This window comes from Fischerella muscicola PCC 7414 (genome assembly GCF_000317205.1).
Taxonomy (GTDB): domain Bacteria; phylum Cyanobacteriota; class Cyanobacteriia; order Cyanobacteriales; family Nostocaceae; genus Fischerella; species Fischerella muscicola.
The window spans coordinates 1-51,976 of sequence record NZ_AJLK01000177.1 but is presented as its reverse complement, the minus strand read 5'-3'; the positions used below and the strand labels follow the sequence as shown (position 1 = coordinate 51,976).

The following is a 51,976-nucleotide window of genomic DNA, read 5'->3' as shown; positions in this document are numbered from 1 at the left end:
ATATTATATGAAATTTTCTCTCCACAAGAAGCACGTCGAATTATTAAAAAATTAGAATTTCACTATACTCCTAAACACGCTTCTTGGTTGAATCAAGTAGAAATTGAATTATCTGTTTTATCCCGCCAATGTCTAGAACGGCGTATTCCTGATGTCGAGACATTATCTTCTGAAATTGCCGCTTGGGAAGCACAACATAATCAACAAAAATCTAGCGTTTATTGGGGTTTTAAAACCCAGGATGCACGTCAAAAAATGCAGCGTTTATATCCGAGCATTTAACATAGCAAAATTTCCTTGGTAGACTACTAGTACTCTGTCACAAAAACGCCAGCTGGGTAAAACAACTTGCCTCTTTCTTTGCGTTCTTTGTGTCCTTTGCAGTTCGTTTTTACCCCTCATAATTAATGCGATAAACCACCAGATACACCTCGAAGAGCCTTCTTTCCTATTGCTTACCTCAACCTTGTAAATTCATCAATCAAATCGGATTACCATTCTCACAAGCGACAGACTTAGAGAACTTATGAAAGAATTGAGTGTTATTTTGGATAGCCTTGCTAATCGAGCCTCCTGTAGCCATAACACGCATTTCACGATTAACAGGCCATGTGTAGTCTAGTTTGTCGAAAAACTTGCACAGTTCTGAAATGAGACGTTGGTGATACTTCAAATTCAAATGTAAACCTTCGTGTTCGTGGCAGAAGCATTTCTCTATCCAAAAGAGTGCCTCTTGGGTAGACATGGCAAATAGAGGCGAACGTAGTATCTTATAGACTAAGGGTATGACAAAAAGATTATCTGGATAAAAGCTTGCAACTGCACCAGCAGACAGCCCATTCAAAACGGTAAATTGCATCATGTAGATTGACAAATTAGCCATGAATTTTTCGTATTTTGTTGGCTTAGGAAAATCCTTGTACAGGTCTTGAGCAATCAGCTGAGAAGTTGTAGTGTGGAAAGATTCATCCAAGAAATGGTAATAGGAGATAGCAGTAGGAGCCGGGATAAACTCGTTTTTCTTCTCTAACTCCTTGAAATACTGAGAACGGCTGTGTTCTGTTAGCTTGAGAATCATATTGGCGATAAAGCGTAAGGCATAGTACTGTGATGCCAAGAAAGGTGTACTTCCCCAGTTAAAGCTGAATAAATGTCGCACAGGTCCTGGTGATAGACGCCCAATCATACCTCCCTGCATCGCCTTAGATTCATGCCCTGTGAAAGGATTGCCAATTATGGCATCCCCTAGCAGGTCGAGTTCCGTCATGTTAGCAACCGTGCGAAAGGCATGAATGTGGTAGCGTTCTTGAGAAGTTTCAACATCCAGTTCGTGGCAGAGGGTTTCGTAGCCACCTATGCTGTAGAAAACGCTGCCTGTAATCTGATTGTACAGAACTGTATTAGTTTCACTAGCAGCAGTAAGATTGTAACCTCCAACCCAAAAAAGATGATTGAGAGCAATCTTTTGCGAGGGTGAAGCTACTTCGTAGAGTGGGGTTCCATAGAGGATTGAAAGCTCAGGATCACTCCAATAATGATCTTTGTAGCTGCTGTAATCAAAATTTTGCTCCAATTCTTTTATTTTCTCGGTATAGTTGGACTCCTTGTTACGCCGATAGTTGATTTCGGTCACTTTTAAATGCTTCTTGACCTGTATTTCACATGTAATCTGAGGTTGTTGTTGTGTATTTAATTCTTCAGTGTTATCCATCATATGTCTCTGTTTATGAGTTCTGTGAAATCAAAGATTTCATGTACTATGAAGTTCTCAAAAAACATCTAAGCTGGAAGAACATTAACTAGGGTGTCATTCTCACTAACCAGCTTTGGAGTACCACTAAAGTCTTGCAAAGTTCCTGACTCGGAATCGAGCTTAGCGATCCAGCTATCTATAGACCCAGCATTGATGCCCCCAAAAGAACCCTCACTAGTTCCTGTAACGTAGACGTTGCCAAACTGGTCTAATGTAACACTGGTGGCAGCATCAGACTTAGAAGTTCCAAACTGTTGAATCCACAACTGGTTGCCTTCACTATCATACTTGGCAATCCAGGCATCATTAGACCCAGCATTTTTTCCCCCCAAGTTGTTGTTGGTATATCCCACTAGAAAAATATTGCCATTTGAATCGACCTTCATGCCCGAGGATGCATCATCACCGCCAGTACCAAACTGTTTTATCCATAGTCGATTACCATTGCTGTCATACTTGCTAATCCAAACATCATCAGACCCAGCATTTTTTCCCCCCAAGTTACCCAAAGTCCATCCTGTCATGTAGACATTGCCTTGAGTATCTGTATCTATCGCCTTTGGGAATTCATAATCTTTAGTGCCAAATTGTTGAATCCATTCCAACTGACCATTATGATTGTTCTTGGCAAACCAGACATCATATAGCCCAGCATTCTTTCCTCCCAAGTTGCCCATAGTCCAGCCTGTGGAATAAACACTACCGTCATTACTGACGGTAACAGCGTAAGCTTCATCAAAAGCGGAACTCCCAAACTTTTGAAACCACTGCTGATTGCCATTGCTGTCATACTTAGTTACCCAGACATCATCTGCAAAAACATTAGGCTCGAAAAAAAGTCCTTCCTGCTGTTGCTCAATAGTGAATCCTGTAAGATAAACACCGCCATCGTCATCAACTTTCATACCAAAGGAGGCATCAATCAGTTCAGTTCCAAACTGTTGAATCCACTGCTGATTGCCATTGCTATCATACTTGCCCACCCAAACATCATAATTTCCTTGTCCTTGATTGAGTCCTCCCAAATCGCCTTTTGTCATTCCTGCCAGGTAGAAGTTACCTTTGTTGTCGGTGGCAATGCTAGTAGCAAAGTCAGCACTAGAAGTTCCAAACTGTTGAATCCACTGCTGATTACCATTACTGTCATACTTACCCACCCAGGCATCATCAGACCCAGCTTTGGCTCCTCCCAAAGAGTCACTAGTCGCCCCCGCTACGTATAAATTACCAAAGGAATCTGTAGCTGAGCTTGTAGGTAAGTCAATACCGATAGATCCCAATTGCTGAATTTTTCCTTGTACTGGTCCAAGTGGTGGGGTGTAGCCCTCATATTGAAAGTAGTCTCCCTTAAGACTCAAATGATGAATCCCAGGTAAAACGGCAATGAGGTCAGGTACAGTTCCCTGCTTCCAAAATATCGCTGTTCCCATAGGAGATTTGAGCAACTGGTAGTCTTTAGGAGTGCCGTGTAGCTGAATGATATCCTGCCAGGGGTTAAAGTCTAAAATTGTGGAAAATTGCTTTAAACCAAAGTTGTGTCCCTTGTCGTCAACATAATATGGCTGTCTCCAATCACCAAGAACAAATCTGTCGCTCCAGTTAAACTGACTGCCGTTTAGTGGAGCCATGAAATCCGCGTCACCCAGAATAATATCAATTTGCTTTTGATCAAGACCACTACTTGGATTTAAACCAACAAAGGCATCATTTCCAGAGCGGCCCCATATGAATTCACTACCCTCGCTCTTGAAAAGTAAATCACTACCAGGTGTGCCTACATTTAAAACTCTCAAAAAGATGGCGTTGATATCACGTTTTAATGTAGTTGGTATATTGTCCATCAGTTCAAACCTGAGCAGTATTTAAATCTTTCAGTGAGTTATTTGCCACAAACAACGCCATTTTTCAAGCTCATAATAAACATGATAGATAACTTACTAAAATAGCTGTAAGCTTAAATTAAACAGCCGTTAAATGCATATAAGCGTATGAAAATCTAGCACTTTCGGGAACCAAGCAAAATATTTTATCACCTCGTTGAATTTTCCCTGATGATACTAATTCCTCTAACATCACAAAGATAGAAGCAGAGCCTGTATTACCCTTAGAAGTTAAATTAGTAAACCATTTGTCGTAGGTAATATGGACTCCAATTTCAGCCATCTTGTCATGGAGTTGCTGCCTAAAAAACTCTGATGAGTAATGAGGTAAAAACCAAGTAATATCATTTGCCTTCAAGTTGTATTTATCTCGAATCTGAATTAAGCCTTTTTGACCATAGGAAATAATATTTTCTCCAAGAAGTTTAGCATCCTGCTTTAAGGTAAAATAACCTTCTTTTTCTACTTCTTTGGGATTTTCGACATCCCGCCAGCCTTGTAAAGAACCATCTGCTCTTTTGACAGCTCCCATATACATGCAAGCTTCTAGCTGATTAGCAAAGGAAATTAAATCAACCCAGTCTATTCTGAGTGAAATGCTATCTTGATCAGGCGTATCTTTAATCAAAACAGCAGCAGAGGCATCAGAAAGCATCCATCTTAAAAAGTCTTTCTCAAAAGCTATGATTGGTTTAGCTTCCAAATCTTGAATTTTTGCTTCTATTTCTGGTTGAAAATACACCGCAGTTAGGGCATTCGATACTACTTCTGACCCTGTAGTTACAGCATTTTTGGTCAAACCGGAAGACACACTCATAAATCCATACTTGAGTGCTGTTACTCCTGAACAGCAGACACCACTTGTAGCTACCACTTCACAAGGAGGACATCCAAGCTCCCCATGTACCATCAAAGCATGGTTGGGAATCAGCTGATCCGAGCCTGAGGTTCCACAAACTAAACACTCTATTTTATCTAAAGGAAAATTATATTTTCTGCAAAGAGTACGCACTGCCTCAGCAGTTAATTGTGCATTGTTATGAGTTTGCTTACCTGTCTTCGGATCTATTGCATAATATCGAGTTTTGATACCGTTGTTATTGAGAATTCGATTTTTTGAGCGAGAGGGTTTTCCATTGATTAACCCAAGAACATTTTCAATCTCCTCATTATCAATTGGTTCATTAGGTAGAAAAACTCCTAGACCTGTAACATATGCTGAAGCCATAATCTTCTCCGAAGAATTTAGTAAAACGTCAAATTTATAAACGTCTTTTCCTGAAAACAATTAGTTATTGTTGACTTCTAATCCAGACCAGATGGAGATTTTAGAAGCTCAACATAAGACGCTATTTTTTTATGAATCAGTGGAGAAAAGAGAAATTGAACAACAGTGGAAACTATAAGGACAATTGGAATAGCAAATATGAGCTGCACCGCAAAGATACAGATTATTGGTATTCTGCTCCAGCTACCTTGTTTACCAAAAAAACGAACTATCTTAGCCCACGGACGATATACCAAGTGCCCAATAACTTCTGGAATGACATAGCGTTGATTAACTTCAACGGCTCCAAGTCCTTTAAGCATTGGTTGATGCGAAGAATCACTTAATGCTGCAAGATTATTAGCTATCCGCTTCCCAAATCTTGATAACGCATAAATATCCTCATCTCTGACACCAGCAGCAGGTAATACTCCCAAAAATCTGTTTTTTTTCCCAGTCAATAGTAACCGGGGAGTGGTAATAAAAGTAGCCAAAGGTGGCCCTTGGTGAGTCAATACCACATTATCAATATGAATTCCTCCGACTTCTGCAATCATTTTCTTCATCATTTCTGAGGCAGAGTGCCACATATTTCGACAGACTACTAAAGTGATAACTTTCGTATTCTGTAAAACTTTGGCATACTTGGATTTTAAAAAACCCTGAATTGGTAAAGATGGAGCCAAAAACCAAACCTGATAAGCAAGAATAATTAGATCAAATTTGTCATCATTATCAAATTGTGGTGGATAGATTTCCGGCGGCTCCCCATTTACACATTCTGGAAAAACATCAAAAAATTTATATAAGCTCCAAGGAGAAGGATAATTATCTTTTGGTTTAATACACTCCCAGGTAAGCTCAATTTCTGGTTTTTGGAGAAATTTAGTAAAAGATTCAGCGGCACGAGTCACATCTCCCGATTGTGAGTAGTAAACTACCAATACACGTTTCATGACTGTAGGTAGGAAAAGTAGTTAGGAAAGTTGTGAAAATTAGATGCTGATGCTAGGAGAATACTTAATACCAAGTGTGGCTAATTGCTTACGATATTATGCTTCGTTGTTGGGCATCGGGCATGGGAATATCATCAGTATCTTAATTACCCATTACCTATTACCAGCCTACGCGACAGTATAAGTATTCAAGCGAACATGATATAAGTCTTATTGTGGTCGATACTGCATGTAGCTAGCTGGCATTTGCAATCCTTGGATTTTCAAACTTTGGATGCGGAATAAATATGCAGCACCTCTCATAATATGGTTAGCAACATCAACCACTTTCCGATTATTTGGTTGAGCAAGGTAAGAACCCCTTACCCAGTCATTAAAACTACCCATTGCAGGGCCACACCAGATTTGATAATCTGTTTCTCGACCTTTTTCCCCAGAGTTAGACCAGCGAGACGACAAGCCAAGATACCAGCGAAAAATTAGAGCCATCTTCATTTTGGGATTGTTGGCAGCCTTAATTAATTTATCGGGATTTCTTTGGGATAAATAGGCAGTGGTTTCCTTCCAAATTACTTCCAGATTCTTTCTAAAAACCTGTTTTTCTAGTTTCTCTCTTTCTACAGGTGGGATGTCTTCAATTGAGTTATAGTTTTTGTATAAATCAAACAGTTTCTGCGCTCGCAGGGGAAAGAAAGTTCCTCTTTTAAGAACTTGAAGTTTTACTCCCATTTCAAACATGTCTGCTGCTGGGGCCATCATCATGTCAGTCATCTCGGCTTGAGCTAGTAATTGTTTTGTATATTGAGAAGTTCCAGCTTCAACGCAAGACTGGTTGATAGAGCCGGTGACAATATAGGCAGCACCCATCATAAAAGCAGCTAATGCTGATTGCGGAGTCGCTATTCCTCCTGCTACTCCGACTCGCACAGGTTGTTCGTAACAGTATTTTGTTTGAATTTCATCTCTCAATTCCAAAATTGAAGGTAAGAGGCAAACTAGAGGACGATTATCTGTATGACCACCAGAATCTGCTTCTACAGTGATATCATCCGCCATTGGCACTTGTTCGGCTAGTTTTGCTTGTAATTCACTGATGAGGCCTTGTTCAACTAATCGTTTGAGAATGTTTGTAGGGGCAGGCTGAAGAAATTTGTTTGCAACTTCTCTGCGAGAAATTTTAGCAATGACTTTATTTTTGATTTCGATTTCATTGGCTGCACTTAAACCCAGCCCAGCAGCTCGATAGTAGACGATGTTGTCACTCAAATCTAGAAAGGCGGAAGCTTCTATTGTTCTCACCTGATATTTGAGATACAAATCAATAGCACTGCGTTCAATAGCAGGTTCGCTAGGACTGTGGAGCAAATTAAAAACGTAAGGACCCTCTGGCAAGGCTTGTTGAATGCGGTTAATGGCTGCTTCAACACGGGAAGGAGTTAAGCCTCCAGCACCAAATGAACTTAAAATTCTCTCTCTGCCAAGAGCAATTACTAATTCTTCAGAAGCAATACCATGAGCCATCGCCCCAGTGGCGTAGGCATATTTCACTCCATGAAATTCCAAGAAAGTTGGATCGCCTAATTGTTGAGTACTGAGGGGTGGAACAGCTATGAGCGTTTCCACTTTTCCTGTTTGTCCATGATTGGAATTGTATAAGTATCCTTGGTTGGTGACGCCAATTTGACCTTCAACCCTGAGAATGTAACAAGGTTTATCTAAATTCAGCAGTTTAGCTTTTATGCCCTCTTCATCAAAAGATACAGAGTCTAATGAACCTTGCCAAATTTGATTATGATTGGGCAAAAAGTTGGAAAATTTGAGGTTTTGAGAAGTTTTATCTGGTAAAGTGTCTACGCTAGTCACGTTTTTAGCCTTTTAATGTCTAAGGAGTTTGGAGTTAAAGCAATCAGCTAGTTGTTGATTCCAGCTCTTTCAAGGTGACTCGTAACGTAAAATTTCTTTTTTCTCTGGTGTGTTCTCTCTTGCCTCATGCGGTTAAATTAACTATAAACCGCCGAGAACGCAGCGAAAAGTTTGTAGACACGAAGTGGCTTCCCGAAGGGTGCGGAGGTTTCCTCCGTACTCTAACCTTGAAGCCGGCTTCACCTCTACAAAGCAGCGTCCCGGAGGGAACTTCAAAGCTTTTCAAGAGAGAGGACACACAGACAAGAGGTTACAGAGAAGTTGATTGTCGAGAATTTTTATCTAGCTTGAAAGGGCTAAATTATTGCTCTCTGGCTGAATGCTCGTTATCTATGTCATTTTTATCGAAAATATGCTGCAAACAATCTAATTGACGCTGAATTATTAGACTAATTTGCAGTAGTGATTCTTGTCGAGCTTGTAAAAAATTAGCATGAGATTTGGTGAACTGGGATGTGTTTTCACTCAGCTTTTGATATAAATTATTGCGTAAATTTAGCACATGTAATTTAGAAACATAACTATGTTTTTTTAAGGAAGAAGTAGGAGGATAATGGTATTTTTTTTGTTGTTCGCCTGTTGTGGTAAAGTGGGGTTTTGGTGATTCTTCTACAAATTCCAAACTTTTGATATGACCTTGCTGAAAGTAAGGATTTAAGCGTTCAAATTCCCTTAGATCTAGTGGTTTATATTGTTGTTTTTTATTATTCTGAATCAGAGTGTCTGAAGTTGGATTTTGGAAATTTTTCTGGTCTTTCTTGGTTAATGCTGTGAAGTTAAACTCGCTACCGTTCAATGTTATGGTTCTAAGCTTGGGCTGAATTTGTCTGGTATTTTCTTGGACTTGAGAATACAGTGATGATAAGTCCATGTTGACTCTGTGACTGAGGAGTTTGGCTAATGCTTTCACAATACAAGTATGCTCGTCTATTCCTCTCTTATTGAGAGAAACTGTGATGTGTTCTTTTTGCTTGAGGGTTCGACTAATCCATCTGGAACAATTACTTCCAGCGCCTACTTCGATAAATATTCTGCTACCGTCTTCCCAGACGCGCTCAACTAGCCGAGGAAAATCAAGCTGTTGAATAAGTACTTTGGCAATGTTGTTACCAACAGAATGACTATCGAGGGTAATAGGTTTATATTCTGCTGCCGAATAAAAAACGGTGTTTGGTATGTTTTGGATAGGTAAGGTATTTAGTTTAACAAGTGCGTCGTATTCAGAACGTATAGCCTCGCAATGAATTACATGATTGAAAGGGGCACGAAAAGCATCGCAATTTAGGGTTTTAATTACCCTTTGACAGGCTTGTGTATCACCAGCGATCGCTACTTCTTCTGGAGTATTAATTAAAGTTAAATAGACGCGCTTCTCATGTTTGAGAGCCTCCCTGACACGGGAAACGGGACACATGAGTATATATGTACTCCAAAATTCTTTGCCTTCACTATTCTGCTCTTGAGTCAATCCCCAGTATTTACGAACTGCGTTTTTAGGGCCAGACAATTGTGTTTTAAATAGAGCAGATGAGTTCAAATCCTCACTACCTTCGTGAAAGTGAGCCCAGATTCCCTGAGAAAGCATCATACTAGTTTCGCCGAGGCTATAGCCAAAGACAGAATGGGGCTGTAGTTGGAAATAATTCTTGAGAATTGCACTCAAGAGTCCAGCAACGCCAACTTCTGATTCAAGCATTGCGACTGGATCATCGATCAATTGCTGTTCGAGGGCTTCTAATTGCTTTGTGGATAATTTACTCAGGCTTCTAGGATAAAGAAGTTTCTCTATGTTGAGGACACGACTGTAAACGCTTTGAATGACTGGATCTTCGTAAATTTTGGGAAACAAGCGGAAGAGATTTCGAGCAATGCCAACATAAGAACTGTAAGCGCCAGGATAAACGAAAGCAACATTGCCTTTGTTACTTAGTGGTTTGGGCGTAAAATAGCTACCTACGGGGGTTTGCCAGTCTTTGCCTGTATTGAAAGCATCGGCAACACCCTGAAGAGCGCGCTGAATTTCCCGCGTCAATTCCTCTTGATTACGTCCGAGAATTGCCAGTGCGTAAGTGGCATGTTGACGCTGTTGATAAGCTGTAAAGGTAAGGCTTGCAGCAGCAGATAGAGAAGAAGAATTGGCAATTGTTTGTTCTAAGGCACGCAGCTGTTCTAATAAAGTAGGGCAATCATCAGCAGCGATCGCAAACAGATAAAAAGGCATTTGCTCTAAATATCTGCTGCTACGCTGTATCTGAGTTGCTTCCTCCGACAAAATTAAATGTGCATAACTGCCATCTATCTCCATACTGTTAATGGCAGCTATTCTTTTAGTAGCTCCTGTGGCTAAAAACCAAGGTCTTGATTCAGGAGCAACATAAAAGGGGCTACCCTCCCAGGCTTGGGGCATTTTGGGAGTAGACCAATGGGGAACACCAGGAATGTAACGGTGATATAAACAGAGTGCTGTTTTAATGACGCTGACTATTCCTGAGACAGCATAGGTATGTCCGATGTTAGCTTTGACACTACCGATCGCACAATTGAGACCAGGGTCAGAAGTTCGGTAAGCCTGAAGCAAACCTAAAATTTCTGACTCATCTTGCTGGGGAACTCCACTGGCGAAAACTTCTAAATAGCCGATATCTGCGGGTTTGACACTTGCCATATCAAAAGCGAGTTGACATACTTGCGTTACCGCTTTCGAGTCAGGGATAGTTTGAGAAGAAGAATTATCTTTTAAGATATTGAGGGCATCAATCACTGCATAAATGCGATCGCCATCTTGTTGTGCTGTTTCGTGGAGTTTCAAGACTACGGCCGCTGCACCTTCGCCTAGCATCCAACCATTAACGTTCTGGTCATAACTCAAAGTATGAACGCCTGTGTTGACTGTTGCCGTTTGATTTCTCGTTAAAAGACTAGCGCTATTCTCAGCCAGTTCCACAGCACCAACAACAACAGCATCTACTTCTCTGATTGTAAGTAGCTTTTTTGCAACCTCAAAAGCCTTGCACACAGAATGTTGTTCGGCTATGAGTGTGAATAAAGGACCAGGAAAATTCCACAGACTGGAAATACTCCACTGATTGGAAATGGCGTCTTTTGCTTCTTGATTAATTAGACGTAGAGACAGTTCTGTTGCGGCAACAATAACAACTGCTACCCTACTTCTTTGATCTAATTTTGCATCTTGGAGAGCGTTATCAGCAACCTTGAGCATCAACAGTTCTTGAGGTTTTAGTTTTTCTGCTTCCTCAGATGCTAATTGGAAATCTGAAAAATTGATTTCAAAATCTTTGATATATGCTCCTAAAGGTGCAACATCACTTTCCAAGCCATAGTTGTTGAAAAACTGCTCTTGCTTTTTTATTTCTTGCCATCGCTGGGAGGGAAAGGTAATAAAGTGTTGAGTTCCATCATAAATACTACGTTCAAAAGCATCTAATCCGTGACAGCCACCCAAAAAACAATCCATACCAACAATCGCAATTTTGGGATTTTTCATTTGTTCATTTATGCCCATTACTACAATATCCTCGTACCAACGCATATTTTTGGAGAGAAATAGGGGCAGTGCCTTGTGCTTGCTTTAGTGCTTGTTTTCTATCCCCTATTACCTATCACCTATCACCTTTTTATAGGCAAAATAGTTCCCTTGGCTGCAATCATGCGAGTATAAATTTTTCCTTGGCGATCATGTGCGATGACATCAGCAGTTACAGATGAATCTGTCTTTGATTTGATTTCACAAGAAACGTAAAAGGTTTGATCGAATGGGATAGGTGCGAACTGTTCAAAGATTGTTATTTCTGAGGGTAAACAACCTTCTTGATAGAAATATTGTGTCCAAATCCATAATGCATGAATCTGAACATCCGCAATATATGGGTTAAATGTTTGTACAGGAAATTGCCCTTGTTGTCTTGTCTTGAGTTTTGGCAAAGAGCATTCTAGAGTTATCTTTTCAGGACTGACATTTAAGATAGTTTTTACGCCCTGAAAAGAAGGCCCATGAAATAAGCTTGATGCCCCGTTTTGATAAAGCGATGTAGTAGAACCGAGACTTATTTCTTCCTGTTTCAAGTTCAGCGAATCATAACTTGGGGCAGCTGTAATTTCACGTTTCAGTGTAATTTGGCTGCTGAAATGATAACGAATTTTTCCTTGTTGATTCTTACTAGATATCTTAGCATCAAATTGTATTTCTTCAGCATTATTTTTAGAAATCTCTTGCAAATCTAAAGTGTATTCTTTTGCCAGAGTTTCATCAAAAATAATTCCTTTCAAAACCTTGAAATTTGGGCAATTAAATGATTTGTAACCAGGATAGAGTTGTTCACAGGTATTAGCAATCCATGTTAGGGCACAAGTAGCTGGTAGAACTGGACGACCAGCAATGACATGGTCTTGTAAAAATGGGTTTTCTGCTAAAGTTAATCGGCGCTGGATACGATATTTCTTCAACTCAGAATTGAAAGACTGAGGTATATACAATAGGGGGCTACCTATGACTACTTGTGTCGTTTGTTGATTTACTTGTGCCAATTCATCAACCAACATTTGAGTGCCAACTTCTATAGGAATAGTCTCTATACCCCGTTCAGCAAAAGCTTTCTTCAATTCCGGTGTCACCATACCACTATCCCAAGGCCCCCAATTAATAGCAACTGCATGGCAATTGGGATAGTTGCATTTCACAAGATGAGCTGACTTGTTGAGAATTTCATTAGCGATCGCATAATCTGACTGACCAATATTCCCGTAAAAACCCACTACAGAGGAAAACAGAACTAAATAATTAAGTTGACTAGGTGAAACGCAGCGCAGCAAGTTTTCTAAACCAGTGACTTTGGCAGCGAAAACAGTTTCAAAATCCCGTTCTGTTTTATTTTCAATGCGCTTATCTGCCAAATTACCAGCCCCGTGAATAATTCCCGTTACTGCACCCAAACGTTCAACTGCGGCATTCAGTTGTTCTTGGAGTTGTGTTGCATCAGTAACATCCACGCTCAGATATTCTGCCTGTCCACCCGCCTGTTCAATCGCTTGCAGGGTAGTATCAATTTCTCGCCTAGATGCGATCGCCTTATACTTTTTCTGCACCATTGCAGGTGTGGGCTTTTCTCCTTTAGCGATAAAATCATCCATAATCCGTTTTTTCAATTCCCCTTCATTTGAGCAGCCTTCAGCCCACACGGGTTCAGGATCTACAGACGAACGCCCTAGAAGAATAAATTTGCATTGATAATGCTGTGCTAGCTTAATGACGCATTGAGCGGTTATTCCTTTTGCGCCACCACTGACGAGAAAGACTTGGGATTGGGGATTGGGGATTGGGGATTGGTTAAAAGTTCTTCTTTGTCCTCCTGTCCCCTCTTCACGCACCAGCGTTGTTCGTCCATGTGAACTGTATCCAACTTCAACAATTAAGTGATTGGGGTCGTGGAGTTCGGCGAGGATATATTTTACCGATGTGTGAGCATCTAAATCAGGACTTAAGTCAATGGCGCGACAAAATACAGCTTCCCATTCCTGATTCAGGGTTTTGGTTAGTCCGAACAGTCCACTACTGATAGCACCAAAGTTGGTTTTATACCCTAATCCAAACTCGCCATCCAGATGAGCAACAGTGAGGAAGCAACTGCGCCCTTGATTTGCTGCTTGATTCAGTGGTGCTTTGAGATGTTTGGCGATCAGAAAGACGTGACGCAGGAGTGCTTTCTCTGTTTCCAGATAACGGACACAATTACTTGCATTATCATAGTTAGCAGGATTAAGGTGGATGAAGGCGGCGATTTGACCATCCTGAGAAGCGATCGCTTCTAGTTGATTTTGCAAATGCTCTTCGCTCAAATTCGCCAGCACAACCCGATTGATTCCTTCTGGTAAAGGTAATTGTTCGGCAATTAAGGTTTGGGGAAAACTCAAAACAACTACTTTCCAATTGCGCTTCACAAGAGCAAGAGCTAGTTCTGAAGTCGTGGCAGTCCCATCATCAGTAATCAAGGCGATATGCTTCTCAGGTAAGGTAAAATCTAAAACATCTGGTTCAGAAAGAACTTTGAGTTTGACTGGACTACGGTGAATATTGTGATCTAGCTTAGGAGTCTGGCTGTTGGACTCGGCTGGAAATGTTTTTTTTCCAGGGTCTCAGCTTGTTGCTTCATATAGTCAACTATTTGACCAAGAGTACGCAATTCTCCTAGTTCCTCCGGATTTGGCTTGGGCAAATTTGGGTATAACTCTAACAGCGCCCCCAGAATTTCAACTCGTTTGATGGAATCAATCCCCAAGTCCGCCTCCATATCCATCGACAGTTCCAGCATCTCCACTGGATAGCCTGTCTTCTCACTCACAACGTTGAGCAGAATTTGACTCAGGTCAGTGAAATCAAGGGAGGGAAGTGAGGAAGTTGGTTCTTCTGAAACGGTCGTAGAGTATATATCTTTACTCTGTGCATTTTCTATTTTCCGCGTCACCACATCGCTCTGTTCGCTTGTCTTGGCCTCATCCACAGCAACTTCTTGTGCTGTCTGCACTGGTGCAGATTCAACTGGAGAAATTACTGGTACAAGAGTCCGCATGTATTCCACAATTTGGCCAAGAGTGCGTAATTGTCCCAGTTCTTCCGGATTAGGCTTGGGTAAATCTGGATATAATTCCAGCAACCCTCCCAAAATTTCAACTCGTTTGATGGAATCAATTCCTAAATCCGCTTCGATATCCATCGAGAGTTCCAACATCTCCACCGGATAGCCTGTTTTATCGCTGACAACATTGAGTAGAGTGTGGCTGAGGGTGGCATCATCAATGGTTAATGGTACTGATGGTACATCTGCCGATGGAACGGTGGGAGTATCAGTGGTAGTTACGGTAACTGACTTTGTGTCATGATTGCCATTTTTATAAGTACCGTTGCTATAAGTACCATTGCTGACACCATTACCTTTACTATAGTGAACACCATTACTAGTGCCATTGATTAAAACAGGCTCAAAGCTAGTTACAAAATCGTTAGTGGGTACGCCAACTGCTGCGCTAGTTCCACCATTGGTTCGGAATGAAACAGCAGAACTATCCTGATAGTTGACAATGGATGTTGTCTGTGGCAGCGATTCTGTAGGCTCTTTAGTACTTATGCTAGCAAGTAGCTGGTCGTAATGTTGCTGGAGTAATTGGAAAAAGTTTTTGGTTTGTTCTGTTTGATGGTTGAGATATTGCTCATGGACACGCAATGTTTCACCATGATGCTGGTGAAAGCGCATGATGCTGCGCTCAGAGTAGGAGATGACTATTTGTTTCGTTTCTGCATCTTGATGAGAGAACTTACTATTTTCCAGTAAGAAATTCTGTTGCTGCATCAGTTGGAAAAAGGTTTTAGTATATTCCGTCTGATGTTGCAAAGATTTTTCATGAACACGCAAAATATCACGTTGATGACGATTGAATTCGATTAGGGTAAACTCTAAACTATCTAAAACTAGTTGATAGTTTTGAGGAACCTCTAGACTTGTTTGCTGTTCTGCTTGGCTGTGCATATTTGCGGGGTGATTTTCTTTGATCTGTTTATCAGAAAATCCTTTCTTGGCGTAATTCGCGTCTACCGTCCGGGAAGCCGTTTCGCGTCTAATGCGGTTTATTACTTCATCCCCATATTGGACAACACCCGACTGATTACCGTTTGTATCGTCTGGATTTACAGGTAAAGAGTCTGTCTGTTGGACAGGGAGAGTAAGCGGAGTATTTGCCTGTGAGGAATTATCTTTTGTATCTGGCAGACTAACTTGATGCCCATTTTGCAAAGCTTTTGCAAAAGCCTGTTGAGTTTTTTCTGACACGTAGTTACTACCAGTTAGCCGGACAGTCAACAGCTTGTTTTTGGAAACTTCTGGTGTTTTCTGCTCAATTTGGTAGGGGTCAGGGTTTTGTAAAGGTAAACCAGCGACACGTAACAGCGTAACAACTTCTCTCAAGGAGCGATCGCTATCTTTTTGATAGCTGCCATTTAAAGCCACAGCTAAATGAGGTTGATCGCCAAGGATATCTTTGACTAAGCTGGTGAGAATGCCTTTAGGACCAAACTCTATGAAACAATAGCCACCTTGAGCGTAAATGTTTTCAATCTCTTGCTTAAAAAGTACCTGATTAATCAGGTGTTGTTTGAGGATTTTTTGAATGGCTTGTGGTTCATTGGGGTAACGCTCTCCTGTGACATTAGTGTAAACAGGGATTGTTGGCTCTTGGAAACTCACTTTCTCAATTGCTTGAGCAAAAGGTTTTTGAGCATAAGCTACCAGGGGTGTATGAAAAGCTGCGGAAACAGGTAGTAAGACAGTAGAATAAGCTTTCGCTTTTAGTTGTTCCTGCACTTGGGCAATTTCAGCTTTCGCTCCTGCCAACACCACTTGACGAGGGGAATTCAAGTTAGCGATAGTCACTTGGGGGAAATTCTTGATCACTTCTTCCACTTGAGAGATATCGCCTTTGACTGCCAGCATAGCTCCGGCATCAAACTCAGGATTATTTGGTGCAGCCATAGCCTGGCCCCTAACCTTAACTAGGAAAAAGTAATCTTCCTCACTGAGAACACCCGCAGCCCACAGAGCCGTTAATTCTCCAAAGCTGTGTCCCAAGACAAAATCTGGCTTGAATCCTCCCTGTTGTAATATCTTGTAAAGACCAACGCTGAAAGCTCCAATGGCTGGCTGTGCATATTCTGTACGTTGCAATGCTTCAACCTGTGCCTGTCTTTGCGCTGTATCAAAAACTGGGGGAGGAAAAACTATTTCTGAAACAAGCTGCAAGCCATCTTTATAGAAAAGTTTATCTATGTCACCATAGGTCTGTCTCAAGCAAGGAAAGTTGATCACCAGTTCTCGACCCATTTCCAGGTATTGAGAACCTTGTCCAGAAAACAGGGCAACTACCTTGCCTGGTGTTGGCATACTAGCTTTGCGGTAGTAAATTCCTTGGGGATGATCCCACGATTCTGCTTGTGGGTTCTTGGTGAGTAGGTCAATACATATTTGCAATGCTTTATAAGCTTCAGTCAAAGACTCGGCTACAAATCCTACTCTGGCATTTGTAGCAGGAATTTCTAATGATGCACAAGCTGCAATCAGTTCAGCGTAATACCGTTCTCTTTCTGGGGATTGCAACTGATGTAGAACATCTTGACAGCATGATATTAACTGCTCAGGTGTGGATGCAAATAACAGCACTGATTGGGGGGTATGATGTAAACGATAAGGGCGATCATGTTCGCTAGAGTATTCTTCTAAGACAACGTGATAATTCGTACCACCAAAACCAAAAGAACTTACTCCTGCACGTCTTGGTACTTCTGCTTGAGAGCGAATCCAAGGTCTTGTTTCTGTATTCAAATACAAGGGTGAGTTTTCCAGACCTAGTTTAGGGTGTGGCTTAGTAACGTTAATGGTTGCTGGCAATACTTTGTGGTGTAAAGCTAATGCTGTTTTAATCAAACTTGCCGCACCCGCAGCAGCTTTGGCATGTCCAATCTGTGATTTGACACTTCCGAGGGCAATATGTTGTTTTTTGCAATTGTTTTCCCCGAAAACTTCTTTGAGAGCTGTGACTTCGGCTGGATCTCCGACCATAGTACCTGTACCGTGTGCTTCAATCAAACCAACACTGGTAGGTGAAAATCCTGCATCTTCATAAGCACGATGCAAAGCCTTGACTTGACCTTCTGGACGAGGTGCATAGATGCTTTTATAGCGACCATCACTGGAGGTGCCAATACCTTTAATAACTGCATAGATTCTATCGTTATCGCGAATCGCGTCTTCAAGGCGCTTCAACACCAACATCCCTATTCCTTCAGCCAACATCATCCCGTCTGATTGAGCATCAAAAGGTTTGGGATTCTGACCTGGGGAAACAGCTGGTGTTTTGCTGAAACACATATAGGCGACAATCGAGTTGTCAGTGTCAACTCCACCAGTGAGCATCATATCGGCTCGATGCTCAACTAATTCACTAATTGACATGGCAAGTGCCCCTAATGAACTGGCACAGGCAGCATCCACCACACAGTTCATTCCTCCCAAATCTAGGCGGTTGGCAATTCGTCCAGCCACTATGTTTGCTAGCATACCAGGAAAGGCGTTCTCTTCCCATTGCACATATGCACTTTTGATTTTTTCGATAATTTTTTGCGTATCTTCATCAGATAAGCCACTACTTTTTAAGACTTTCTCCCAGACAGGGTACTCCAATCTAGTAGCTAATGGCATTGCTAACTGCCTTGCCAGTGCCACACCCAAAATTACCCCTGTGCGTTCTCGGTTAAACTGGCTTTTTTCACCATAACCAGCATCTTCCATTGCTGCTTTCGCAACAACCAAACCTAGCAACTGCGAAACATCTGTGACTTCCAAAACATTGGGAGGAAGCCCAAACTCCATAGGGTTAAATTCAATTTCTGGGATGAATCCACCGCGTTTGCAATAAGTTTTGTCAGGGGTTTTAGGGTTAGGATCGTAGTATTCGTTAACGTCCCAGCGTGATGGAGGAACATCGGTAATACAATCAACTTTGTGAATAATTTTTTCCCAGTATTCCTGTAAATTTTTAGATTCTGGGAAGATAGAAGCCATCCCGATAATAGCAATAGGAGTCTGGTGTAGTTTTTTATTAATTTTATTGGTTTCAGTTGCATTTGCAGACATCATCTTTTTTACCTTTATAAGTTTGTCCACAGCCTGTTCACAATTACTAACTTCTTTTTGTAACTGTTCAAAGTCAACTTCAATTCTAGAAGGAGCCATGTCTTAATATTCATTATTTACTTGGGAAATGTAGGGAAATAACCAAGATTTATGTACTCTACAAAAAACAAGATTGGAATTAGTAGTTAGGGAAAGAAACATTATATTTACAGAGGAGGTGAAAATTTCTAACTTCAAGCTTGCTACATAAAGTAGCTAAGCAACTTTAGCTTGGATTACCTCATCTAAAGAAATTAATCCTACTCTGTGCATCTGAGTAATAACATACATTACTCTTGCTGCTTATTGTAGACTAGTTGCTTTTTTGTAGCAACTTAAATGCAACAAAACAATTCCTGATGATTTGAAATTGTTAGCAAGTATTTTTTGTAAGTAATTGTAAATTCACGAAAATACATTAGTTTCGTGAATTTACTATTGTTGACTTGATAATTTTAACTAAATTCTATTGTTAATTAGCATTACTACCTTTCTTTCTAGATTCTGTCTGTTCTTCAGCAGCAGATAATAGCCGCCTTTCAAGTTCACTAATACTAATTCCCAGCTCAGAAGCTGTTTTGGTTTTCCATTCTTCCAGTTCAGCATCGTGTTGATTAAGCCATTCATGCACCGCGATACGTGCCATCTCAGCTTTACGAGCCGTCTGGCGGGCTGCATGAAAAATTAGCCGCTGGTGATCAAACCTTGTTAATGAGAGCATGAATCGCTGTAGTTTCATTCTCTTTAGGATGCGAACAACTTTAGCCACATCATCTATTTCAAACTTTTTCTAACACTATCTCATCTACCAAGAGTTTATCTTCTAAAATTGCATATAAATTGTATGCATTCTACGAAAGAGAGCGTGTTGATGCAAATCTAGTCTGAAAATAAGGCAAAAAACAGAAGAAATAAGAAAAATTTTCTTTGATTATGAACTTACCTTATGTTGTCTCTGATGACAAGATAAATCTCTGAGTTTTATGCAAGCTATTAATACTATTTCTGATATTGCAATCTATGCTTATAACTCTCTTTAATGAGGAAAGCAAGGAGGAGCATTGTACACAAGCTAATGTAGAAAGTATGTTAGCATGAGCATCTACCAAAAAGTAGAGATTTAAAATAATATATTGTATTAATCTATAATTTCTAATATTTATATATTGTTATCAATATTACATATAAATGATACAAAATGTTCTACTTAATGATAGATGTTTGGATTATATTATTAATTCAATTTTACGACTCATATTGCCTTCCATGAAGTACTTGTAAACATTAATAGTAATATTTTAGTTTCAATTATTTTTTATCCTTAAAGACGTTGCATATGAGTTGCATTTGAGTATCTTAAAGACTATGGTTGGTGATTAAATTGAGTCAAGACAAAATTCAATACTCTTACAAAGTAGGAGGTAATAACATTGCAAACATCGATTACCTTAATAACTGTATTACATCATCTGCCATTAGATATGATTACGCCTTGTTACATTCAGTTTTTACTTGTTTAGAATTTCACGAAACTAAATGGAGTTGCTGGCATGAGACTATCTGAGCTAGATCCACTCATACCAATATCTGATTTAAGAGAAGAACTCCTCAAGTTGCCAAAAGGCTACTGTTTTTATGAACAAGAACTTATAGAGTTTTTATCGCGACGACGATGGCCTGAAAACAACCGTCGTATTGACAGAACAACTTTTTGGCGGTGGAGAAACGACAATGGAATTGAGCATCAAAAAGTATTTAGTCGATTGGATCTTTTAAAACTCTGTCAAATCTGCGACCACTACCGCATTGATGGAACACGTAGTGAATACTTAGACATTATGAAAAGGAAAAAAGAGGTATGCTAAGCCAGTAAATCAGTACAATTTTGCAGACACACATTCCTGATTGGCTCCCACTGCTACAGAGTGATGGATATTTTTTCTAAAATCCATCCTCTGATAGCAACAATCACATCCGCAACTCTCAGCCTAGCTTATCCAGTTTACTTGCCACTATCTATATAATTGATAATTCCTCAACTGGAAGGGCACTCGATGTGGCGACGCTATTGACACCACCCGTACCTCAGCAATCCAAAATCCAAAATCGAATGACTGTAGAGCAAAAGTATTGCCATTTGTCTGTCTACGAATTTCATACTAGGAAGGCATAGATCATGGTGCAAAAACAAAGGCAGCCAATTACGATACCTACAAATCGTTTGCCTATAATTCTGGTAATTGCTATGACTTTAGGTATCGGTGCAATTTCTCTCTATAGCTTTTCTAGATTTCGATCTAAATCTGTCGACAACACGTCAGTTAATCCAATTAATTCTCCTGCTATTAGTGCTGTTGCTGCTCTTGGACGTTTAGAACCTCAAGGAGAAGTGATTAATTTGTCTGCTCCCAATTCCCAAGGTGGTGTTCAAGTTGCAAAACTCCTAGTAAAGGAAGGAGAGAAGGTGCGGAAAGGACAAGTAATAGCACTTCTTGATAGTTTCTATGTTCGTCTTGCAGCCTTAGAAAACGCTAAAAAACAAGTTCTAGTTGCCCAAGCTAGTCTCAATCAGGTAAAAGTAGGAGCAAAAGCAGGAGATTTAGCTGCCCAAAAAGCGACTATTGCTCGTATAGAAGCTGAGTTACGTGGAGAAGTATCTGCACAACAAGCAACTATAGCTCGCCTAGAGGCAGAATTGCGTAATGCCGAAAGTGAGAATCGCCGATATCAGATGTTATACCAACAGGGAGCCATTTCAGCATCCGATGCAGATGCAAAACGCTTGAGAGTGGATACTGTTCAACAACAACTCAATGAGGCAAAAGCTACCCAAAACCGTACGGTGGACACTCTGCAAAAACAGTTAACAGAAGCTAGAGCTAGGCTAACAAGTATTGCTGAAGTCCGTCCTACCGATATACAAGCAGCGCAAGCTGAGGTTGAAAAGGCAAAAACAGCAGTAGCACAGGCTCAAGCAGATCTGGATTTAAGCATAGTGCGATCGCCTATAGATGGCCAAGTCATAAAAATTTATACTAGACCTGGAGAAATCATCGGCAATCAAGGAATTGCTCAGATAGGTCGCACAGATCAGATGTATGTGGTAGCCGAAGTCTATGAAACTGATATTCAAAAAGTGCGTTTAGGTCAGCCTGCAACTATTACTAGTAATGCTTTTCTGGGAGAAATACAAGGAACAGTAACAAATATAGGTTTACAAGTTACCCAACAAAATATATTTACTAATAATCCGGGAGCAGATACAGATAATAAAGTAGTTGAAGTCAGAATCCGTATCAATAATCCAGCAGATAATCAACGGGTTGCAGCCCTCACTAACTTACAAGTAGAAGTACTAATTAACACTGTGCAATCTCACGAATAAACACTTTTTTGAGCATAGAAAGTATCAAGAAAAACTTTAATAACTTGCTATCAAGAGATTGCGTTTCCAATCTCACTTTTGAGGTTTAAAAGATGAGAAATAAGATACCTGTAGCCTGGCTACAACTAGCTCGACAAAAACTTCGCTTTCTAGTAGCTTTGGCTGGTATTGCATTTGTAGCTGTTTTAATGTTTATGCAAATTGGCTTCCAAGATGCTCTCTATGCCAGTGCTACACAAGTGCAAAAAAACTTAGAAGGAGATTTATTCTTAATCAGTTCCCAATATAAATCCTTAACCTCAAATCAAAGTTTTCCACGCATCCGTTTATATCAAGCGTTAGGATTTGATGATGTAGAATCAGTCAACTCTTTATACGTTCAATTTGCTAAACTCAAAAACCCAATTAATGGTCGGAAATTTCCAATTTATGTACTTGGTTTTGATCCAGCAAAATCAGTTTTTAAATTGCCAGAGGTTAATCAAAACCTAAATCTACTCAAACGTCCTAACGTAGTTTTATTTGACCGTGGTTCGCGTCCAGAATTTGGCCCAATTGCGGAAAAGTTTGTCCAAAACGAACCTGTCAGTATTGAAATATTTGGATATAACTCATTAGTTGGTTATAGAGTGAAAATTGCTGGCTTATTCAAGCTAGGGCCTTCCTTTGGAGTAGATGGCAATTTAATGATTAGTTACTCAACTTTCATCAAGGTATTCCTAGATCGTTCTCCCGAATATATAGATATAGGCTTACTTACTCTCAAACCTGGTGCTGATCCCCAAAAAGTTTTAGCGATGCTGTCAGCCCACTTACCCAAAGATGTGAAAGTTTTGACACGTAAAGGGTTTATTGATTTTGAAAAAAACTATTGGAGTGTCAGAACACCAATTGGATTCATCTTTAATCTGATGGTAATAATGGGCTTTATTGTTGGTGTAGTTGTTGTTTATCAAATACTTTATAGTAATATATCTAGTCACTTAGCTGAATATGCAACCTTAAAAGCAATGGGATTTAAAAATAAATACTTGCTAGGTGTCGTTTTTAAACAAGCTTTCATTTTGGCAATACTAGGTTATATTCCTGGCATATTTATATCTATATTTCTATATGATTTGGCTAAAAATGCTACTAAATTACCAGTTCTTATGAGCTATGACAAGGCATTAATAATCTTATTTGCGACATTATTAATGTGTTTAACTTCTGCATTTTTATCAACAAATAAATTGCGAGTAGTAGATCCAGCCGAAATTTTCTAATTTAATCATCAAATGAACTACAAAATCCATGTTTCAACAAGAAGTTGTGGTTTCCGTTAGAAATCTCAATCACTACTTTGGGCAAAAATCATTACGAAGCCAGATTTTATTTGACATTAATTTGGTGATAAAATCTGGAGAAATTGTGATTTTGTCTGGCCCATCTGGTTCCGGAAAAACAACTTTACTAACTTTAATTGGTGGATTGCGCTCTGTTCAAGAAGGAAGCCTCAAATTTTTAGATTGGGAGTTACATGGGGCAAGTAATGAAACATTAGTGCAAGTACGCCGCAACATTGGCTATATTTTCCAAGCTCACAACTTACTGGATTTCTTAACAGCCCGACAGAATGTACAAATGTCACTTGAACTACACAAAAATATTTCTTACCGACAGGCTCGACTGAAATCAGAAGCGATGCTCCATGCTGTTAAATTAGGACATCGAATTAATTACTATCCTACCGAACTTTCGGGAGGACAAAAGCAACGGGTAGCCATTGCTCGTGCTTTGGTGAGTCAACCCAAATTAGTCTTAGCAGATGAACCTACTGCTGCCTTAGATAGTAAGTCTGGTAGAGAGGTTGTAGAAATAATGCAGCAACTGGCGAAGGAACAGCAATGTGCTATTTTGATGGTGACTCATGACAACCGAGTTTTAGATATAGCCGATAAAATAATTCATATAGAAGATGGTCGGTTAATCAAAGAAGAATTATTTTAACTCCTCTGTAACTTCTACTCTGGTGTGTTCTCTACGTTCTCTATGGTTTATAAATTATTGAATTAACCACAGAGACACAGAAGACGCAGAGAGGAAAAAGAGATTTTAAGATTCACTGTCAAATATTTACTTTTTCACTAAAATATAGGCTGTGGCATATTCGGGTAACTGACTGATGTACCTGCTAAAATCCCTATTAGTCTTAAAAATTCCTGCTAAAAAATCAAGCTGATAAAGATTTGGTAAAAATGCTCCGCCCGTATCGGCGATCGCTCCCATTTTGAGGCGTTTATTTTTACCTTGACCATACTCAATTACAATTACTCGGCCTAAACCAATATTTAATACATCCCCAGCAAAAGTTACTCCTGGCTTAATGGAAATTTTTGCATCAATCTTATATCCATAGCCTTTAATAGCATTTACTTTTCTAAAATACCAATACCGCTTTTGTGCTGTTGGTTTTACTCCTCGAATGTAAGGCATTCCATTATTTCGATCTACATTAAAAAATTCTCGAGTACCATCAGTAAAATTAATCAAAATTGTTCCTTGCATCAAAGCTTCTTCTAAGCCTTGACGAGTCAAATAAGCAAGAGGTTCGACTTTACCGTATTCTCTTCCCCCAGGTTCATAAATACCTGATAAAACATCCTGTTTGGTATATTTAGTATAAAAATTGTCACCACTTAAGCTATCTTTTAAACTGTAAATTGGTATATTGTAATTCGCAGTTTTTTTCCTAGAGCCTGTGTGAGTAAAAACGGCATATTTAGTAATTCTTAACCGTTTCTGTTTAGGATTTTGGGGTTTATAAGCAGACCATTTAATGACTCGAAAATTATTATTGATAAAATTGGGATCTTGTAAACGAGTCGTGCGATTATTTGCAATATCCTCTTTTAAAACAGCAATCATAAAATCTAGGGTTTTCAGTGTATCTTGGACACTAACTCCCGCAGTTCCTAGTAATCCTGTTCGGAGAATATCTGGGTCTTGATTAGCGTAGTCTTGGTAATATTTTCTAGTATTCGCAAGAACAAATAACAAATCTTTTTGATTGAAACTCACCTTATTAGTTGGTAGTTTGGCAGAAGAGAGAGTTTGATTAGGATTAACGCTATATTTATATTTTTTAAATTCATCAATAACTTGATAGGGGGTAGATGCTGATATTAATCCTGAGTTTGATGTAAAATTATTTTGTCTACCTGGATTTTCATCTTGCAAATTTTTGGTAATTATGGAACTCGTTGGAACAGAGGCAAGAGACATTTGCTGTTGAGTGTTCGACTGAATATACAAGTAGCTACTACCTAAACCAACAGATAATATAGCAGCAGAACCAAGGAGAAGGCGGAATTTTGGGTTGAATAGAATACTCATAGCTAGAAGAATTTATTTTTTAATAAACTTTTGTGTTCTCGATTGTAGTTTCTCAGTAACTTAACATTAAAACCTAAAATATAAACAGTTATCTTGCCTCGATTACACATAATTCAGATGAAAGACAAAATTAAGCCAGATTGGGCTGGTGAAGGACTACTCTCTCAATTTGTGAATCTACTTATCCAAACCAGACCAATTTACAACCTGATGAAACATCAGGCAAGGCAAGTAATCATTAAAACTGCTGAAAAAAATGGTGTTCCTTGGCGCAAAAACTACGAAAGTTTGGCAGCATCGGGAGTAAAACAGCAACTAACGGAGATTGTAGACTCTAGTATTGTCTATCCCGATTACTATCAAGTTCCCTTCCATGCCTACTCCGAAGGAAATCTTTGCTGGCAAGCGGCCTTAGAAGCCCCCAGTGCTACTTATTCTATGGCATTGCGGGTATGGCCTAAAGAAAAGCTGACTTGGGAAACTGCCCACGATCGCTTGCGAGACACCTTTCATCAAGTTTTGGCAACCTATGGGCCTCAAGAAGTTAGAGATATTTTAGATATAGGCTGTTCTGTAGGTATTTCTACTTTAGCTTTACACCGCTTTTACCAGAAAAAGCAAAATCATCCTGTTCGCACAATTGGTCTAGATTTGTCGCCTTATATGCTGGCTGTAGCTAAAACTTTAGATGTCAATTGCGAAATATCCCAATGGCTTCATGCTAAGGGGGAAGATACGAAATTGCAAAGTAATTCCTTTGATCTTGTCACTTTGCAATTTGTGACTCATGAATTGCCACACTACGCTAGCAAAGCAATTTTTACTGAGGCGCTGCGACTGCTGCGTCCTGGTGGCTGTATTGCATTGGTAGACAACAATCCTAAATCTCCTGTGATCCAAAATTTGCCACCAGTTTTATTTACTTTAATGAAAAGTACTGAACCTTGGAGTGATGATTATTACTCTTTTGATATAGAGGCAGCATTAGAAGAGGTAGGTTTTAAGAAACCAGTTACAGTTGCCAGTGACCCTCGCCACCGCACTATTATTAGCTGCAAGCCTCAGTAGTATTGGTTGTTGGTTGTTGGTTGTTGATTGTTGGTTGTTGATTGTTGGTTGTTGGTTGTTGGTTGTTGGTTGTTGGTTGTTGATTGTTGGTTGTTGATTGTTGGTTGGAAAGAACACTAAACACTAAATACTAACAAATAAGTAAGTCGGTAGAAATCAACATAATGTTACGAAAAGTAAACATGCCTGTAAGGGCAAAGTATTTGTATCTCTATCTTGACATCAAAACTGAATCTACTAGTACAAATGCTTTGCCCCTACCCAATGACAAATGACGACTCCAGCTAGTAGAGACGCGAGGAACATCGCGTCTCTACATTCGTGCCAACTTACTTAAGATGATTGAATGAGGATTGAATCAATGCGATCGCCTGAATTAACATCACCAAGTTCACCAGATTTTACAACTGTACTTGAGCAAGCTGTTTCTGCATATCGGGGAGAGGCAAGGGATCGCCCTGCCGCCCCAACAGTGGTAAATGCCTTACTCCAAGCAGAAAAAGCTGCTAAGCAACAAAAATTAACTTATCCCTTTACATCGTTACTTGGTCAATGGCGACTATGTTTTACCACTGGAACTCGCAAAAGTAAAAATAGGGGAGGAATTGAATTAGGTAGGGGTTTTTATGTACCAAAGTTTGGGGCTGCACACATTTGTTTTACTGCTACAGATATAGTTGCTGGTAATGGGGAAATAGGTAATCAAGTACAACTTGGCAGCCTATTGTTAAAATTTACAGGCCCAGCCAGATATTTGGGAAAGAAAAACTTGTTGGCTTTTGATTTTACCCAAATGCAAATCAGCTTGTTTGGTCGTGTTGTCTACAAACAACAGATTCGAGGCGGTAAGAGTCAAACAGAAGATTTCTACAATCAATCTATTGCCAAACTACCCTTTTTTGCTTTCTTTCTCATGACCGAAGATTTTATCGCAGCACGTGGGCGTGGAGGTGGACTGGCGATTTGGATCAAAGAAGGCAGGAGACAAGAGGCAGGAAGCAGAAGTTAAACAGCTTTTAAAAGGAAACAGATAATGGTTTAAGAATTTTCAAGCTAGAACCCCAGGGGCGATCGCTCACAACGAGGAGATGAATCAAACGAACACAGATGAACACAGATGAACACAGATGGATTATGGGTTTGCTGTTAAGTTAATCTCCGATTCCTATGTTCTTCCCCTTCCCCTTTCACCTTTACCCTATTTTCAAGACAGCTGGTTTGAGATATTCAGATAAAATATTCTCAGCCTTGGGGATTCGGGAGGATCGAGTCGTGGAGAAAACCACGATGAACACGCAAAATATGCAGACACAACAGGATGGCATCTCTTTAAAAGATTGGTCTTGGCCTTTCTGGCCTGTTTTACCACTCTACCCATTTGGCAGACGACGCACACTCCGGCAAGAAGTAGTAAAAGATACAATCTGGACTTTTGACCAGATACAGGGGATTTTCTATGTTGTCGTGCCAATTCGCATGACTGTTGTGAAGTTAGAAGCAGGTGGACTCCTCGTTTACGCACCGATCACACCAACCCCAGAATGTATCCGCCTTGTTGAAGAATTAGTGACAGAACACGGGGATGTTAAATATATTATCCTGCCTACCATTTCTGGTTTAGAACATAAAGTCTTTGTCGGCCCTTTTGCCAGACGCTTTCCCCAAGCGCAAGTCTTTGTAGCCCCGAAGCAGTGGAGTTTTCCTCTCAACTTGCCCCTGAGTTGGCTAGGTTTACCTGGGGGACGTACTCATGTACTTCCACCGAATAGCAGTGATACACCCTTTGCTGATGAGTTTGACTATGCAATTCTTGGCCCTATCGAATTGGGGCCAGGACGATTTGCCGAAGTTGCATTTTTCCATAAGCGATCGCGTACATTGCTAGTCACAGATATAGTTCTGTCTATCCCCGCAGATCCACCGCCAATAGTTCAACTTGACCCCTATCCTCTACTGTTTCATGCCAAAGACGACGCCTTCCACATTGTTTTTGACACTGAGGCTAACCGTCGTAAGGGGTGGCAGCGAATTGTATTATTTGCTTTTTACTTCCAACCGAGTGCGCTGGAAGTAATTAGTACGAGGCAAGTGTTTCGCTATGCTTTAGGGGCACCAGATCGTTCTAGGAAAGCCTATTTCGGTTTATTTCCTTTTAAGTGGAATGACTGGCAACAATCTTTTGATGCCCTACGCGGGGACGGACGCTTGTTTGTTGCACCCATCCTGCAAACTTTAATTCTTAACCGAGATCCAGAGAAAACTATCAAATGGGCTAATCAAGTAGCGAGTTGGGATTTTCAACGGATTATTCCTTGTCACCTTGACTCACCGATTGAGGCGACACCAACTCAGTTTCGGCAAGCCTTTGTCTTTCTGGAAAAAACAGAAAATCCTCCCCAGTCTTTACCTGAAGAGGATTTGGAATTTTTAAATGAACTTTCACAAGGATTAAGCAAGTGGGGTATCACGCCACCAGCTAAAGAAAGGGTGTGAGGAGTGGGGAGATGGGGTGATGGGGAGATGGGGTGATGGGGTGGTGGGGTGTGGGGAGTAATGAGGAGTGTGAGAAGTCTGAGGAGTGTGTAGACGCGCTCATAGGCTTCCCGTAAGGTGGAGTGTGAGGGGTGTGAGGGGTGTGAGGAGTGTGAGTAGTAGCTATTAACTACTAACCACTAACTACTAACCACTGTACAGACGTGCCATGGCACGTCTGGTACAACTACTAACTATTAACCATTAACCATCAACAATCAACAATCAACAACCAACTACTAACCATTAACAATTGACTATTGACTCCTGCTGTTAGTATCAGATGAATTGCTATTAGGTGTTACATCTGTTTGATCTTGTCCATTTAGGGAAGGAGTGGTTGTACTAGTTTCGTTTGGTGAAGTAGTTGGTTGTGTGGTAGGAGTTGTAGTCGAAGTACTACCGTTAGAAGTGGATGGTGATGTCGGTGCAGTTTGTGTACTAGAAGGCTGTTGCGGCGGTACGGTAATGTTGATATCGGGTGCGGCAGGAGTAGGTACTGGTGATGTTCTCTGTTCAGGAACAGGAATAGGAACAGGAACTTCCCTGGTTCTTTCAATAATTGTTGTTTGTTGGGGTTCAGGTGTCAGAGTCGCAGCAGGAGTTGGGCTGGATGTTGGTGGAATAGTTTCTACTGGTGTAGTTGTGTTGTCTACGGCTGGATCTGGTTGATTAAAGTACCAGATTGCACCAGCTGTTAATGCTGCTAAACCAGCAATTAAAAAGCCTAACAACAATCCTTGCGATGCGTTATTTGTGTCTCGTTGTGCGAGGTCTTCTTGATAGTTACGTTCAGATACTCGGCCTTGTAAATAACCATTCCTATAAGATTGAGAATCTACCCTATCGTTGTTAACAGTTTCAGTGGTGCGTGTGACCTTAGTATGAGTTTCGCCATTGCTATCGATATAACTATCTTGTCTAACTTCACGATAGCTTTTGTTATCATTTGGATTAGTCATAGTATTTGATGTAATCTTCTCCGAATAAGTTGATGAAAAGGTAGATGCAAATCTTTGCAAAGGTTAAGCAATTTTAAGTAGCCTTTGCTATGTTTGCTCTGTGCTATTTAAAGTTAGGTTTTCTATTAATTATGAGAATAACTTGTGTATTTGCAGTTAGGTTTCTATCTAAAGAAGTGAGATAGACTTTAACCAAAGGAATAAAAGCTATTGCTAGGAAATATTATCTTTTTGTGGCAGAAAATTTAAAATATGAAAAATTTGCGATCGCATGATCAAAATCTTAAAAAGCCTGCTGTATCATGCCTCAACTAAGCTGATATTTGACAGCAAAAAAGAGAATTTTATGCAAAAGAACTTATACAAACCAATCCTAATACCAACTTATACAAAGAATGCAACATATGAATAATATTAAACCCCTCCCCAACCCCCCTTTTTTAAGCTATCCATTAGTCGCATCTTTCTTAACAAAAGCTGAAAGCTAATTTCCAAGAGGATTCGAGACGATGATTAGAATAGGAGGATTAGACAAACAGCAGAAAGTATGCGTGTTAGCTTTGATGGGCTAATTTCCAAGTTGTGGCGATATCGTGTAATCGCCGCAACCGTTTCCAAATAGTTGTCACACCAGGTTCTCCATCAGCTTTACGACCAAGAAAACCACCGAGGCTAGCAATCATACGTACTGCTTGTCTTAATGTCGGTGGTGTCTTGGGTGGAATTGGGTTTTTGCTGACAGTGACACACAAAGATTGCCATTCAACAGTATTTAAAACAGTCTCACAACAGATATCTGGATTTTGCCTAGCTTCGTAAGTGAGCTTCTGTTTGTCTGTGATGACGTTTTTTCGCTTTTCCTAAATCTTCTATATTTCTCACCCAAATTTGTTGGTCTATTATTCCCATTTCTTGAGAAAGATCCGGGTAATGGATAGCCGAAACGGGGAGGGAGTAAGATTTCTCCAGTTTTGGGAACTGAGGGGGTTAATTCGACTTTTAGTCTAATATCCCAATAACCCATTACACATTACCAATTACCGACACAGACGGATAATATTAAGTGTCCTGCCTACAAATTAGCAATATCTTCTACCCAGAGAAGATTATCGGCAAAAAAGCTTATTTTGAGCGCGTTGTAAAATTTGCGATCAGCTGTGACAAGCTGACATTCTTCCGTAAAAGCAAGGGCTAGATAAAAACATTCATCCACAGTTTGTGCTAGAGTGTTAGCCATTTCCACAGCAGTTTCTAACAACAATGTTGAAGGATAAGTCTGTAACATAACTGTTTTGAAGTTATGTATAATTCTGCGGCTGGTTTCTTGAGAAATTTCTCCTAGCTGAACTTTTTTCCACAAGATATTACCAAACTCAGGTAGCAGTAAATCTGGGGCTATTAACTCATAAGTTCCGTCCAAAAGACGAGCGGCTTTTTCGCTGTTAATCTCTGGGATGAACCATTTGACAGCGACAGTGGCATCAATCACGTACCGATTCACTTTTCTCTCTCCTTTCTAAGGAGTTCTGCACTGTCGGTATGGATGCTACCCACTAACTGTAGCCGCATTTGGAAAGCAGCCTCTCTCGCCTTTGCCATATTGACTGGCTTGCTTGAAGTTACCTGGCTTTGTACTGCCATCTCCAAGATGTGTTTGATTTCTGCTTGCAAAGAGTGACCATGCTGTTGAGCAAGGATTTCTAGCTTTTCTAGGATGATGGGGTCTAGGTCTTCAACCAAGACTTGAGCCATAGTTGACTTCTTGTAGTTTGTTATATTGAATAGCTTTTTGAGATTATAGCTTGCTGGGGCGATCGCACCTTTAAGCCACAGTCCAAAAATACTAAGCCTCTGGTTCAACCCCAAGCGATCGCAATTGTTCAGCCAAACGATCTGCTCGTTGACGTTCTCTTTCGGCTCTTTCCTCACCAGTTAACAACAAATTACCTTGCAAATCCCACCAGCGCAGCCAAGGTAATTCCACATTCTGATATTGGCCATGCCAAATGCCTAACTCAACACCTAATGGGTTTATGGGATAATGTCCGCGTTCATTAGGTGGTAATAGCTGATATTGTCCACCAATAAATTCATAAACTTCTACACTGGCTTTATTCACTTCATAAATGCCATAAAAGGGAGGACGAATCACCTGTTCATAAATCCAAAATTTGCCTTTCCAAGGAGTTTTGTCTCGTTTCTCACTACCATCCCCAGAGACAAACTCCAAAGCAATCAAGGGGGCAATATATTCTCGCCATAGTACATAAGACCTCCGTGTTTGACCATTGAGCAAGGGCGGTACATTCCCTACATAAAACCAATCCGGTGCTTCTGCTCCTTTCTCTGGGGGATCAGTCAAGCGCCAGTAGATCCCACAATCCTGACCAATGCAGTATTGCCCATCAGGATGACGTTTTTGCAATATTGGTTTAATCGAGTCAGTTAGTAAAATACTTTGGGGATGTTCCTGGAAGTTTTTCACAAATGTACCGTCAGACTCAGGAAGTTGAGTGTGATCAGGAAAAGGGGTGAGGGCGTTAGGTGGATTAGTTGCAGAGGTCATAAGATTACCTTTGCAGGGGTAGGGGTTGTTTTTTAGTTTAGCAATAGAGGCAACAAAAGAGCGATCGCACTCTCTTCAATCAACAAAGAAATGCGATCACTCACCTAGTGGTTTACCACATTAATTGTGAGGGATTATAGATCCCCGACTTCGTTTAAAGAAGTCGGGGATCTGAACTGAGAGAGCATTTGTTTAAACTGATACCATCTGATTAACTGGCGCAACACCAGCCATCTCTAATATTTGCGGAATCAAATCTTCTCGCTTCACTGCCATCATGTGGACACCTTGACACAATTGCTGTGCGATCTGTACCTGTTCCGCAGCAATTTTCATCCCTTCTTCTAGGGGATCTTTTGCTTGTGCCAATCTATCAATGATGTGTTGGGGAATATTTACACCCGGAACACACCTATTAATAAATTGGGCATTTTTTGCTGATTTAAACAAGAAAATTCCAGCTAAAATTGGCTTGCCACAACCAACAGCAATTTTATCCATGAACTTTTCTAGTATTTCAAAATCAGTAATTAATTGACTTTGAAAAAACTGGGCTCCTGCTTCTAATTTGCGTTCAAATCGTTTTTGCAAACCCGACCAACTTGGACATTGCGGATCAACTGCTGCACCAGGAAATAAATCTAGTGCCCCATCATTTAAGGGTGTATCGTTGTAATCAACGCCATGATTCAGCTTTTGTATGACTTGCAGCAGCCGCACAGATTCTAAGTCAAACACGCCTTTGCAGTCAGTATGATCACCTGCTTTCACAGGATCACCGGTCAAGGCTAAGATATTTCTGATGCCGATCGCATGAGCGCCCATTAAATCAGCTTGTAAACCAATGCGGTTGCGATCGCGACAAGCAATCTGACAAATTGGTTCAATGCCATGTTGTAATAAAATTGCCGATGCCACCACCGGACACATCCGTAAAACTGCCCGGCTGCCATCGGTAATATTGACAGCATGAACCCTCCCCTTAAGGGTCGCCGCCATTTTGAGCATGTGTTCTGGATTACCGCCTTTTGGTGGTGCTACCTCGGCGGTAATCAGGAATTGACCAGCTTTTGCTGCTGTCCGAAAAGAAGTTAAAGAAGTTGGATTTTGAGTATCCAGCATAAAAATGAGCATTTCTGTCTTTGGGTAAAGCTATAACACAACTCACCCTACACAGAAAACCTCATAATGGTGTGGAGTATCCCATTGCTGCTTTAACTTTTGCTAAAGTTTGGTTAGCAACAGCCTCTGCTTTATGTTTTCCGTGCCGTAAAACAGACTCTAAATAGCCTCTGTCGTCCATTATTGCCTGATATTTCTCTTGGATAGGTTTGAGGGCATTGATGACTGTTTCTGTCAGCAAAGGCTTAAATTGTCCCCAGCCCATATCTTGAGACTCAGCAGCGACTTCTTCCTTGGTTTTGCCAGACAGCACCATATACAGAGTTAACAAATTATTACTTTCTGGTCGTTCTGGATTATCAAACTCTAAACCGCGAGTCGGATCGGTTTTACATTTCTTAATTTTTTTGGCAATCTCATCCGGTGAATCTAGCAAGTTGATCCGGCTTAATTCCGAAGGATCAGACTTGGACATTTTCTTTGTCCCATCCGTCAAACTCATTACCCTAGCACCTTCCTTGCGAATCAAAGGTTCTGGTAACTTTAAGACTGGTTGATCTGGTTTAGCAAATAAGTGATTAAACCTATTAACAATATCCCGCGTTAGTTCTAAGTGCTGCTTTTGGTCTTCGCCCACTGGCACTTTATCCGGTTCGTAGAGCAAAATATCAGAAGCCATCAGCACAGGATAGTCTAACAAACCAACACCCACGTTTTCACCCTGCTTGACAGCCTTTTCTTTGAACTGAATCATATCTGTCAGCCAGTTGAGGGGTGTAATGCAGTTAAGTAACCAAGTAAGTTCAGTGTGGGCAGGGACGTGAGATTGTACAAAAATAGTGGAATGGGTTAAATCAAGACCACAAGCCAGATATAAAGCAGCCAAGGTATAAGTATTTTTAGCTAGTTCTGCCGGGTTGTGTGGTAAAGTAACAGCGTGCAAATCAGCTATAAACAGGAAATTATCGTACTGGCTTTGTCCTTCTACCCAGTTACGAATTGCACCTAAGTAATTTCCTAAATGTAAGTTACCAGTTGGTTGAACACCAGAAAGAACTCTTTGCCTGACAGACATAACGTAGGATTAATAGTTTTAACTTTTTTTAAAGATACTTAAAAATGGGCAAAAAGGGGACTGGGGAATCGAAGGGAAGGGAGACAAGGGGGACAAGGGGGACAAGGGGGACATGGGAGACACGGAGGACATGGGAGAAATAATGAATCCCTAATCCCTAGATCCCTAATCCCCAATACCCGATCCCCAATCCCCAATACCTTGTGCGATCGCTACTGTAACAAAGTCAGCACTTGTTGAATCAACTGGCGGATATACCAGAGGCGAAACATCTGAGTTTGATAATATGCTTCCTTTGTCCCTGTAGTGTAGCCCTCATTAGTGCCAGTTGAGCATCTGTTGGTTGCCCTAGCTGTCGAAGTATAGCAAACAAGCTATTGTATACTTCATTCAATTTTGGATATTGCAAGCCTCTACCTTTGCGAAATTCCAAAATTGCTTGACGTGGAAAGTTCGGTAATACCTTAATGCAAGAGTTGCGATCGTTAATATTCCCTTCTGGTCTTATTCCGTAAATTTGGCACAGTTGAATCAGCTCTGGCAGAGTCTTTGCCTCCAGCTCAGTGCGGTTTAACATAGTAAATGTCTGTTTTTTCGTAAATGGACTTGGTGGGTAAGTATTCTTGGCGGAAGCTGCCCACCATATTTTTAACTATACAATTTGTTGCCTAATTATTCCCAAGTTATCTAAAAATTATTAATAGAACTAAATGCCTAATCCACATGGCAATCCAGAAATCAAAAAACACGGTTTTAAAACGGATAGAGATGAACCCCTAACCGAAAGAATCGCCATTAGAGTTACCAAAACAATGGCCCAGAAAATAAAATCAATTGAGAATTATCCTGAGTTTTGCCGTCGAGTACTTCAGGAAGCATTAGATAAACTTAACCAAGCCGAAGATCAGTAGCCGTCATCTTCCTGCTTTTTGCTAATTCAACTTGGTGTCTTAGTATTGTTTAGGATTGCACCACCAAAGGGCTAGTATAATTACTTTATAAAAATAGACAAAATTTAAAATCTGTTCAGAAAAACTAGCAGTAACCTTAGAAGTAATTGATTATTTTTTCATCGGGTATTTGCTGATGAAAGCTTTACTACTGTGGCTCGTATTGCCCAATTCCTTTTAGTTTTACCAAAAAACTTTGATTTGGCAGATTGTAAAACTGCTGAAAACCTGACGACTGGAAATTTGCTTTTTACTCTCAATATCTCTCCGGAGACAGACGACTAGATGTGATTTTTCTGCATATCTGCAATGGAGATGCAGAAATCAGGATTTATAGCAAAGCTTCAGAACAAGAGAATTACAACCATGAAAGCACTGTTACTTTATCCCCGCTTTCCTAAAACCTTTTGGTCTTACGATGAATTCATGAAAATCGCAGGATTAAAGGCATCTATTCCCCCACTGGGTATTATTACTGTCGCTGCTATGCTACCGACAGAATGGGAAATTCGGTTTTACGATCGCAATGTTAGCTCAGAAACGGATGCAGATTGGCAATGGTGTGATATCGTGATTCTTTCTGCGATGATTGCCCAAAAAGAAGATTTTCTTGCCCAGATTCAGAAAGCGGCACAGCTAGGGAAAAAAGTAGCAGTGGGTGGACCTTATCCGACTTCAATACCAGAAGCTGCCCTCAATGCAGGAGCTAACTACCTAATTTTAGACGAAGGGGAGATTACAGTTCCGCAATTTTTAGAAGCGATCGCCCAAAATCAAGAGCAAGGTATTTTTCGCGCCAGTGAAAAACCAGACGTGACTAAAAGTCCTATGCCTCGCTTTGACTTACTTAAGCGGGATAAATACTTTATGATGGCAGTTCAGTTTTCCCGAGGTTGCCCTTTTAACTGCGAATTCTGTGACATTATCAATCTCTATGGCCGCAAACCCCGTACCAAAGAGCCAAGTCAGACTCTAGCAGAACTCCAAAACCTCTATGATTTAGGTTGGCGTGGCTCAATCTTCATGGTGGATGATAACTTCATTGGCAATCAGCGTAATGTTAAACGCCTGCTACGAGAGTTAATTCCTTGGATGAAGGAGCGCAATTATCCCTTTACTTTTTGGACTGAGGCTTCTGTCAATCTCGCAGAAGATGCAGAATTATTAGACTTAATGGCTCAAGCTGGATTCTACGCAGTTTTTCTCGGTATAGAAACCCCCGATCAAGATAGTTTGCAAGTAACTCGTAAGTATCAGAATACCCGCAATCCTTTAGTAGAAGCCTGTCAGAAAATCCATCAAGCTGGATTACTTATTTATGCAGGATTTATCATTGGCTTCGATGGGGAACGCAGCGGTGCAGGTGAGCGGATTCAAACCTTTGTAGAACAAACTAGCATCGCTCAACCCATGCTAGGAATTTTACAAGCTGTCCCCAACACAGCGCTGTGGCAAAGACTAAAACAGGAGCAGCGATTATTAGAAGGTTTCGGTGGTGAAGAGGTGGGAGATCAAAATGCCTTAATGAACTTTGTCCCTACTCGCCCAATGGCTGAAGTTGCCAGAGAATATGTAGAGGCAATGTGGACAATGTACGAACCAAAAAATTACTTGCGACGTTGTTTTGAACAATGTCTCAACATCACACCTAATCCCTACCTCCAGCAAACAGTATATTTTCCTCCCGGAAAAGGAATTAGATTAATTATCCAGTTACTCTGGCGTCAAGGTTGGCAACGCCGGGAAATTCGTCTTCAGTTTTGGCAACAGCTGTGGGCAATTATACGTAGTAAGCCTAAATTCCTGAATATGTATTTAGGTTTATGTGCGGCTGGGGAACATTTTTGGCAATATCGGATTTTAGCTAGAGAGCGCATTACTCAGCAGTTAGGATTTGATCCACTGACTATGCCTAATGCTGTGGAACAAGATTTAGTCACAGTTTAAGAGCTTTAGTGGTGTGCAATTACTGGGGGTCAGAATCCCCCTGTAATTAACCTTCTGACCTCTGACTTCTTCAATAGGGTTTTCGTCACTGAAGCAGACCCCAAATTCGCATCCGATTGTTGAACAATAACTTTAACTTAAGCAAGTTGGTGAGAAAAAGCCTAACTATGTTATTAAAGATTAACTAAGCTAAAAGCCTGTTCCCTCCAGGCTGCCTCCTGTCTTATCTTGACAATAAATATTCACGACGACCTAGTTAGTAGTTAATTGCATGAGTTATCAGTCGTTAGTGGTGGTCAGATCCCAGGCTTCTGGAGAAGTCCAGGATATTGTAGGCATCAAAATTAATGCGATAGACCACTAGCTAACAGCAAATGCAGTCATCAGTGTTAGAGCAACAAACAGGATAGCTACTGCCCCTTGGAAGATGTAGCGCTGTTGCTGTTCTGGTGAGGGATACTCTGCCAAGGACATAGCAGGCTGAATTGCGTAGTTATTGATCATTCCCTCGTCATTTACTGTATAGCCAGTTGCGAGAGGCAGGTTCAGCAATTGACTGCCGTCTCTGTGTTTACGCGCTTGAACTTCAGCGGGGATCAGTTCACTGCCATCACTACGAAGATGTGCGATCGCTTTGTTCGGTTTCTTTCCTGCTGTTAAATCTCCTTCTTTATTGAAATGCATTTCCCATGGTTCGCATATGTACACCTCCGCTTCCATAAAGAAACTCTCAGCAGTCCTACAATCCTCAAGGTTGAGGGTCTTCCCTTCTCTATCGATGTAGCGCATGGGCGTGACCTCGTGTTTAAGTTATATACAATTATTATAACAAATTATTTACAAAACTGTAATACTTGTAATAATATTGCCTGTTAATATCTTTAAATTTGTAAAAGTTCCAAAAACTGTGTTGCAACTAAATACGGAGTCTTGTCTATCAATCTTTAATTCATGTTGCACCCAAGGTTCAACGAATAGGATTGCTAATAATTGAGCTTGATAAAAACAAAGAAACCCCGTGTTTTAGAGGCTTGGAGGGTTATGCAGATGTAAATGGGTTGGGCGCTACTTCAATAACCTCTTTCTAATAGAGTATTTACCAACTCTACTCTTCTAGACCCACCCAGACACTGCCTTCTTCTACGCGGGTTGGAAAAATTGTCAGAGCCTTCCGCGCATCTTGGGGGAGGGCATCTTGAGCAAGCACCTTGACCCAATTCATAAAAATCTCCAGCATTTAAGAACTAAATTGAGGAACTTGTCGGATCCACATCCCAAAACACCCTAAACATGTTCTACTGGATAAAGCCCATGTTAAGTAGTTCCTGGGGAGTTGCCAGCACGTCAATTGCCACAAAGAAAATCTTACCTTGCGGATTGAGCAAGAACCGCCATGCTAGATTTATGCCAACACTGTCACCAAACCAGGGAGTTTGCACTTTACCCGTCACTTTAACCTGGGTGAATCCTCCTTCTGCTGGCTCAGATATCCCCCGCTCTGGTATGAGCTTGAGTCCATAGCATTCTTCGCGCATATAGGCGAGGATGTTCTCCTGACCGACAATTGGGTCTTGGAAAGGGGGTTGCAAGGCACCATTTTCAGCAAATAAAGCCACAGCCCCTTGGAAGTCAAAGGCGTTCATATTCTCCATGTAGCTGAGGACTGTCAAGTTGTCGATGCCCTCAATGCTAACTTTAGCTCGGGGTGCGATATCTTTAGGTGGAACCACAGGTTCTTTAACTTTTTGGGAGCTCACTGTTGGAGCACACCCCATGTTGACGACTATATTTTGTAATACGGTGAGTTGCTGACCCCCTTCAAGTTGACGGATGGTTTGGAGGACATCTGATGCCTGTGCAGACAGTTTATAACCTTCTGGAATCGGAGCAACGATTCCTTGTTTCATCCACTCGCCTAACTGATACCAGAAGCCCAACTTGACATTAGTGCCGAAAGATGAATATGTACGGCAGATAGGAGTGTCAGCATGGTTAATCAGATCGCACATCACTTGCGTTTGCTCTCTAGCAGACATCTGCTTGATTTGAGTCAAGGTTTTTTCTGCGAAGACCATATTGGCTGCTCCCATAGCAGCAGGAGTGATTGTAACTCCCATCTCGGTATAGGTAAACCAAAGTAAAGCCAACTGATCCTCAGCACTGAGCTGATTGAATGATTCAACTATAGCTGGAATTGCATTAGCAACTTCAGTTTCAGGAAAAATAGAGCGTGCAGATTCGATAGTAAACGACATTTTTCAAAATCTCCAGAACGAAATTACATGAATTGATTCAAATTAACCTGTTGCTTCTTGTTGCAGCAACTGCTGACTTACAGAATACTCCAGAAGTGAAGGAAGCCTTGACCGGAAAACATTTCAATCAGGACGGCAGATATAAAGCCAATCATGGCTAAACGACCGTTCCAGAGTTCAGTCTGGGGTGTGAATCCCCAAAGCCAAGAATTGCGCTTATCATTTTCGTTTATTGGCGAGGTGATGTTTGTCTGGGTCATAACAGTTTCCTGGGAGTTAATTTTGGTAATGACTCTGCTTCTCGTCTCCATGCTCGTTTAAAAAGGTCGCAGACAGAAAGTCCAGAAGATACTTGCAATAGCGATCGCGATCAAGCTAAGGTTGAAAAAACGACCTATTGTGGAGCTTAGACCCAGTGCCTTATCTTCTTTACCTCCAGTGAAAAACAATGACCAAGCTTGAGTTGCGTTGATTTTCTCAAAGTGATTGAAACTGGATCTGAAGACAACGGGATTGAGCAGAGAGGGATTAGTTAAGCCAACATTAGTTCTCATTAGTTTCATCCTTATATTTTGCAAAAGTGTTGAGGATATCTAGTGAAGCTCAATTTGTTAGAAGCCTGTGTATGCTTAGTCAGGACTACTAGAACCAGGAACGAAACAAAACCAATCATGGCTAACGTCTCCGTTCATTTTTCTGCATACTGAATTAAAGCCAAACTGAAGCTGATCCATCACGTTATTGTTAGGTTCGATGGCGTAGTTGTTTAGCCTACCGAATTCTTCAGCCACTAAATCACTTTTTATAAGTTCTGCTTTTTGTTTTTGAGTTATCGCATAAATTAAATTTAACAAATTTATTACAATTTTGCAACGTTTATTGCAAAATAAAATAGGTGATAATATTAGAAATCCTCGTTATTGTCCCTGTCTATTTGCTGGAAAAGTTAACCAATTGGGTATTACTAAAAGAATGTTGACCGCAAATAATGGGATACAAGCCGTTAACCTAAGCATGCAGGTCGCCCCCATGCTGGGTTTCAGAACCGGACATGAAGTAGGGTGGGTAGCCAACGAGTTACCATTACTGGCACTTTTCCAACCACCCCCCTCCAAACTACGCATGACCGTTTCCGTATCACGTAGCTTTCCAGTAATCATTACGTTTTGAGAGTGTCACCATCGTAGCGTCCGTATTGGATTTTCTCATGGCATTGACAACAAACTACAAGAGTTTTACGTTTACGTGCTGACATTTTAAGCATCCATTCGGGGCGTTCCTTACGACCTTTTTGCTTAATATCTGCTAGTTTACGAATATGGTGGACTTCAATATTGTCCGTTGCTCCGCAAATTTCACATTTATTAGCTTTCTCCAGGGACATCCCATCCACTGTTTCCGGTGTTGCGCCAGGTGTCATTGCACCCGCATTGCTGTTTAGCTTGCCGTAGGCACGTAAATATAAATCTAGATTGTATAGTAGTCGATACACATCTTCTACTGGCAACCCACGTTGTCCGCGTGTACGTATGATGTTCAGTATCGTTTCGGCTGTTCGCATCCTGCGTACCTCTCGACTTCTGTTACATCTAATTACCTGTTCCACTTTGCCCTGTAAACGGCTCTCCCGTTCTCCTTGATGGGGCGTAACTCCCATGACTACTATTGGAACTCCGTTACCATAGGACTCGCGTCCCGTAGGCAATCCCGTGTTCCTTTGCTGATGAACGTTTAGAACGACTTAGGCTTCTACTCATATCCTTAAATAAGTTCATTACTTATCGCTCATCTGTCAGGGCGTACCATAAACAAAAGTCTAATTTATGGTTACAGATGACATCGGTGTACAGACGTGCTACCGAAGGATGTGAAGTTCCACCTCTGGATATTAGGATTCAAGCAATTCAGCTTTAGCCATATCGTTCAGGCGTTGCGGGACTGTAATTTACACGTCTTCTATTACTCCCCGCTTTACGAACATGCTCTTTTCCCCTCGCTCTTTCAAGTCTAGGTTAGTTGTTCGCCTTGGAGTCAGTTACCCTGAACTCCAACCAACTTTGTTGGTAATCAAATCAGCGCATACCACGGCGCACTGTTTCCAATCACACGGCTCCTCTCCAGATTGACCCTTGACGTGGGTACTTATTGCGATCGCCCATTACCATGTTGCGCTAAGGCTGCCATTTCCTTGTCAGAGATTTCTGGCTCCTTGGTATAGATCGAATTTAGTTGTATTGATAATTCGTAATTCGTAATTACGCATTACATTTCCATCACAAAGATCCTTTTGATAGATTATTAGTTACTCAATCAAATATCGAAAATATAATTTTAGTTAGTTGTGATCCTTTGATAGCAAAGTATCCAGTTAAAATAACCTGGTGATAAAACCGATGAAATTTTTAGGCATTGACTTAGGCTGGAAATCGCAACCAAGTGGACTATGCTGCATAGAATGGGCAGATCAGAAACTACAAATCCTCGATTTAGATCGCAAAGAAGTAATTGCAGACATCCTCAACTGGGTAGATACTTGCGTTCCACCAGGTGAAAGTGCCGTCATCGCCGTAGACGCCCCGACTCTCATCCCCAACGCCACCGGTAGCCGCCTCCCGGACAAACTCACCCATAAATACTTCGGTAAATACCACGCTGGTTGCTACCCCGCCAATTTGAATCTTCCCTTCGCCCAACGCACCATTAACTTTGGCTTAGAACTAGAATCTCGTGGTTTCGCCCACGCCCCCACCATCGAACCGCAACAACCCGGCAGATATCAAATCGAAGTCTTTCCCCACCCCGCCATAGTCCATCTCTTCAACCTAGAACACATCCTCAAGTATAAAAAAGGACGCCTGAGCGATCGCCACCAAGAACTCATCAAACTCTACAATTACATTACACAAACCCTACCTACTCTCAATCCTCATCTGTGTCCTCTGCGCCTCTGCGGTTCACTTCTCCCCCAAATCCCAACCACAGGCGCAATACTCAAAGCAGCCGAAGACAAACTAGATAGCTTAATCTGTGCTTACGTAGCAGCATATTGGTGGTATTGGGGAGAACAACGTAACCTAGTACTAGGCGATCGCACTACAGGTTACATAGTTGTGCCCCAGAGGCTCGGGGATTACGGATCAGGGAAAGGGGACAAGGGAGATGGGGAGATGGGGGGATGGGGGGACACGCGGAATAGCCAATGCCCGATCCCCGATCCCTAATCACTCACTGCGCCCACAAAATTAGCCTTGGCTCATAAGGACTGGAAAGGTACTTATGTTTAGGCAATACACGCAAAGATAATCCTTGCAAACCAGAAGTAGTATACAAAATATCAGCCGTGTAAATACTTAAACCTTGGTCATCCTCTCCTTGGTATTCCATCACCAGTGGTACACCGTTGACAATCTCGCCACTGGCATCTACTGCACCTTGATACAGTTCTACCTGTACATCATTATTTGTGAGAGTAGCCAAATCAACTTTGGCTTTCACAGCAACAGTTTGGTTTACCTCAATATCAGGGCCGGCAGAGACATCAATATCTTTAATAGTGATATTGTACCAATGTTCACCTAGATTTAATTTCCAAGCTGCCAGTTCTTTAGCAGGAGCGTAATTATCACTAGTCAGGATATGATAGCGATCGCTCGCTGGGAAATATGCTCTTTGTGCATACTCTCGCACCATTCGTGCAGTGTTAAATAAGGGACAATTTAATCGGATGGCATCTTTCATTTTGGCTACCCAGCGTCTGGGCAAACCGTCCGCATCGCGATGATAAAATAACGCTACGACTTCTTTTTCTAAGATGTCATACAGAGCGTTTGCTTCTACTTCATCCTGATAGTTGGGATCGTCGTAAATTTCTCCGTGTCCAATTGCCCAACCAGTGCGGACATAATCCGCTTCATCCCACCAACCATCAAGTACACTTAAATTTGGCAACCCATTCATCGCTGCTTTCATGCCACTAGTACCAGAGGCTTCTCGGGGGCGACGGGGTGTGTTTAACCATACATCACAACCCGCCACCATCAACCGGGCAATATGTATATCATAATTTGGAACAAACACAATCTGTTTTTCCAAATTATTTTCGCGGATGAAATGATTAATTTCGCGGATAAGTTCTTTGCCAGGAATATCTTTAGGGTGTGCCTTACCAGCAATGACAAATTGTACCTTGCGGTCTTTGTTACCTAATAAAATCCGCTTGATGCGTTCTATATCACGCATCCATAAAGTAGCACGCTTGTAGGTGGCAAAGCGACGGGCAAAGCCAATCGTTAAAACGTAAGGATCAAGGACTTCTTGAGCTTGGGCAATTTCGCTAGGAGATGCACCGCGATCGCGTAAATGTTTGACTAAACGCTCCCGCACATACAAAATCATATCCAAGCGGCAGCGTTCGTGGTTTCGCCACAACTCTTCATCGGGAATCGCGTTCATCCGATCCCACAGGGGATGATCCACTGGTGCTGATGACCAATTGGGGCCTAAATAGCGATCGTATAACTCTTGAGTTGATTTAGCCACACAACTACGGGCATGAACACCGTTAGTAATAGCAGTAATTGGCACTTCTTGGGTTGGTACGTCAATCCACAAACCCTTAAACATCTGTCGTGACACCGTACCGTGCAACTGCGCCACACCATTAGAAAATGTCGCCATCTTTAGCGCTAGCACTGCCATACTAAAAGGTGAAGATAAATCACCCGTACTCTCTCGTCCCAACGCTAAAAATTCGTCTTTACCTGAACCAAAAATTTCTGCATAGTGTCCCAAATAGTACAAAACTTTATCTGGTGGGAACAAGTCGATTCCGGCTGGCACTGGTGTATGGGTGGTAAATATATTTGTGGAAGCTACCACTTGCCTAGCTTCGATGTAACTCAGCCCTTGTTCTTCAATTAAAATCCGGATACGTTCTAGGGCAGAAAACGCCGCATGTCCTTCATTCATGTGGTAGGCGGTGACGTTATACCCCAACGCTTTTAGCATCCTAACGCCGCCAATACCCAACATTATTTCCTGGTGGATACGCATATCAATATCACCACCATACAGTTGATCTGTAATGTCGTGATCGTAGGGATTGTTGGGTTCAATATTGGTGTCTAGCATGTACAACGGCACTCTTCCCACTTGTACACGCCAAACCCTAGCATAAACTGTGCGCCCTGGATAATCTACTGTAATTCGCAGTTCTGAACCATCCGGGTTGCGTTCTAGGTGCAAAGGCATATTATAAAAGTCGTTAATTGGGTAACGCTCTTGTTGCCAGCCATCAGCATTTAAATACTGGGCAAAATAGCCTTGCTGGTACAGCAAACCCACACCGACGAGGGGAAGCCCTAAATCACTGGCAGATTTCAAATGATCCCCAGCCAGTACACCCAAGCCCCCTGAATAAATGGGCAAACAGTCCACAAGCCCAAACTCAGCAGAAAAATAGGCGTAGCATTCCGGAGATCGGCGATTAGGGATCGGGGATTGGGAATCGGGAAAAGACGAAGCAGAAGAATTGCTTCCTTGTCCCCAGTTCCTTGTTCCCGATCCCTTGTCCCTCGTTTTCTCATACCAAGTGCGTTCTTTGAGATAATCTTCTATCTGCAAAGCAGCACGATCCATTTGTGCCAAAAAGCCTTCATCTTCCACTACTTCTAACAACCGCGCTTGGCTGATGGTTCCTAGCATCAAAACAGGGTTATGACGGCTAGATTCCCATAAATCAGGATCTAAACGGCGAAATAAATCTTTAGTTTCAACGTTCCAATCCCAATGTAAGTTGTATGCCAGCTTGCGTAGTGGTTCGAGTCGCGCAGGCAAAGAAGGTGAGACATTAAATGTACGAATTGGCTGCATAGGCTTAGCAGAACTCCAGGTCTAGCTATCGCTATTGTTGTCTGTCTTTTGTTAATGTTGCCAATTTTTTATACTGTGTTCGCAAATCGCCCCTAATATTGTTAAGTTTTGAAAAAATTAAGCAATTGCTACGTCCAAAACTGAAGTTATGAGCTAATTGCTTTAGTGTGACTTGAAAAACTTTAGTATGACTGCGATTCACGGCTTAGTCTACGCGCTTGTCCAATCAGACGTTATCACCAACATCAACCAATTCATAGATAACACCAAGACTTTTGTTCAAAATATCGTGATTTTCCTTATTAACATCAAGACGTTTGCTCAAACCCTCGTGACTGTCATCAGAAACATTAAGACTGTAGTCATTAATGTGGAAGCGATCGCCCCCTCAACTAACTGCCACCTACAAACTCAGAGAAACTACTCACTAATCTCTGATTTCGCCAGAGTAAAAAAGCAAAAATATATGTGCTGAACGTGCTGTATCACTAAAATTTAGTGACGGATTTTGAGCAGATGAACAAAAATGAGCAAAACTACGTCTTGAGTTAGACCATCCTCAGAATTAGTATTAAGTAAAATGAACAGTCATGAAGAAACGTCAAACTATTCGTCACCCTCATTTATTAGGCCTGCTCAAAGATTACGCGCTTGTCGCTATAAGTGTATTAGTAGTACTGTTAGCGACACTTTATCCTTTTAAGTTTTCATTTCCAGATTCTTTTTCTTTAGAAGAACTAATCAATAGTTTTAGTAATACTAGTTCTTTCCAAGATACAGTCAACAATATTTTATTATTTCTACCTCTAGGGTTCTTTTGTAGTAGTCTCCTACAAAGACACAGGGTAAAATTAGGACTGGAAATTTTAATAGTTATATTAGCAAGTGCGAGTTTATCGACGATAGTTGAATTTTTACAAGTTTTTCTACCTGGAAGAAGACCGACTCCAGAGGATATTATTAATAATACTATTGGTGGTTTTGTTGGTTGGCTTTGCTTTAATTGGCTTCTTTCCCGCAGCTTTGCTTACATCTTGGCAAGGATTGAGAATAATAGCAGTAGACGGGTGAATCAAAGAGTAGCTGCCTTTTGCCTTGGTTACATATTATTATCATCGCTGAATTTAGTATTTTGGCAAAGTACAACTTATTTAAGTAATTGGAACTCCAACTACCCACTTGTAATTGGCAATGAGGCAACAGGAGATAGACCTTGGCAAGGATATATCTCTAAAGTATATATAACAGATAAAGCCGTTTCTGCTATTGAAGCCGCACAGATATTTCAAGATAAAGATTACTTTAACAATTATGACGATTCTCTGTTAGCTGCTTACAAATTAGATAAAAGCGGTCAATACTCTTATCGAGACAAAAGTGGTAATTTACCCAAATTATTGTGGCGTGGTCAACCTGTAGATATTCAGGAAAATAAAGGAGCTTTATTGAGTTCTAGTAACTGGCTAGAAACAGCAGCTGCTGTGAAAAAATTAAATAAAAGAATATCCAATACTTCTGAATTTACTATCAGCACCACTGTAGCTACTAGCGAAATCAATCAAACTGGGCCTGCCCGAATTGTGTCAATTTCTGATGATCCTCTGCGTCGTAATTTTACTTTAGGACAGCAGAGAACAGCTTTAAACTTGCGATTAAGAACACCAATCACCGGAGAAAATGGTGGAGATGTTAAACTGAACATTCCTAATATTTTTACAGACAAACAACCACATAATCTAATAATTACTTATTCTCGTCCAATCATTCAGGTATACGTAGATAACCTCCAAAATTCTTATTCATTAAATTTACTCGATTTAATTCCCATAGCCCATAAGCTGTTTTACTATTCCTTAAATTTCATCCCTTTAGGAATTTACCTAGCCCTTCTTTCTCTGTTGGTAAAAAATAGTCGCGTCATTCACAGGTGGTTAATATTTTTGGGTATATTATTACCTTCTGTGATGCTGGAAGCCTTTTTGGTAAATGCGTACGGTAAGGAAATGAGTTTGAGAAATATTTTAATTGGTGTATTTTTTACAGCAACTACAGCATTTATACTGAAGAACAGAGCTACCATTTTAGTCAAAAAAGTAGCTTTAAATTGAGGAATATTGACCAAAAATAAGGCGGAAAATAGTAGTGGCGTGGCGAGACTAAAAATAGTGCAATAATTCTCTTCTTCTATCTGGTGTGTTCTCTCTGTTGAAAAGCTTTGAAGTTCCCTCCGGGACGCTGCTTTGTAGACGCTGTGCCTGGTGCGGTTTATTAATGCACAAATTTAGCTGTGTCACACCAGTATAGGAGAATACACTTAGTCGGCACTCGGTCAAAAATCAGATATTTGATCTGTATACATAAATTTTGCAATCAATCCTGAAGAAACTACTCATGATTAGAAAAGTCTATTGTTGTTAATTTTGCATAACAGTTTAGCCATAGCATGATTGGCAAATTGCTAGATCGGCGTTATCAGGTGGTTCAGATACTAGGCCAAGGTGGATTCGGTCATACCTATATAGCCGAAGATACTCGTCGTCCTGGAAATCCCTCCTGTGTAGTCAAGCACCTCCAACCAGCAACTAGTGATCCAGATTTTTTGGAAACAGCTAGACGCTTATTTAAAAGAGAAGCTGAAACCCTGGAAAAGCTGGGTAATCATGACCAAATTCCCCGACTGCTAGCTTACTTTGAAGAAGACGAAGAATTTTACCTGGTGCAAGAATTTGTTCCTGGTAATCCGCTATCTATGGAATTGCAACCGGGTGTACAGTGGAGTGAAAGCCAAGTCATTCATCTACTGCAAGACGTTTTACCCATTCTAGAATTTGTTCACAGTCATGAGGTGATCCATCAGGATCTCAAACCCCATAATTTAATTCGCCGTAGTTCTGATAATAAGCTGGTTTTAGTTGACTTTGGTGCAGTGAAACAAGTGAAGATGTATTCACTGATGACACCAGATCAGCTAAAAAACGAGACTATTCCAATTGGCACACCTGGCTATATGCCAAGTGAACAAGCACTAGGTAGACCCTATCCTAATAGTGATATTTATGCTTTGGGTATGATAGCCATTCAAGCGTTGACTGGGTTGCATCCCAAACAGTTAGGTGAAGAGCCTGCAACTGGGGAGATAATATGGCAGCATCATGCCCAAGTTAGTGACGCCTTAGCAGCTATTTTAACTAAGATGGTGCGTCAACATTACAAATACCGCTATCATTCAGCAACTGATGCGCGACAAGCAGTAGCCGCTATTACCAGTCCCAACACACCAAGCGTTGTAGCAGCTGTCGTCAACCAGATATTAAAGGATTATTGGCAACAGGGCTATCTTTCTGCTACAAAAATGGTGCGATCGCTCCAAGAACTAGCAAAACCTTGTTACGTTCCCCCAGATAACACAACAGTTCGCCTATCCACAGGCTCAACACCCACAATTCCACCAACAATACCACAACCACAGAATTTAGGAAAAACTGCTCGTCTCAATCCATTTGCATCACGCAGCAATTTCCAGATTAAACGTCGTCAATTACCATTATTAATTTTTGGTAGTGGTGCTGCGATTTTACTTACTTACGGTGTAATTACCACAAGTCGCCCACCCCAGCCTGCACCTGTAGTTGCAAAAAATCAAGTTAAAGAAACAACCGATCAAAATCAAACCCCAGACAAAGATAGTTGTATTGTTGTCGTTAGCCCATCTAATTTACGGTCTACATCCGGACGCAGGAGAACAGGAAAAGTTGTCAAAGCTGGAACCAAAGTCACAGTTACAGGCAGAGAACAAAATGGTTGGATAGAAATTAGTTCCCCTGAATCTGGGTGGATTTGGAAGAGTCGGACGAGAAATATTTGTTCTGGGAAATAAATGCACACCCATAAACTATCTGTGTACATCTGTGTTCGATTTTCAAAATGATATCATGTCCGACTAATCGCTTACGATATAAAGCTTGGGCATTGAGGAGCTAGTGCGGTGGCTCACCAATTACCGACAAAGACGAATAATATAAGTCCTCAAGCGGACATGATGTGATTAATTTGTGGGCGAAGCATTTGGTGAATTATCTTTTTTACAAAACCAACAAATTATTACCCAAATGCCCACCCTACAGACGCCCAGCCGTCAAAAACCTATTGTTGATTCATAGCAGTGGGAAATGCACCTGGTTGTACAGCTAAATTGACGGTTTGACCTTGACGGCGCAATTCTATGCGTAAATTTCCACCAATTTGGCTATTATCTACTGCTTTTTGCACACTACTAGCATCTGTGACAGTTTCACCATTGACTTTTTGAATTACATCACCAGCACGTATACCTGCCCTCGCCGCTGGTGAATTGGGCATAACTCTGACAACTAATACACCTCTATCTTCATTGACAGTCAAATTGCTGTTGGGATCTGAGTTGAGATTATCTCTCAACTCTGGTGTCAACCCGATCATTTGAATACCTAAATAAGGATGTTGAGCTCTACCTGTGGTAATCAGTTGATCAGCAATGCGTTGGGCTGTGTTGATGGGAATGGCAAAACCAATTCCTTGTGCCCCCTGGATAATGGCTGTATTCATGCCAATTACTTGTCCACGATCATTTAACAAGGGGCCACCAGAGTTACCAGGGTTAATTGCTGCGTCTGTTTGAATATAGTCAACTCGTTTATCGGTAGCACCAATCAAATTGCCATTGCGTCCAGTAGCGCTGATAATACCTGTGGTGACAGTATTATCTAATCCCAAAGGATTACCGATCGCGATCGCTAATTGTCCTGGTTGCAATTGATCAGAATTGCCCATTGCCAAGGTAGGTAGGTTATTAGCTGCAATCTTGACAACTGCCACATCAGTCAACTCGTCTTTACCCAACACCTTACCGTCAAAGCTGCGTCCATCTTTGAGTGTGACTTTCACTGTATCCGCACCATCAACAACGTGAGCATTAGTGAGGATGCGACCATCACCACTAATGATAAAACCAGAACCAGTACCACGTTCTACTCGCTGTTGTGGTGAAGATGGTATTTGCCCCCCAAAAAAGCGACGGAAGAAGGGGTCATCAAATTCATCTGGTAACTGAGTTTTTACAGTTCTAGCAGAATCAATTCGCACTACCGCAGGGCCAACTTTTTGAACAACATTTGTGACAAAGTTGGGGTCTGTGGTTGTTGGTAATGGTGGCGCAGCATTAACTGGAGTCACTGCTAAATTAGATGCATTCTTAGACATCTGCTGATGGTTATTAGCTACGTAGCCACCAGCAAGAGTCATTCCACAACCGAGTAACACTAGCGATAAATTCATAGCTGCCCTGCGCCAAGGTGCAATAGAATAGGGTTTGTCGCTAGATGAATTCAAAGAAACGTTGTTTGATAAATTGTCGTGTTCGCGTGGTTCGTGTAACATTTTTTGTACAGAGTATCTTTAAACTTATATCCAATCTAGATACTCCTTATAAAGATTTTGTTTCAGAATTATGGCGCTGATGTGAAACTTGATTTAAAAGAACTTCACTAGTACTCTACCACACAAGTTTTGACAGCTTGCGAGGCGTCAGATCCCCGACTTTTTTAAAAAAGTCGGGGATCTGACCTACCTATCAAAATCAATTTGGTGAACTACTAGTACTCCACCACATTAATTTTGATAGTATTGCCTCGTCCCCTGGTTACGAGTCACAAACTACTAAAAACTCCGCCTCTTTATCCATATTTATCTGTGTATATCTGTGTGCATCGGTGTTAGTTCAAATCTCATAGTTGCAATGGTTAAAGCCCGCTCTTTCGGAGAATTGTAGGAAGTTGACATCCTCCCCACACGCCACTACGTTTTGTGTGGGGATTCCCACATCACTGTGAGAGTTTCCTCTTTCGCTGAGATGACTTACTTTTAGAAGTTACCTTCTCTAAGCAGAGGTCAGACTCTCCAGAGGCGTACTGAATTCCCGATTGCCCATCGGTATTTTTGAATAGTTCCAGTCCTTTGTTAAGGATGTTACGACTAGCGTTGTAATCACGGCAAGCGGTGTACGAGCAATTAGAACAATTGTGTGTCCTAGTGCTAAGAGTCTTATGGACTTGATGCCCACAATTTGAGCAATCAATTGTCGTGTACGCAGGTGACACTGCAACAACAACTCGTCCGTACACCTTGCCGAAATATTCTAACCACTGAGTAAAAACACTCCAACTGGCATCAGAGATACTTTTCGCCAGTTTGTGGTTTTTCACCATGTTTTGCACCTGTAACTTCTCATACGCCACAAAGTCTGCCGACTTGATTACGCATTGGGCTAATTTCACGCACCAATCTTTACGCTGGCGTTGTAATTTCAGGTGTTTTCTACC

The 51,976-nt window shown here is 41.0% G+C and carries 37 protein-coding genes and 2 pseudogenes; 13 read left to right on the top strand and 26 right to left on the bottom strand.

Annotated elements, in window-relative coordinates:
- Positions 1 to 282 (top strand): transposase (locus UYI_RS0128170; RefSeq protein ID WP_016870034.1); only part of this gene is annotated, 282 nt, incomplete at its 5' end.
- A 199-nt stretch (positions 283 to 481) separates the two neighbouring features.
- On the opposite strand, the gene UYI_RS0128165 is transcribed toward UYI_RS0128170, so the two are convergent.
- The 8 genes and pseudogenes from UYI_RS0128165 to UYI_RS0128130 form a co-directional block, all read right to left on the bottom strand.
- On the bottom strand, positions 482 to 1,714 hold the full coding sequence (locus UYI_RS0128165; RefSeq protein ID WP_016870033.1) for a hypothetical protein: 1,233 nt from the start codon (positions 1,712 to 1,714) through the stop codon (positions 482 to 484).
- A gap of 65 nt (positions 1,715 to 1,779) precedes the next feature.
- Positions 1,780 to 3,594, bottom strand: a complete 1,815-nt coding sequence (locus UYI_RS0128160; RefSeq protein ID WP_016870032.1) for an SBBP repeat-containing protein — start codon at positions 3,592 to 3,594, stop codon at positions 1,780 to 1,782.
- A gap of 118 nt (positions 3,595 to 3,712) precedes the next feature.
- A complete protein-coding gene (locus tag UYI_RS0128155; protein ID WP_016870031.1) occupies positions 3,713 to 4,861 on the bottom strand; it encodes a beta-ketoacyl-ACP synthase III in 1,149 nt (382 codons plus the stop codon).
- A gap of 77 nt (positions 4,862 to 4,938) precedes the next feature.
- The gene (locus tag UYI_RS0128150) at positions 4,939 to 5,856 is read right to left on the bottom strand and encodes a hypothetical protein (protein WP_016870030.1); all 918 of its coding nucleotides are present in this window, start codon (positions 5,854 to 5,856) and stop codon (positions 4,939 to 4,941) included.
- A gap of 210 nt (positions 5,857 to 6,066) precedes the next feature.
- Positions 6,067 to 7,719, bottom strand: coding sequence for a PfaD family polyunsaturated fatty acid/polyketide biosynthesis protein (locus UYI_RS0128145; RefSeq protein ID WP_016870029.1), 1,653 nt, complete (start codon positions 7,717 to 7,719; stop codon positions 6,067 to 6,069).
- A 361-nt stretch (positions 7,720 to 8,080) separates the two neighbouring features.
- Positions 8,081 to 11,302 carry a PfaB family protein gene (locus tag UYI_RS0128140; protein WP_026086224.1) on the bottom strand — a complete coding sequence of 1,074 codons (3,222 nt, stop codon included), beginning with the start codon at positions 11,300 to 11,302 and terminating at the stop codon, positions 8,081 to 8,083.
- A 104-nt stretch (positions 11,303 to 11,406) separates the two neighbouring features.
- A pseudogene (locus UYI_RS33640) lies at positions 11,407 to 18,572 on the bottom strand (SDR family NAD(P)-dependent oxidoreductase).
- 412 nt (positions 18,573 to 18,984) lie between these two features.
- Positions 18,985 to 19,233, bottom strand: coding sequence for a hypothetical protein (locus tag UYI_RS0128130; RefSeq protein ID WP_016870027.1), 249 nt, complete (start codon positions 19,231 to 19,233; stop codon positions 18,985 to 18,987).
- Between the two features lie 829 nt (positions 19,234 to 20,062).
- Between UYI_RS0128130 and UYI_RS35375 the strand changes: the two genes are divergently transcribed.
- The 4 genes from UYI_RS35375 (at position 20,063) to UYI_RS0128110 (ending at position 23,886) form a co-directional block, all read left to right on the top strand.
- A complete protein-coding gene (locus tag UYI_RS35375; protein ID WP_016870026.1) occupies positions 20,063 to 20,377 on the top strand; it encodes a hypothetical protein in 315 nt (104 codons plus the stop codon).
- Between the two features lie 311 nt (positions 20,378 to 20,688).
- Entirely contained in the window at positions 20,689 to 21,897 is a 1,209-nt protein-coding gene (locus UYI_RS0128120; RefSeq protein WP_016870025.1) for an ABC exporter membrane fusion protein, read from the top strand.
- Between the two features lie 92 nt (positions 21,898 to 21,989).
- Positions 21,990 to 23,162, top strand: coding sequence for an ABC transporter permease DevC (gene devC, locus UYI_RS0128115; protein ID WP_016870024.1), 1,173 nt, complete (start codon positions 21,990 to 21,992; stop codon positions 23,160 to 23,162).
- 28 nt (positions 23,163 to 23,190) lie between these two features.
- Entirely contained in the window at positions 23,191 to 23,886 is a 696-nt protein-coding gene (locus UYI_RS0128110; RefSeq protein ID WP_016870023.1) for a DevA family ABC transporter ATP-binding protein, read from the top strand.
- A gap of 126 nt (positions 23,887 to 24,012) precedes the next feature.
- Here UYI_RS0128110 and UYI_RS0128105 read toward each other — a convergent pair whose 3' ends face one another.
- A complete protein-coding gene (locus UYI_RS0128105) occupies positions 24,013 to 25,272 on the bottom strand; it encodes a hypothetical protein (protein ID WP_016870022.1) in 1,260 nt (419 codons plus the stop codon).
- Between the two features lie 117 nt (positions 25,273 to 25,389).
- On the opposite strand from UYI_RS0128105, the gene UYI_RS0128100 reads away from it, so the two are divergent.
- Positions 25,390 to 26,340 carry a class I SAM-dependent methyltransferase gene (locus UYI_RS0128100; protein WP_016870021.1) on the top strand — a complete coding sequence of 317 codons (951 nt, stop codon included), beginning with the start codon at positions 25,390 to 25,392 and terminating at the stop codon, positions 26,338 to 26,340.
- Here the strand turns inward: UYI_RS0128100 and UYI_RS37310 are convergent.
- Entirely contained in the window at positions 26,321 to 26,464 is a 144-nt protein-coding gene (locus UYI_RS37310; protein ID WP_016870020.1) for a hypothetical protein, read from the bottom strand. The genes UYI_RS0128100 and UYI_RS37310 overlap by 20 nt on opposite strands.
- A gap of 237 nt (positions 26,465 to 26,701) precedes the next feature.
- On the opposite strand from UYI_RS37310, the gene UYI_RS0128090 reads away from it, so the two are divergent.
- Positions 26,702 to 27,349 carry a hypothetical protein gene (locus tag UYI_RS0128090; protein WP_016870019.1) on the top strand — a complete coding sequence of 216 codons (648 nt, stop codon included), beginning with the start codon at positions 26,702 to 26,704 and terminating at the stop codon, positions 27,347 to 27,349.
- A gap of 278 nt (positions 27,350 to 27,627) precedes the next feature.
- Complete coding sequence (locus UYI_RS0128085; protein ID WP_016870018.1) at positions 27,628 to 28,833, top strand: DUF4336 domain-containing protein; 1,206 nt, start codon at positions 27,628 to 27,630, stop codon at positions 28,831 to 28,833.
- Between the two features lie 296 nt (positions 28,834 to 29,129).
- On the opposite strand, the gene UYI_RS0128080 is transcribed toward UYI_RS0128085, so the two are convergent.
- The 8 genes and pseudogenes from UYI_RS0128080 to UYI_RS33630 form a co-directional block, all read right to left on the bottom strand.
- Positions 29,130 to 29,834 carry a hypothetical protein gene (locus UYI_RS0128080; protein ID WP_016870017.1) on the bottom strand — a complete coding sequence of 235 codons (705 nt, stop codon included), beginning with the start codon at positions 29,832 to 29,834 and terminating at the stop codon, positions 29,130 to 29,132.
- A gap of 554 nt (positions 29,835 to 30,388) precedes the next feature.
- Positions 30,389 to 30,658: pseudogene (locus tag UYI_RS35370) on the bottom strand (IS4 family transposase); the annotation flags it as partial.
- A gap of 248 nt (positions 30,659 to 30,906) precedes the next feature.
- Positions 30,907 to 31,335, bottom strand: coding sequence for a type II toxin-antitoxin system VapC family toxin (locus tag UYI_RS0128070; protein ID WP_016870015.1), 429 nt, complete (start codon positions 31,333 to 31,335; stop codon positions 30,907 to 30,909).
- A complete protein-coding gene (locus tag UYI_RS0128065; protein ID WP_026086223.1) occupies positions 31,332 to 31,586 on the bottom strand; it encodes a FitA-like ribbon-helix-helix domain-containing protein in 255 nt (84 codons plus the stop codon). The genes UYI_RS0128070 and UYI_RS0128065 overlap by 4 nt, the downstream gene beginning before the upstream one ends.
- Positions 31,587 to 31,677: 91 nt before the next feature.
- The gene (locus UYI_RS0128060; RefSeq protein ID WP_016870013.1) at positions 31,678 to 32,400 is read right to left on the bottom strand and encodes a Uma2 family endonuclease; all 723 of its coding nucleotides are present in this window, start codon (positions 32,398 to 32,400) and stop codon (positions 31,678 to 31,680) included.
- A 192-nt stretch (positions 32,401 to 32,592) separates the two neighbouring features.
- The gene (locus UYI_RS0128055; RefSeq protein ID WP_016870012.1) at positions 32,593 to 33,534 is read right to left on the bottom strand and encodes a methylenetetrahydrofolate reductase; all 942 of its coding nucleotides are present in this window, start codon (positions 33,532 to 33,534) and stop codon (positions 32,593 to 32,595) included.
- Positions 33,535 to 33,583: 49 nt separating this feature from the next.
- Positions 33,584 to 34,597 carry a tryptophan--tRNA ligase gene (gene trpS, locus UYI_RS0128050; protein ID WP_016870011.1) on the bottom strand — a complete coding sequence of 338 codons (1,014 nt, stop codon included), beginning with the start codon at positions 34,595 to 34,597 and terminating at the stop codon, positions 33,584 to 33,586.
- 241 nt (positions 34,598 to 34,838) lie between these two features.
- Positions 34,839 to 35,174 (bottom strand): hypothetical protein, encoded by a 336-nt coding sequence (locus UYI_RS33630; protein ID WP_016870010.1) that lies wholly within the window; start codon positions 35,172 to 35,174, stop codon positions 34,839 to 34,841.
- Between the two features lie 133 nt (positions 35,175 to 35,307).
- On the opposite strand from UYI_RS33630, the gene UYI_RS0128040 reads away from it, so the two are divergent.
- A complete protein-coding gene (locus UYI_RS0128040) occupies positions 35,308 to 35,508 on the top strand; it encodes a hypothetical protein (RefSeq protein WP_016870009.1) in 201 nt (66 codons plus the stop codon).
- 405 nt (positions 35,509 to 35,913) lie between these two features.
- A complete protein-coding gene (locus tag UYI_RS0128035) occupies positions 35,914 to 37,494 on the top strand; it encodes a B12-binding domain-containing radical SAM protein (protein WP_016870008.1) in 1,581 nt (526 codons plus the stop codon).
- Positions 37,495 to 37,854: 360 nt separating this feature from the next.
- Here UYI_RS0128035 and psb34 read toward each other — a convergent pair whose 3' ends face one another.
- The 5 genes from psb34 to UYI_RS37305 all read right to left on the bottom strand — a co-directional run bounded on the left by psb34 (position 37,855) and on the right by UYI_RS37305 (position 41,454).
- Positions 37,855 to 38,178, bottom strand: coding sequence for a photosystem II assembly protein Psb34 (psb34, locus tag UYI_RS33625; protein WP_026086221.1), 324 nt, complete (start codon positions 38,176 to 38,178; stop codon positions 37,855 to 37,857).
- A gap of 611 nt (positions 38,179 to 38,789) precedes the next feature.
- The gene (locus tag UYI_RS0128020; protein WP_016870005.1) at positions 38,790 to 39,749 is read right to left on the bottom strand and encodes an orange carotenoid-binding protein; all 960 of its coding nucleotides are present in this window, start codon (positions 39,747 to 39,749) and stop codon (positions 38,790 to 38,792) included.
- A 77-nt stretch (positions 39,750 to 39,826) separates the two neighbouring features.
- Complete coding sequence (locus tag UYI_RS0128015) at positions 39,827 to 40,009, bottom strand: high light inducible protein (protein ID WP_016870004.1); 183 nt, start codon at positions 40,007 to 40,009, stop codon at positions 39,827 to 39,829.
- Between the two features lie 57 nt (positions 40,010 to 40,066).
- Entirely contained in the window at positions 40,067 to 40,303 is a 237-nt protein-coding gene (locus tag UYI_RS0128010; RefSeq protein ID WP_009459390.1) for a hypothetical protein, read from the bottom strand.
- Between the two features lie 605 nt (positions 40,304 to 40,908).
- Complete coding sequence (locus tag UYI_RS37305; protein WP_190806357.1) at positions 40,909 to 41,454, bottom strand: HNH endonuclease; 546 nt, start codon at positions 41,452 to 41,454, stop codon at positions 40,909 to 40,911.
- Between the two features lie 688 nt (positions 41,455 to 42,142).
- On the opposite strand from UYI_RS37305, the gene UYI_RS0127990 reads away from it, so the two are divergent.
- A complete protein-coding gene (locus tag UYI_RS0127990) occupies positions 42,143 to 42,970 on the top strand; it encodes a DUF429 domain-containing protein (RefSeq protein WP_016869999.1) in 828 nt (275 codons plus the stop codon).
- Between the two features lie 4 nt (positions 42,971 to 42,974).
- Here the strand turns inward: UYI_RS0127990 and glgP are convergent, their stop codons facing one another.
- The gene (gene glgP / locus UYI_RS0127985; protein WP_016869998.1) at positions 42,975 to 45,620 is read right to left on the bottom strand and encodes an alpha-glucan family phosphorylase; all 2,646 of its coding nucleotides are present in this window, start codon (positions 45,618 to 45,620) and stop codon (positions 42,975 to 42,977) included.
- Positions 45,621 to 46,210: 590 nt separating this feature from the next.
- On the opposite strand from glgP, the gene UYI_RS0127975 reads away from it, so the two are divergent.
- Both UYI_RS0127975 and UYI_RS0127970 read left to right on the top strand, forming a co-directional pair.
- Complete coding sequence (locus UYI_RS0127975) at positions 46,211 to 47,728, top strand: VanZ family protein (protein WP_016869996.1); 1,518 nt, start codon at positions 46,211 to 46,213, stop codon at positions 47,726 to 47,728.
- 335 nt (positions 47,729 to 48,063) lie between these two features.
- Complete coding sequence (locus UYI_RS0127970; protein ID WP_016869994.1) at positions 48,064 to 49,497, top strand: serine/threonine protein kinase; 1,434 nt, start codon at positions 48,064 to 48,066, stop codon at positions 49,495 to 49,497.
- Between the two features lie 266 nt (positions 49,498 to 49,763).
- Here the strand turns inward: UYI_RS0127970 and UYI_RS0127960 are convergent, their stop codons facing one another.
- Positions 49,764 to 51,035 carry an HhoA/HhoB/HtrA family serine endopeptidase gene (locus UYI_RS0127960; protein WP_016869992.1) on the bottom strand — a complete coding sequence of 424 codons (1,272 nt, stop codon included), beginning with the start codon at positions 51,033 to 51,035 and terminating at the stop codon, positions 49,764 to 49,766.
- Between the two features lie 443 nt (positions 51,036 to 51,478).
- Positions 51,479 to 51,976, bottom strand: a 498-nt coding sequence (locus UYI_RS0127955; RefSeq protein WP_016869991.1) for an RNA-guided endonuclease InsQ/TnpB family protein, incomplete at its 5' end; no start/stop codon positions are given.

What these genes read in the sequence shown, in the direction of transcription:
- UYI_RS0128035 (WP_016870008.1), top strand. Translation starts at nt 35,914, where the DNA reads ATGAAAGCACTGTTACTTTATCCCCGCTTTCCTAAAACCTTTTGGTCT.
- UYI_RS0128020 (WP_016870005.1), bottom strand. Translation starts at nt 39,749, where the DNA reads ATGTCGTTTACTATCGAATCTGCACGCTCTATTTTTCCTGAAACTGAA.
- UYI_RS33630 (WP_016870010.1), bottom strand. Translation starts at nt 35,174, where the DNA reads ATGTTAAACCGCACTGAGCTGGAGGCAAAGACTCTGCCAGAGCTGATT.
- UYI_RS0128100 (WP_016870021.1), top strand. Translation starts at nt 25,390, where the DNA reads ATGAAAGACAAAATTAAGCCAGATTGGGCTGGTGAAGGACTACTCTCT.
- UYI_RS0128105 (WP_016870022.1), bottom strand. Translation starts at nt 25,272, where the DNA reads ATGAGTATTCTATTCAACCCAAAATTCCGCCTTCTCCTTGGTTCTGCT.
- UYI_RS0128085 (WP_016870018.1), top strand. Translation starts at nt 27,628, where the DNA reads ATGAACACGCAAAATATGCAGACACAACAGGATGGCATCTCTTTAAAA.
- UYI_RS0128160 (WP_016870032.1), bottom strand. Translation starts at nt 3,594, where the DNA reads ATGGACAATATACCAACTACATTAAAACGTGATATCAACGCCATCTTT.
- UYI_RS0128010 (WP_009459390.1), bottom strand. Translation starts at nt 40,303, where the DNA reads ATGAGAACTAATGTTGGCTTAACTAATCCCTCTCTGCTCAATCCCGTT.
- UYI_RS0127990 (WP_016869999.1), top strand. Translation starts at nt 42,143, where the DNA reads ATGAAATTTTTAGGCATTGACTTAGGCTGGAAATCGCAACCAAGTGGA.
- devC (WP_016870024.1), top strand. Translation starts at nt 21,990, where the DNA reads ATGAGAAATAAGATACCTGTAGCCTGGCTACAACTAGCTCGACAAAAA.
- UYI_RS0127970 (WP_016869994.1), top strand. Translation starts at nt 48,064, where the DNA reads ATGATTGGCAAATTGCTAGATCGGCGTTATCAGGTGGTTCAGATACTA.
- UYI_RS35375 (WP_016870026.1), top strand. Translation starts at nt 20,063, where the DNA reads ATGAGACTATCTGAGCTAGATCCACTCATACCAATATCTGATTTAAGA.
- UYI_RS0128130 (WP_016870027.1), bottom strand. Translation starts at nt 19,233, where the DNA reads ATGCTCTCATTAACAAGGTTTGATCACCAGCGGCTAATTTTTCATGCA.
- UYI_RS0128155 (WP_016870031.1), bottom strand. Translation starts at nt 4,861, where the DNA reads ATGGCTTCAGCATATGTTACAGGTCTAGGAGTTTTTCTACCTAATGAA.
- UYI_RS0128040 (WP_016870009.1), top strand. Translation starts at nt 35,308, where the DNA reads ATGCCTAATCCACATGGCAATCCAGAAATCAAAAAACACGGTTTTAAA.
- UYI_RS0127975 (WP_016869996.1), top strand. Translation starts at nt 46,211, where the DNA reads ATGAAGAAACGTCAAACTATTCGTCACCCTCATTTATTAGGCCTGCTC.
- UYI_RS0128060 (WP_016870013.1), bottom strand. Translation starts at nt 32,400, where the DNA reads ATGACCTCTGCAACTAATCCACCTAACGCCCTCACCCCTTTTCCTGAT.
- UYI_RS0127960 (WP_016869992.1), bottom strand. Translation starts at nt 51,035, where the DNA reads ATGTTACACGAACCACGCGAACACGACAATTTATCAAACAACGTTTCT.
- psb34 (WP_026086221.1), bottom strand. Translation starts at nt 38,178, where the DNA reads ATGCATTTCAATAAAGAAGGAGATTTAACAGCAGGAAAGAAACCGAAC.
- UYI_RS0128065 (WP_026086223.1), bottom strand. Translation starts at nt 31,586, where the DNA reads ATGGCTCAAGTCTTGGTTGAAGACCTAGACCCCATCATCCTAGAAAAG.
- trpS (WP_016870011.1), bottom strand. Translation starts at nt 34,597, where the DNA reads ATGTCTGTCAGGCAAAGAGTTCTTTCTGGTGTTCAACCAACTGGTAAC.
- glgP (WP_016869998.1), bottom strand. Translation starts at nt 45,620, where the DNA reads ATGCAGCCAATTCGTACATTTAATGTCTCACCTTCTTTGCCTGCGCGA.
- UYI_RS0128140 (WP_026086224.1), bottom strand. Translation starts at nt 11,302, where the DNA reads ATGGGCATAAATGAACAAATGAAAAATCCCAAAATTGCGATTGTTGGT.
- UYI_RS0128165 (WP_016870033.1), bottom strand. Translation starts at nt 1,714, where the DNA reads ATGATGGATAACACTGAAGAATTAAATACACAACAACAACCTCAGATT.
- UYI_RS0128150 (WP_016870030.1), bottom strand. Translation starts at nt 5,856, where the DNA reads ATGAAACGTGTATTGGTAGTTTACTACTCACAATCGGGAGATGTGACT.
- UYI_RS0128055 (WP_016870012.1), bottom strand. Translation starts at nt 33,534, where the DNA reads ATGCTCATTTTTATGCTGGATACTCAAAATCCAACTTCTTTAACTTCT.
- UYI_RS0128080 (WP_016870017.1), bottom strand. Translation starts at nt 29,834, where the DNA reads ATGACTAATCCAAATGATAACAAAAGCTATCGTGAAGTTAGACAAGAT.
- UYI_RS0128015 (WP_016870004.1), bottom strand. Translation starts at nt 40,009, where the DNA reads ATGACCCAGACAAACATCACCTCGCCAATAAACGAAAATGATAAGCGC.
- UYI_RS0128110 (WP_016870023.1), top strand. Translation starts at nt 23,191, where the DNA reads ATGTTTCAACAAGAAGTTGTGGTTTCCGTTAGAAATCTCAATCACTAC.
- UYI_RS0128090 (WP_016870019.1), top strand. Translation starts at nt 26,702, where the DNA reads ATGCGATCGCCTGAATTAACATCACCAAGTTCACCAGATTTTACAACT.
- UYI_RS0128120 (WP_016870025.1), top strand. Translation starts at nt 20,689, where the DNA reads ATGGTGCAAAAACAAAGGCAGCCAATTACGATACCTACAAATCGTTTG.